At 39.4% G+C, this 56,951-nt stretch carries 59 protein-coding genes and 1 other RNA gene (1 of these 60 running past the window's edge); 36 read left to right on the top strand and 24 right to left on the bottom strand.

Annotation, left to right across the window (positions count from 1 at the left end; all coding sequences use genetic code 11):
• The 3 genes from rimK to gcvT form a co-directional block, all read right to left on the bottom strand.
• On the bottom strand, positions 1 to 738 hold the 5' portion of the coding sequence (gene rimK, locus PL9631_RS09755; RefSeq protein ID WP_083619529.1) for a 30S ribosomal protein S6--L-glutamate ligase. Its footprint begins 177 nt before the window's first position; only the first 738 of its 915 coding nucleotides appear in the window; it begins with the start codon at positions 736 to 738; its stop codon lies beyond the left edge, outside the window.
• Between the two features lie 144 nt (positions 739 to 882).
• On the bottom strand, positions 883 to 1,317 hold the full coding sequence (locus PL9631_RS09750; protein WP_083619526.1) for an ATP-dependent zinc protease family protein: 435 nt from the start codon (positions 1,315 to 1,317) through the stop codon (positions 883 to 885).
• A gap of 157 nt (positions 1,318 to 1,474) precedes the next feature.
• The gene (gcvT, locus tag PL9631_RS09745; RefSeq protein WP_083619523.1) at positions 1,475 to 2,605 is read right to left on the bottom strand and encodes a glycine cleavage system aminomethyltransferase GcvT; all 1,131 of its coding nucleotides are present in this window, start codon (positions 2,603 to 2,605) and stop codon (positions 1,475 to 1,477) included.
• A 173-nt stretch (positions 2,606 to 2,778) separates the two neighbouring features.
• On the opposite strand from gcvT, the gene rseP reads away from it, so the two are divergent.
• The 3 genes from rseP to rpsN are packed head-to-tail and all read left to right on the top strand — an operon-like array spanning position 2,779 to position 4,914.
• Positions 2,779 to 3,882 carry an RIP metalloprotease RseP gene (gene rseP, locus PL9631_RS09740; protein WP_083619520.1) on the top strand — a complete coding sequence of 368 codons (1,104 nt, stop codon included), beginning with the start codon at positions 2,779 to 2,781 and terminating at the stop codon, positions 3,880 to 3,882.
• Positions 3,883 to 3,891: 9 nt separating this feature from the next.
• Positions 3,892 to 4,581 (top strand): endonuclease III, encoded by a 690-nt coding sequence (gene nth / locus PL9631_RS09735; RefSeq protein ID WP_083619517.1) that lies wholly within the window; start codon positions 3,892 to 3,894, stop codon positions 4,579 to 4,581.
• Positions 4,582 to 4,611: 30 nt separating this feature from the next.
• Positions 4,612 to 4,914 (top strand): 30S ribosomal protein S14, encoded by a 303-nt coding sequence (gene rpsN, locus PL9631_RS09730; RefSeq protein WP_026785328.1) that lies wholly within the window; start codon positions 4,612 to 4,614, stop codon positions 4,912 to 4,914.
• A 208-nt stretch (positions 4,915 to 5,122) separates the two neighbouring features.
• Here rpsN and PL9631_RS09725 read toward each other — a convergent pair whose 3' ends face one another.
• Entirely contained in the window at positions 5,123 to 5,470 is a 348-nt protein-coding gene (locus PL9631_RS09725) for a hypothetical protein (RefSeq protein ID WP_083619514.1), read from the bottom strand.
• 22 nt (positions 5,471 to 5,492) lie between these two features.
• Positions 5,493 to 5,912: a hypothetical protein gene (locus tag PL9631_RS09720; protein ID WP_083619511.1), complete on the bottom strand. Its 420-nt coding sequence runs from the start codon at positions 5,910 to 5,912 to the stop codon at positions 5,493 to 5,495.
• Between the two features lie 55 nt (positions 5,913 to 5,967).
• Between PL9631_RS09720 and aat the strand changes: the two genes are divergently transcribed.
• Positions 5,968 to 6,546 carry a leucyl/phenylalanyl-tRNA--protein transferase gene (gene aat, locus PL9631_RS09715; protein ID WP_083619508.1) on the top strand — a complete coding sequence of 193 codons (579 nt, stop codon included), beginning with the start codon at positions 5,968 to 5,970 and terminating at the stop codon, positions 6,544 to 6,546.
• Between the two features lie 90 nt (positions 6,547 to 6,636).
• Here the strand turns inward: aat and cobO are convergent, their stop codons facing one another.
• The 4 genes from cobO to PL9631_RS09695 form a co-directional block, all read right to left on the bottom strand.
• The gene (cobO, locus tag PL9631_RS09710) at positions 6,637 to 7,266 is read right to left on the bottom strand and encodes a cob(I)yrinic acid a,c-diamide adenosyltransferase (RefSeq protein WP_083619506.1); all 630 of its coding nucleotides are present in this window, start codon (positions 7,264 to 7,266) and stop codon (positions 6,637 to 6,639) included.
• A gap of 102 nt (positions 7,267 to 7,368) precedes the next feature.
• Positions 7,369 to 7,674: a HigA family addiction module antitoxin gene (locus PL9631_RS09705; protein WP_231516689.1), complete on the bottom strand. Its 306-nt coding sequence runs from the start codon at positions 7,672 to 7,674 to the stop codon at positions 7,369 to 7,371.
• Entirely contained in the window at positions 7,667 to 7,960 is a 294-nt protein-coding gene (locus tag PL9631_RS09700; RefSeq protein WP_083619503.1) for a type II toxin-antitoxin system RelE/ParE family toxin, read from the bottom strand. The genes PL9631_RS09705 and PL9631_RS09700 overlap by 8 nt, the downstream gene beginning before the upstream one ends.
• A 70-nt stretch (positions 7,961 to 8,030) precedes the next feature.
• Positions 8,031 to 9,479, bottom strand: a complete 1,449-nt coding sequence (locus PL9631_RS09695; protein ID WP_083619501.1) for a RecQ family ATP-dependent DNA helicase — start codon at positions 9,477 to 9,479, stop codon at positions 8,031 to 8,033.
• A gap of 139 nt (positions 9,480 to 9,618) precedes the next feature.
• On the opposite strand from PL9631_RS09695, the gene PL9631_RS09690 reads away from it, so the two are divergent.
• A complete protein-coding gene (locus PL9631_RS09690) occupies positions 9,619 to 10,482 on the top strand; it encodes an alpha/beta fold hydrolase (RefSeq protein ID WP_083619498.1) in 864 nt (287 codons plus the stop codon).
• 25 nt (positions 10,483 to 10,507) lie between these two features.
• Positions 10,508 to 11,239 (top strand): glycerophosphodiester phosphodiesterase, encoded by a 732-nt coding sequence (locus tag PL9631_RS09685; RefSeq protein ID WP_083619495.1) that lies wholly within the window; start codon positions 10,508 to 10,510, stop codon positions 11,237 to 11,239.
• Positions 11,240 to 11,247: 8 nt separating this feature from the next.
• Here PL9631_RS09685 and PL9631_RS09680 read toward each other — a convergent pair whose 3' ends face one another.
• The 4 genes from PL9631_RS09680 to petJ all read right to left on the bottom strand — a co-directional run bounded on the left by PL9631_RS09680 (position 11,248) and on the right by petJ (position 14,072).
• A complete protein-coding gene (locus PL9631_RS09680) occupies positions 11,248 to 12,033 on the bottom strand; it encodes a hypothetical protein (protein WP_083619492.1) in 786 nt (261 codons plus the stop codon).
• A gap of 3 nt (positions 12,034 to 12,036) precedes the next feature.
• Complete coding sequence (locus PL9631_RS09675; RefSeq protein ID WP_083619490.1) at positions 12,037 to 12,423, bottom strand: DUF1622 domain-containing protein; 387 nt, start codon at positions 12,421 to 12,423, stop codon at positions 12,037 to 12,039.
• 18 nt (positions 12,424 to 12,441) lie between these two features.
• The gene (locus PL9631_RS09670) at positions 12,442 to 13,542 is read right to left on the bottom strand and encodes an HrcA family transcriptional regulator (protein ID WP_083619487.1); all 1,101 of its coding nucleotides are present in this window, start codon (positions 13,540 to 13,542) and stop codon (positions 12,442 to 12,444) included.
• Between the two features lie 173 nt (positions 13,543 to 13,715).
• Positions 13,716 to 14,072, bottom strand: a complete 357-nt coding sequence (gene petJ / locus PL9631_RS09665; RefSeq protein ID WP_083619485.1) for a cytochrome c6 PetJ — start codon at positions 14,070 to 14,072, stop codon at positions 13,716 to 13,718.
• A gap of 326 nt (positions 14,073 to 14,398) precedes the next feature.
• Between petJ and PL9631_RS09660 the strand changes: the two genes are divergently transcribed.
• Complete coding sequence (locus PL9631_RS09660; protein WP_156090495.1) at positions 14,399 to 14,602, top strand: hypothetical protein; 204 nt, start codon at positions 14,399 to 14,401, stop codon at positions 14,600 to 14,602.
• Positions 14,603 to 14,610: 8 nt separating this feature from the next.
• Here PL9631_RS09660 and PL9631_RS09655 read toward each other — a convergent pair whose 3' ends face one another.
• A complete protein-coding gene (locus PL9631_RS09655) occupies positions 14,611 to 15,759 on the bottom strand; it encodes an O-fucosyltransferase family protein (protein WP_083619482.1) in 1,149 nt (382 codons plus the stop codon).
• A 50-nt stretch (positions 15,760 to 15,809) separates the two neighbouring features.
• Positions 15,810 to 17,045, bottom strand: coding sequence for an ABC transporter substrate-binding protein (locus PL9631_RS09650; RefSeq protein ID WP_083619479.1), 1,236 nt, complete (start codon positions 17,043 to 17,045; stop codon positions 15,810 to 15,812).
• A 221-nt stretch (positions 17,046 to 17,266) separates the two neighbouring features.
• Here PL9631_RS09650 and PL9631_RS09645 point away from each other — a divergent pair, with 221 nt between their 5' ends.
• Complete coding sequence (locus tag PL9631_RS09645; RefSeq protein WP_083616166.1) at positions 17,267 to 18,349, top strand: IS630 family transposase; 1,083 nt, start codon at positions 17,267 to 17,269, stop codon at positions 18,347 to 18,349.
• 47 nt (positions 18,350 to 18,396) lie between these two features.
• Here the strand turns inward: PL9631_RS09645 and PL9631_RS09640 are convergent, their stop codons facing one another.
• Genes PL9631_RS09640 through PL9631_RS09630 form a run of 3 tightly spaced genes read right to left on the bottom strand, consistent with a single transcriptional unit; the run spans position 18,397 to position 19,767 of the window.
• Positions 18,397 to 18,846 (bottom strand): DUF29 family protein, encoded by a 450-nt coding sequence (locus PL9631_RS09640; RefSeq protein WP_083619476.1) that lies wholly within the window; start codon positions 18,844 to 18,846, stop codon positions 18,397 to 18,399.
• A 14-nt stretch (positions 18,847 to 18,860) separates the two neighbouring features.
• On the bottom strand, positions 18,861 to 19,307 hold the full coding sequence (locus tag PL9631_RS09635) for a DUF29 domain-containing protein (RefSeq protein ID WP_083619472.1): 447 nt from the start codon (positions 19,305 to 19,307) through the stop codon (positions 18,861 to 18,863).
• A 13-nt stretch (positions 19,308 to 19,320) separates the two neighbouring features.
• Positions 19,321 to 19,767, bottom strand: a complete 447-nt coding sequence (locus PL9631_RS09630; RefSeq protein WP_083619469.1) for a DUF29 domain-containing protein — start codon at positions 19,765 to 19,767, stop codon at positions 19,321 to 19,323.
• Between the two features lie 329 nt (positions 19,768 to 20,096).
• Here PL9631_RS09630 and bchB point away from each other — a divergent pair, with 329 nt between their 5' ends.
• A complete protein-coding gene (gene bchB / locus PL9631_RS09625; protein ID WP_083619467.1) occupies positions 20,097 to 21,623 on the top strand; it encodes a ferredoxin:protochlorophyllide reductase (ATP-dependent) subunit B in 1,527 nt (508 codons plus the stop codon).
• Positions 21,624 to 21,695: 72 nt separating this feature from the next.
• Here the strand turns inward: bchB and cysH are convergent, their stop codons facing one another.
• Positions 21,696 to 22,580 carry a phosphoadenosine phosphosulfate reductase gene (cysH, locus tag PL9631_RS09620; RefSeq protein ID WP_083619464.1) on the bottom strand — a complete coding sequence of 295 codons (885 nt, stop codon included), beginning with the start codon at positions 22,578 to 22,580 and terminating at the stop codon, positions 21,696 to 21,698.
• 277 nt (positions 22,581 to 22,857) lie between these two features.
• Here cysH and PL9631_RS09615 point away from each other — a divergent pair, with 277 nt between their 5' ends.
• From PL9631_RS09615 to PL9631_RS09510, 22 genes are all read left to right on the top strand, one after another.
• Positions 22,858 to 24,000: a DegT/DnrJ/EryC1/StrS family aminotransferase gene (locus tag PL9631_RS09615; protein ID WP_083619460.1), complete on the top strand. Its 1,143-nt coding sequence runs from the start codon at positions 22,858 to 22,860 to the stop codon at positions 23,998 to 24,000.
• 219 nt (positions 24,001 to 24,219) lie between these two features.
• Positions 24,220 to 25,116 (top strand): cyanoexosortase B, encoded by an 897-nt coding sequence (gene crtB, locus PL9631_RS09610; RefSeq protein WP_083619457.1) that lies wholly within the window; start codon positions 24,220 to 24,222, stop codon positions 25,114 to 25,116.
• A 26-nt stretch (positions 25,117 to 25,142) separates the two neighbouring features.
• Positions 25,143 to 25,856, top strand: coding sequence for a cyanoexosortase B system-associated protein (locus PL9631_RS09605; RefSeq protein ID WP_231516688.1), 714 nt, complete (start codon positions 25,143 to 25,145; stop codon positions 25,854 to 25,856).
• A 78-nt stretch (positions 25,857 to 25,934) separates the two neighbouring features.
• Positions 25,935 to 27,584: a polysaccharide biosynthesis/export family protein gene (locus PL9631_RS09600; RefSeq protein ID WP_083619449.1), complete on the top strand. Its 1,650-nt coding sequence runs from the start codon at positions 25,935 to 25,937 to the stop codon at positions 27,582 to 27,584.
• Between the two features lie 36 nt (positions 27,585 to 27,620).
• The gene (locus tag PL9631_RS09595) at positions 27,621 to 29,867 is read left to right on the top strand and encodes a GumC family protein (RefSeq protein ID WP_083619447.1); all 2,247 of its coding nucleotides are present in this window, start codon (positions 27,621 to 27,623) and stop codon (positions 29,865 to 29,867) included.
• Between the two features lie 244 nt (positions 29,868 to 30,111).
• Positions 30,112 to 30,208, top strand: an RNA gene (ffs, locus tag PL9631_RS09590) — signal recognition particle sRNA small type.
• Positions 30,209 to 30,315: 107 nt separating this feature from the next.
• Positions 30,316 to 30,681 carry a phasin family protein gene (locus tag PL9631_RS09585; RefSeq protein ID WP_083619446.1) on the top strand — a complete coding sequence of 122 codons (366 nt, stop codon included), beginning with the start codon at positions 30,316 to 30,318 and terminating at the stop codon, positions 30,679 to 30,681.
• 124 nt (positions 30,682 to 30,805) lie between these two features.
• Complete coding sequence (locus PL9631_RS09580) at positions 30,806 to 31,234, top strand: hypothetical protein (RefSeq protein ID WP_083619444.1); 429 nt, start codon at positions 30,806 to 30,808, stop codon at positions 31,232 to 31,234.
• A gap of 364 nt (positions 31,235 to 31,598) precedes the next feature.
• Complete coding sequence (locus PL9631_RS09575; protein ID WP_083619442.1) at positions 31,599 to 31,934, top strand: NADH-quinone oxidoreductase subunit K; 336 nt, start codon at positions 31,599 to 31,601, stop codon at positions 31,932 to 31,934.
• On the top strand, positions 31,931 to 33,358 hold the full coding sequence (locus PL9631_RS09570) for a cation:proton antiporter (RefSeq protein ID WP_083619440.1): 1,428 nt from the start codon (positions 31,931 to 31,933) through the stop codon (positions 33,356 to 33,358). Before PL9631_RS09575 ends, PL9631_RS09570 begins: the two co-directional genes overlap by 4 nt.
• Positions 33,355 to 33,744, top strand: a complete 390-nt coding sequence (locus PL9631_RS09565; protein ID WP_083619437.1) for a Na+/H+ antiporter subunit E — start codon at positions 33,355 to 33,357, stop codon at positions 33,742 to 33,744. The genes PL9631_RS09570 and PL9631_RS09565 overlap by 4 nt, the downstream gene beginning before the upstream one ends.
• Positions 33,741 to 33,998: a hypothetical protein gene (locus tag PL9631_RS09560; protein WP_083619435.1), complete on the top strand. Its 258-nt coding sequence runs from the start codon at positions 33,741 to 33,743 to the stop codon at positions 33,996 to 33,998. The genes PL9631_RS09565 and PL9631_RS09560 overlap by 4 nt, the downstream gene beginning before the upstream one ends.
• Positions 33,995 to 34,276: a monovalent cation/H(+) antiporter subunit G gene (locus PL9631_RS09555; protein ID WP_083619431.1), complete on the top strand. Its 282-nt coding sequence runs from the start codon at positions 33,995 to 33,997 to the stop codon at positions 34,274 to 34,276. Before PL9631_RS09560 ends, PL9631_RS09555 begins: the two co-directional genes overlap by 4 nt.
• A complete protein-coding gene (locus PL9631_RS09550) occupies positions 34,266 to 34,790 on the top strand; it encodes a DUF4040 domain-containing protein (RefSeq protein WP_083619428.1) in 525 nt (174 codons plus the stop codon). The genes PL9631_RS09555 and PL9631_RS09550 overlap by 11 nt, the downstream gene beginning before the upstream one ends.
• A gap of 2 nt (positions 34,791 to 34,792) precedes the next feature.
• Positions 34,793 to 35,455, top strand: a complete 663-nt coding sequence (locus PL9631_RS09545; RefSeq protein WP_083619426.1) for a Na(+)/H(+) antiporter subunit B — start codon at positions 34,793 to 34,795, stop codon at positions 35,453 to 35,455.
• A 189-nt stretch (positions 35,456 to 35,644) separates the two neighbouring features.
• Positions 35,645 to 35,827 carry a hypothetical protein gene (locus PL9631_RS09540; RefSeq protein ID WP_083619424.1) on the top strand — a complete coding sequence of 61 codons (183 nt, stop codon included), beginning with the start codon at positions 35,645 to 35,647 and terminating at the stop codon, positions 35,825 to 35,827.
• A gap of 443 nt (positions 35,828 to 36,270) precedes the next feature.
• Positions 36,271 to 37,428 carry a HesA/MoeB/ThiF family protein gene (locus tag PL9631_RS09535; RefSeq protein WP_083619421.1) on the top strand — a complete coding sequence of 386 codons (1,158 nt, stop codon included), beginning with the start codon at positions 36,271 to 36,273 and terminating at the stop codon, positions 37,426 to 37,428.
• 8 nt (positions 37,429 to 37,436) lie between these two features.
• Entirely contained in the window at positions 37,437 to 37,691 is a 255-nt protein-coding gene (locus PL9631_RS09530) for a ubiquitin family protein (protein WP_083619418.1), read from the top strand.
• Between the two features lie 2 nt (positions 37,692 to 37,693).
• A complete protein-coding gene (locus PL9631_RS09525; RefSeq protein WP_083619416.1) occupies positions 37,694 to 38,203 on the top strand; it encodes a ubiquitin-conjugating enzyme E2 in 510 nt (169 codons plus the stop codon).
• Positions 38,200 to 38,970 carry a Mov34/MPN/PAD-1 family protein gene (locus PL9631_RS09520; RefSeq protein ID WP_197046312.1) on the top strand — a complete coding sequence of 257 codons (771 nt, stop codon included), beginning with the start codon at positions 38,200 to 38,202 and terminating at the stop codon, positions 38,968 to 38,970. Before PL9631_RS09525 ends, PL9631_RS09520 begins: the two co-directional genes overlap by 4 nt.
• Before the next feature lie 261 nt (positions 38,971 to 39,231).
• The gene (locus tag PL9631_RS09515; RefSeq protein WP_083619413.1) at positions 39,232 to 41,628 is read left to right on the top strand and encodes a tetratricopeptide repeat protein; all 2,397 of its coding nucleotides are present in this window, start codon (positions 39,232 to 39,234) and stop codon (positions 41,626 to 41,628) included.
• 24 nt (positions 41,629 to 41,652) lie between these two features.
• Entirely contained in the window at positions 41,653 to 42,351 is a 699-nt protein-coding gene (locus PL9631_RS09510) for a hypothetical protein (protein ID WP_083619410.1), read from the top strand.
• Here PL9631_RS09510 and PL9631_RS09505 read toward each other — a convergent pair.
• The 5 genes from PL9631_RS09505 to PL9631_RS09485 form a co-directional block, all read right to left on the bottom strand.
• Positions 42,330 to 42,467: a type II toxin-antitoxin system HicA family toxin gene (locus tag PL9631_RS09505; RefSeq protein ID WP_156090494.1), complete on the bottom strand. Its 138-nt coding sequence runs from the start codon at positions 42,465 to 42,467 to the stop codon at positions 42,330 to 42,332. The genes PL9631_RS09510 and PL9631_RS09505 overlap by 22 nt on opposite strands.
• A complete protein-coding gene (locus PL9631_RS09500; RefSeq protein ID WP_083619407.1) occupies positions 42,464 to 42,721 on the bottom strand; it encodes a type II toxin-antitoxin system HicB family antitoxin in 258 nt (85 codons plus the stop codon). Before PL9631_RS09500 ends, PL9631_RS09505 begins: the two co-directional genes overlap by 4 nt.
• 248 nt (positions 42,722 to 42,969) lie before the next feature.
• The gene (rpoD, locus tag PL9631_RS09495) at positions 42,970 to 44,262 is read right to left on the bottom strand and encodes an RNA polymerase sigma factor RpoD (RefSeq protein ID WP_231516687.1); all 1,293 of its coding nucleotides are present in this window, start codon (positions 44,260 to 44,262) and stop codon (positions 42,970 to 42,972) included.
• A gap of 506 nt (positions 44,263 to 44,768) precedes the next feature.
• A complete protein-coding gene (locus PL9631_RS09490; protein WP_083619403.1) occupies positions 44,769 to 47,387 on the bottom strand; it encodes a M1 family metallopeptidase in 2,619 nt (872 codons plus the stop codon).
• Between the two features lie 141 nt (positions 47,388 to 47,528).
• The gene (locus tag PL9631_RS09485; RefSeq protein WP_197046310.1) at positions 47,529 to 49,868 is read right to left on the bottom strand and encodes a CHAT domain-containing protein; all 2,340 of its coding nucleotides are present in this window, start codon (positions 49,866 to 49,868) and stop codon (positions 47,529 to 47,531) included.
• A gap of 185 nt (positions 49,869 to 50,053) precedes the next feature.
• Between PL9631_RS09485 and PL9631_RS09480 the strand changes: the two genes are divergently transcribed.
• The 5 genes from PL9631_RS09480 to PL9631_RS09460 all read left to right on the top strand — a co-directional run bounded on the left by PL9631_RS09480 (position 50,054) and on the right by PL9631_RS09460 (position 56,892).
• Positions 50,054 to 50,695, top strand: coding sequence for a hypothetical protein (locus tag PL9631_RS09480; RefSeq protein WP_083619398.1), 642 nt, complete (start codon positions 50,054 to 50,056; stop codon positions 50,693 to 50,695).
• Positions 50,696 to 50,842: 147 nt separating this feature from the next.
• A complete protein-coding gene (locus tag PL9631_RS09475; RefSeq protein WP_083619395.1) occupies positions 50,843 to 51,772 on the top strand; it encodes a DUF1822 family protein in 930 nt (309 codons plus the stop codon).
• 88 nt (positions 51,773 to 51,860) lie between these two features.
• Positions 51,861 to 54,152 carry a CHASE2 domain-containing protein gene (locus PL9631_RS09470; protein ID WP_083619392.1) on the top strand — a complete coding sequence of 764 codons (2,292 nt, stop codon included), beginning with the start codon at positions 51,861 to 51,863 and terminating at the stop codon, positions 54,150 to 54,152.
• Positions 54,153 to 54,246: 94 nt separating this feature from the next.
• On the top strand, positions 54,247 to 54,987 hold the full coding sequence (locus PL9631_RS09465; protein ID WP_083619389.1) for a DUF928 domain-containing protein: 741 nt from the start codon (positions 54,247 to 54,249) through the stop codon (positions 54,985 to 54,987).
• Between the two features lie 735 nt (positions 54,988 to 55,722).
• Entirely contained in the window at positions 55,723 to 56,892 is a 1,170-nt protein-coding gene (locus tag PL9631_RS09460; RefSeq protein ID WP_083619386.1) for a pyridoxal phosphate-dependent aminotransferase, read from the top strand.
• Positions 56,893 to 56,951: the final 59 nt, after the last annotated feature.

Here is a 56,951-nt window from a genome sequence, read left to right as displayed (position 1 = left end):
TCCGGCTAATTTTAATCCCATGACTTTTGCTGATTTTATTGCCATATTCCGTTCTTCTGCGGTTAATTTAACATTTTCTGCTCTGCCACCTCGATGCAAATTAGCGCGAAATTCTCCCGGGTTACTGATGCGTTTCATCGACGCCACCACTTTATCCCCAATTACCAAACACCGTAAATCTTCACCATTAGACTCATGAATAAATTCCTGAACTAAAATATCAATATTTAATCCTTGAAACGCTTCAATAATCGATTTAGCTGATTGATAACTTTCGGCTAAAATCACCCCCATACCTTGAGTTCCTTCTAACAGTTTAATAATTAAAGGCGCGCCTCCCACCTGTTCAATTAAACTATCAATATCTTTAACAGAATTAGCAAATCCGGTTTTAGGTAAACGAATTTTTTCTTTCGCTAAACTTTGCAACGCATTTAATTTATCCCGAGAACGGGCAATGGCTTGGGATTCATTTAAGGTAAATATTCCCATCAGTTCAAATTGACGGACAATCACGCTTCCATAAAAGGTTTTTGACGCGCCAATTCTAGGAATAATAGCATCAAATTCTTTTAAATATCTGCCTTCATAAATCACAGTTGGACTCTGAGAACTCAAGGAAATATGACATCTTAAATAATCAATAATCTCTATCTCATGCCCCCGTTGTTCTCCTGCTTGTCTGATTCTTCTAGTTGAATAAAGGGAACCGTCTTGGGATAATATCGCAATTTTCATAAATAAACTTTGTCTTAAATGCTGGATTTTTCTGCTATAGGACTTACGCAGAAACCGGGTTTCTGAACGAGAAATCCAGATTTCATCCGCAAAATCAGGGCCAGAAACCCGGTTTCTCTGGTCTTGTGCGTAAGTCCTGTGCTATCAAGAATGACTTAAAAAAGATTGATGACAGTCAATTAAAAACCGTCCTTTAATCGCTTGTCTTCCTAATAACATCCGAAATCCCATGGCATCCCGATTTGTTAAGGTTAACTCAATTAACCATTGTTTTCCCATCATTTCAATATTTGTTAAAATCACAGGTCGTAACTCCATAAGTCCGCCGGAATTACGCACAGTTCGATATTCTATTAAGTCTACTTCAGCACTGACCGTATTAACTGTATTCCGTTGAATCGGATGGATTTTAAACCGCACCCGTTGTTTATTCTTAAATTCCAAAATATGAATATCAAAAGCGTGCAAACTTGATGACGGCGCCCCCGTATCAATTTTGGCTTTAATTTCTCCAATTCCCAAACCAGGTAACGCTACCCATTCCCGCCATCCAATTGTTAATAATTTGGTTTTACTCATAATTTGTTGTTGGGCTTTAGCCCTTCCTAAGAGCGCTGAAGCGCAACAACGGGCTTAGGTTTTAGGGTTTTTGGACGATTGGGAGAACTATAGGATTTAGCGCCTTCTAAGAGCGCTGAAGCGCAACAACGCGCAACAACGCGCAACAACAACGGGCTTAGGTTTTAGGGTTTTTCGGACGATTTGGAGAACGATAGAAGGGACGTTTAACTACCGTTGCTGGGTAGGTTTTGCCCCGAATTTCAATATCTAAAGATTGACCAATTTTAGATAATGTTGTGGGAACATAGGCCATAGAAATGGCTTTTCCTAGGGTGGGTGATAGAGTTCCACTGGTAATTTCTCCCACGGTTTCACCATTAAATAAAACCGGATATCCGTGACGAGCAATATGGCGTCCTTGCATTTCTAACCCGACTAATTTTTGAGTTACTCCGGCAGCTTTTTGCTGTTCTAACGCTTGACGACCAATAAATTTTCCCTTGGTGTCCCAATGAATAATCCAATTTAAACCCGCTTCTAGGGGAGTAGTCGTTAAACCAATATCTTGTCCATATAATGCCATGGCTGCTTCTAAACGCAGGGTATCTCTGGCCCCCAAACCACAGGGAATCACACCCGCAGTGGCTAAACTTTTCCATAACTCCACCCCAACAGACGGAGCCACCATCACCTCAAAACCATCTTCTCCGGTGTATCCGGTGCGGGCAATAAAGGCGGGTTTTCCTAATACGGTGGTGGTAATATGACCAAAAAACTTAACCTCGGAAAGATTATCGCTGACAAAAGGCTGTAATGTGGCTTCAGCCTGGGGCCCTTGAACCGCTAATAAAACTTTATCTCGGGATAGGTCTTCTAATATTATCCCCTGATCCTCAATATGGGCACTAATCCAAGCTTTATCGCGGGATTTAGTCGCCGCATTCACAATCATTACCCCTTGCGGCAGATTCGTTACCGGGTCAACCCCCTGATCATAAAAAATGATATCGTCTAAAATTCCCCCCTGGGCATTTAAGAGGGCACTATATTGGGCTTCACCCGGTTGTAAACGGCTCAAATCTGAAGGGACGAGAGATTGTAAGGCATTAATCAGGTTTTCCCCACGTAGAATAAATTTGCCCATGTGGGAGATATCAAACATTCCCACCGCTTGGCGGACAGCTTGATGTTCTGGGTTAATTCCGCTAAATTGAACCGCCATTTCCCAACCTGCAAAGGGCACCATGCGGCCATTCAGTTCAACGGAGACGTTATACAGGGGAGTATGAGAAAGGGTCGTTGTCATTTTGGTTGTCGGGTTTCGGTTTTCGGGTGACGATCGGGTTTTGGGTCAATCGTTGAATTTCTCCCGTCTGACCATAATACTACTGTTGTTCAACCAAGTCTTAATGCCCAACACCTGAGTTCTGATATTAGAATGGTTAGAACCGCTCAATTGTCGTTTTACAGGATTTATTCATGTCAATATTGGCAGCGATCGCTGTTCTTGCAGTATTAATTTTTGTTCATGAACTGGGGCATTTTTTAGCCGCCCGTCTCCAACATATCCATGTTAATCGCTTTTCCATTGGCTTCGGCCCGATATTATGGAAATATCAAGGATCAGAAACCGAGTATGCAATTCGAGGTTTACCCTTGGGCGGATATGTGGGGTTTCCCGATGATGATCCCGAGAGTACGATTCCGAAAAATGATCCCAATTTACTCAGTAATCGTCCCGTTTTAGATCGGGCGATTGTGATTAGTGCGGGGGTGATTGCTAATTTGATTTTTGCCTATTTTTTATTGGTGACTCAAATTGGAATTATTGGGGTTCCCAGTTTTAACCCGGAACCCGGGGTAAAAGTGGCAGAAGTCACTCAAAATGTGGATTCCGCCGCCAACCGAGCCGGAATTGAATCTAAAGATATTATTTTAGCCGTAGATGGTCAGGAATTAGGGGCTTCTGAAACTTCAATTAAAACTCTGATTGCAGCTATTCAAACCCATCCAAATCAACCTTTATCAGTACAGATTAAAAGACAGGATCAATTGGTATCGGTTAATGTGGTTCCCGATTTAGGAAGTGATGGGAAAGGTCGCATAGGCGTACAGTTAACCCCAAATGGAGCAATTGTTCGTCATCGAGCCGCTAACCCAATTGAGGCATTAAGTAAGGGTGCAACGGAATTTCAACGGATTATCAACTTAACTGCATCTGGTTTCGGACAACTAATTAGTCGATTTAGTGAAACCGCAGAACAGCTATCTGGCCCGGTGGGAATTGTCAAATTTGGGGCGGATATTGCCCGTTCTGATCCGTGGAATTTACTGCAATTTGCGGCGTTAATTAGTATTAACTTAGCCTTCATTAATATTTTACCGCTTCCGGCTTTAGATGGCGGTCAATTAGCCTTTTTGTTATTTGAAGCCCTGAGCGGTAAACCCTTACCCGAGAAAATTCAAGAAAATGTGATGCAAACGGGTTTAATGTTGTTGTTAGGATTAGGGGTTTTCTTGATTATTCGAGATACGATTAATCTCACGGATTTCGGTTGGGTGCGATCGCTCTTTCAACAGTAAATAATCAATATGGTGACTCAGAAAAAGCGGAGCCCCAAACAACGAGCACTAGAAATTTTATTGCGACTAAAACGCTTGTATCCCGATGCAACCTGTAGTTTAAATTATCAAACTCCGGTGCAATTATTAGTCGCCACCATTCTATCGGCTCAATGCACCGATGAACGGGTAAATCAAGTGACTCCGGCTCTATTTGCTCGGTTTCCCGATGCCCAAAGTTTGGCCCAAGCCGATATTACCGAACTAGAAACCCTGGTGCGCTCAACGGGGTTTTATCGGAACAAAGCCCGCCATATTCAGGGTTCCTGTCAACTGTTAGCGGAAAAATACGGGGGACAACCGCCTAAGTTGATGGAACAACTCTTAGAACTCCCTGGGGTGGCTCGCAAGACCGCTAACGTGGTGTTAGCCCATGGTTACGGGATTAATATGGGGGTGACGGTGGATACCCATGTTAAACGGCTGAGTCAACGGCTAGGATTAACCACCCATACCGATCCAATTCGGATTGAACGGGATCTGATGCCTTTAATTGCCCAGGAGGATTGGGAAAATTGGTCAATTCGCTTAATTTATCATGGTCGGGCCGTCTGTACAGCGCGTAGTCCAATGTGTTATAATTGTCAATTGTCTGATTTATGCCCCTCTGCCCAAGGATCAACCGTCCCCACCGCAGGAAAAAAACTTGCTAAAGCATAAATAATTATTTACAAGGAGAACAGCCTTAATATGGCTAAAAAAAGCATGATTGAGCGCAATAATAAGCGCAAAAGAACGGTAGAAAAATATGCGGAAAAACGCGCTGATCTGAAAGATCAGTTCGAGCAGGCCGGGTCTCAACTGGAAAAAATGGAAATTCACCGCAAAATCCAACAACTCCCCCGGGATAGTTCCAGAACCCGTGTCAGAAACCGTTGCTGGTTAACTGGACGCCCCAGAGGCTTCTATCGGGATTTTGGATTATCTCGGAACGTGATTCGGGAAATGGCCCATGCTGGGTTATTGCCGGGTGTGGTTAAGTCCAGTTGGTAATAGACTAACATCTATAACCCTTATGGGCGGGGTCTTCTCGCCCTTAATTTTTCCTAAAATTCAAGTTATAGCACTACACATTACACAGACGCGCCAATAGCCTTCGGCATCGCTGCGCTCGGGCACGTCTCTACTAAATCTGTGCAAACTCATTGTTACTGAGCGAAGTCGAAGTATTCCCTGTTCCCTGTTTCCTGTTCCCTGTTCCCTATATTGACTCGAATGTTGAACGTCCACAACAGCGTTCAATTCCTAAGCTATCTAATAATAAATCGCTGACCGCATTGGCGATCGCAAATTCCCCAAAAAAACTTTTAGAAAAATCAAAGGATTCCATTTCCGTTACAATTGCTAGTACCAAAGAACCCACATCATTTTCCCCTTCCATGCGTTGACGAACATAAATTTGAGCAGCCCGTTGGGCAATAATTTCATTCACCGCTTCGGGGATAAATTGTTCATCTAACCAACGATTTAAGGTTTGTTTTAACCATTCCCCTTCCTGTTCTAAATTCTCACTCGGGGGTAAGGTGATGGGTGCAATGGGTTCGTTCATGGTTTTTTTCTACATTCTAATTTTAGTTTTGAACAAGAGTGATAATCGGAGAATCTTTCCCCTTATAGTCTTCTGATATTTTGGTTTTCACTAATTCAGCAAATAACCGATTAATTGCGGATTCAATAGGATTAGCTTCTCGTTTAAAGCAAACCTGAAAACTCTTAGCTTTGTCATAGGTTTTGGTTTCTTTCCTATAGGTTTTTTGGGTTTTGGCTTCTACAAAAACCGAAGGTTCGGGACGTTTATACCAATAGAGTTGATAGGAATGGGTTGTATCATTCCCTTTAAATTTAATAATATCATCCCCATATCCTGGGATAGTGAGATAATATAATTCACCTCTTTGATACACTTGGAGATATCCCCAGGTTTTTTCGGTTTTGTTCAGCAGTTTAGTTAGGGTATTCTCTAACATGAAGGAGGAGTTAAGGTTTAGCATAGATGAAAAAATAACCTTTAGTATATTAACAAAATTATAGCAAAGTTTGTCACCTATGCAATATGATGTCACCGCCATTATCCAAGGATATGCACAAGGATACTTTCTGATGGCAAATGATGGGGAACATAGCTTAGAATGGTATTCTAGTCGAAAACGGGCACTAATTCCCCTGGATGAGCGATTTCGTTATCCGAGTTCTTTGCAACGGGTTTTAAATCAAAATCGGTTTACCGTGGCGATTAATCGAGATTTTACTGGCGTTGTAGAAGGCTGTGCTAATCGGGAAGAAACGTGGATTTCTTCGGAATTAAAAGAAATTTATCATACCTTGAATTATGCCGGATTTGCCTATAGTTTTGAAACTTGGCAAGGAGATGAATTAGCCGGAGGTATCTTAGGAATTGTGATTGGCGGGGCTTTTATTGGGGAATCTATGTTTTTTAGAATCCCCGAAGGTTCCAAGGTGGCAATGGTGAAATTAGTGGAACGATTAAGACAGAAAAACTTTATTTTATTTGATGCCCAAATGAATAACCCTCACCTAGAACGATTTGGCTGTTATGTTATTAACAATAAAGAGTATAAAGCCCTTTTAAAAAAAGCTATTACTCAACGCTGTTTTCTGACTTAACGATTGATCAAGTAGTGAGCCCTTCAGGGCTCAATTAAATCTTTGTTAATCCCATAAATTGAACTAATTCAGGTAATAAAAAATAGGTATTTAAAATTCTATCCCTGGTTGAGCTTTAATACCTTGTTCCCGAAAAGGATGTTTAATTAAAGACATTTCGGTGACAAGATCCGCTTGTTCAATTAAAGCCTGGGGCGCACCTCGACCCGTTAAAATAATATGGGTATCCTCGGCTTTTTCTGCAATTCCAGCGAGAACATCTTCAACGGGTAAATAACCCATTTTAATGGCGATATTAATTTCATCGAGTAAAATTAATTTAAACTCAGAATTTCTAATAAAAGTTAGGGCTAAATTCCACGATTCCCGGGTTTTTTCTATATCTCGATCGCGGTCTTGGGTTTCCCAAGTAAATCCTTCCCCCAACGCATGAAATTCTAATTGTTCTGGCCATTTACTAAAAACCGCCTTTTCTGCGGGTTCCCAGGCGCCTTTAATAAACTGAATAATAGCCACCCGATATCCATGACCCAAAGACCGTAAAACCATCCCTAAAGCGGCGGTAGTTTTTCCCTTTCCGTTTCCGGTATTAACAATAATTAATCCTTTAGTTTGATTGCGTTCGGCTACTCTTTGATCCTGAACTTCTTTGCGCCGTTGCATTTTTAAACGATGTTGTTCGGCGGTAAGATTTGATTCGGTTGTTGTGTTGTTTTCCATGATTATAATTTGATGGGTTTTTATGAAAATCCTAACTTTTTATCATTAGGAGGACTTGAATAACTGCTATTTTAGATTTTCCCAATATATTACCATCCGACTTTAAGAACTAGATAAAATAATCGGGGGTGTTTTAATTTTAGGTTGATTTAAAGCCAAATCATATTGAATTTGTAAATTCATCCAAAACTCAGGCGAAGTTTGGAAAGATTGAGCCAATAACCAAGCTGTTTCCGGTGTAATCCCTTGTTTTCCTTTGACAATTTCATTAATTTGCTGCACCGGAACCCCCAAATGTTCCGCTAAAGCCACTGGAGTTAAGTTTAAGGGAATAATAAATTCTTCCGATAAAATTTCCCCGGGATGGGTGGGAATTCGGTTTTGAGGTAACATAGACAATTTAATCATGGTAATCAACAATTTTTACAGCCAAAACATTGCCATTTTGCCATTTAAAAATAATCCGCCATTGATCATTAATTCGGATACTATAAAAGCCTTTTAAGTCTCCTTTCAAAGATTCTAAACGATTTCCTGGCGGAGAACGTAAATCCTCCAATTGATAAGCTGCATTCAACATATCAAGTTTTCGCACCGCTACTTTAATTAAGTCCGCAGGAAATTTGCGGGTTTCTCGACTGGAAATCCCCTGAAATAAATCCTCAGTCCGTTTATCGCCAAAGGTTTGAATCAAAGGTTAATCAGCAATCGGTTTCCTCTATAATTTTAACGGATTTTCGCATATTTATTCAATCCTATGATAATTAGCGAGAAGATTTACACTGATCGCAATGACCACATCCTTGAGACTGATTTTCTAAGTTAAACCCAAACGCTTGTAATAAAAACTTCCACCGACATTGACGAGTTTTTAAGTATTGATTCATTTGTTGAATTGCTTTATTATTCTGGTCTTGATGCAATTTTTTGGGTTGAGATAGGATTTCATAATCAAAGGGATTTCGCCAGATTAATCGTCCTTGAGCGTGTAAAATAGAAAGGGCGATCGCACTATTTTTAAATTGTTCTGATAGAGTTTCTATATTTCCAGTTGCTGGGAGTTTTTTAATCAGTTGATTTGCCGATTGATATTGTTTTTCTAGGTTTTCGATTAAATATTTTTGTCGTTGCTTATCTTCAGGATAGAAAAAACCCGTGGGTTCGCTAATAATAGTTAAGGCGATCGCGGGTTTCCCATCTCTCCCCGCCCGTCCGACTTCTTGAATATATTCTGATAATAAAAAAGGAGCTTGAAAATGGCATACCCATCTCACGTTACTCTTATTAATTCCCATACCAAAGGCACTACTACAAACCACAAATTTAATCTTTTCCTGTAACCAATCTTTTTCTATTTTTCGGCGTTCTTCTGAACTTAACCCCGCATGATAAGCAACAGTTGAATATTTTTCTGTTTGTAACCATTGGGCTAATTGTTCACAGTCTTTCCGAGTCCTAGCATAAATCAAACCCGTTTGATTTTTTCGGGGTTGAATAAATTGGATTAACTGTTTTTTTCGTCCTCGGGGTGTCCAAACAGTTTTAATATTTAATTCTAAATTAGATCGATAGGGACTAAGGAGAAATTGCTGAGGTTTTTGCAGTTGTAAAACCTGTTTAATTGTCTCTTGAGCATCATGATCGGCGGTGGCGGTAAAGGCGGCGATCGCGATTTTTGTCCCTTTAGGTTTCAGTTTTAATAAGGTCGAACGAATTGCCCCTAACCGTCGATAAGCGGGGCGAAAAGTATCCCCCCATTGTACTAAACAATGAGCTTCATCTAAGATTAAACCATTGATTAGAATATGGGGTTGAGAAATCACACTCCAGACGGGAGAACTTAATAAGGTTTCGGGAGAAAGGTAGAGGAGTCTTAATTGATTTTTCTCAATTAAACTTAAAGTTTTTCTGCGTTGTTGGGGCATTAATTGACTATGAATTAAGGCAGCAGGAAGGCGCAGGTCTTGAAGTTCCTGTACTTGATTTTCCATTAGTGCCACCAGGGGCGATATAATTAAAGTTAATCCGGTTTGTAATAGTGCTGGCAGTTGAAAACAGATAGATTTTCCGCCCCCGGTTGGCATGACAATTAAGGCATCTTTTTTATCTAATAAGCTCTTAATAATTTCCCCTTGGGGCGGTCGAAAATCATCATAACCCCAAATTTTCTTAAAGGATGCTTTAACCTGTTGCCAGTCTGTAGATGCTTCCATAACACATTTCCAAATTTGACAAAATTAACTAAATATGAGATAGTTCGTTGTTGCGCTGGTTGTTGCGCTTCAGCGCAAGAGCAGGGGGCTAGAGCATCGACAACGTTTTATATCTGTAACTATTTTAAGAGGATAAAACATGAGTTGTGTTAGAAAAACCCTATCGTTATCAAAAATTAATCTATCTTATTTAGAATGGGATTCTAATATTAAAAGTTCCTCAAATACCAATATTTTATTATTACATGGGTTAGCAGATCAGGCTTTAGTCTGGAAACAATTAGGAGAAAAATTAAGCGATCGCTATCATATTATAGCGCCGGATATGCGCGGACATGGAGAAAGTAGTAAACCCGACCATGGCTATACCTTTACCGAAGTTATTGAAGATTTAGAAGCCTTAATGGAGCATCTAAATTGGTCAAAAGCTAATATTTTAGGGCATTCTTGGACGGGAAAACTGGCAGCAATTTGGGCAAAACAAAATCCTAAACGGTTTAATAGTTTGATCCTAGTTGATCCGATTTTTATTATGAAACTTCCGGGTTTGTTTAAATTAACTTTACCGATTTTATACCGTCAGTTAGATTGCTTAAAATTAATAGGGCCATTTGCTAGTTTTGAACAAGCAGAAGATCAAGCTAAACAATTAGCTCAATTTTCAGGATGGAGTGATTTACAACAGGAATTATTTATATCGGGAATGGAACAAAAACCCGATGGAAGTTGGGGAAGTAAATTTGAAATTCCGGCTAGAAATGAAATTTTTGAACAGGTTATGGAAGTTCCTGGGTTAACCGAAAATATTGATATTCCTACGTTATTAATTCAACCAGAAAAAGGTGTAAATCGGATGGAATGGCAATTAAAACCATATAAACAGTATTTAACTCAGTTAGAAATTCAGCGTGTGGCGGGAAATCATTGGTCATTTCTAGTCGAAGCTGAAAGTTTTAATCAAACAGTTGAAAGGTTTTTAAATAGTCAAGTTATGGTAAACTGATCATAATAAAAATAGAGGTAAAATTATGGATTTAGAAATTATTGCCCATCGAGGTTTTTCGGTGATGGCGCCTGAAAATACCCTAGTTGGGTTTAATGCTGCGTTGCAACAGGGGGCAAATTCCCTAGAATTTGATGTACAAATTTCTGCGGATGGAATTCCGGTTATTTTTCATGATCAAGAGTTAAACCGAATTACGGGAGTATCGGGTAAAGTTTCTGAAAAAACCGTTGCTGAATTGAAAGAATTAGATGCGGGATCGTGGTTTGCAGAAAGATTTGCTGGGGAAAGTATTCCGACTTTAGAAGATGCGATCGCAACTTTTCAAGAAGTTAAGGATTTTTTATATTTTGATGTTAAACCAGACCATCAATGGTCAGACTTAGAAATCAAACAGTTAGGCGATTTATTAATTAATAATAACCTGATCAACAAGTCGATTATGACTTCATTTAATCAGGAGTTTTTAGATCGAATTCGGGGTTATTGTCCCGAAATCACCTTGGGATATTTTTTAATTGATTTTCAGCAATTTGAACAACAATTACAAACAGCAATTAATCAAGGAAATGCTATTTTAACAATAGATTATCCTGTGGTTTTAGCCCATCCCGAAATCATTGATAAAAGCCGAAATCAGGGGATAGATATTGTGGTTTGGACGGTGGATGATTTAGAGGATTTTAAAAAGTTAGTTAATCTGGGAGTAAAACGGATTATTACAAATTCATTAATTGGTGAGATTGAAGTTAATTAAATTTAACTTTAAATTCCGGTTACAATTTCCCAAAAATAGGTTTTAAAAGTTGTTGAATTAACAGTAATTTGCATTTCTTTTCCCCAAGTATAGACCTTGAAATTAATCAAATTACTGTTGAGATTAATTTGAATTTTATCTAATAATGCGACCCAATGATTGGGATAGGGAAAAACGGGCGGTTGATTTAGGAGTAAACCCGAATCATTAATTAAGGCAAAGGCGACACCACCGGATTGAATCATCTGATTGGCCGTTTCAATAGCTTCTAAATCCCCAAATAAGTAAGCATTTCTATAATTAACGGTTTGATAGCCTAAAATTTCTTTAATCCATCCTGCCATTTCCCAGGTTTTGGTAATTCCAGCTAAATTTCTTAACAGTTGAGGGGCATTTGGATCGATAGAAAAAATCATATTTTCTGACTCTCTGAGGGTGGATAATACCATCCAATCGATTTGAGGAATTTGGAAATTTAAGCGACTTTCTTGTAACTTGAGAGGCGGGGAAATCCAGCGATTTGTTTGGGTATGAAATCCTCCAATTTGAAACAGATTTCGACAGAGTTGAATATAAGCTAGAGGATTTTTTCTAATTAGTTCAAAAATAATTGCTGCTGGGCCACAAAAGGGTTGAGTCCCTTGATTAATATTAAAAGGATTAATCAGACGCGATCGCAATTCTGCAATAATTTGTTGTTGATCTAATCCCTTCCAAACTCCCGATATTTTGGAATTTTCAAACTCAGTAATTGCTATTTGTGCTAGTCTTAAAATATCAGAATTTGCCGTCATATTCTATAACTGATCAAGAGCAGATTTATTTTGTAGTTCGTTCTGAAATTTCATTTCCATTTCTAATTCTTTATTCAAGAAATAGTTTAAAAATGTCCGAATAACGGCAATAGCTCCTAACTTCCCTAACGCAACAAAAGACGGTGTAATTGTTGTGAAAACAATATCCGCGCCCAACTGAAATTCCAAGGCTAAAGCTAACCAACTGCCAAAGTTAAGACGTAATTCTATAAAGGGAAAAAATTGCCGACGGCGGAAACTTGCTAGGGCTATTTTTAAGGTAGTGATTAATCCCAACAAAACACAGAAAGCGGAAAGGGTTTCTAAACAAAATCCTAGAAGATGAACAAAGGAAGATAAACTATTTTTTAAAGGTTCTAAACCCATCATAAATTTAGGGATTAAAAATTAACTCAGTGCCTCAGATAAATAATCGGCGGCGGCTTCAACTACGGCGATCGCATTTTCATACATCATCCGAGTCGGGCCTAAAATTCCCACACTTCCAACCGGAATATTATCCCGTCGATAGGGTGCAGAAACCAGGGTACAACCTTGAATGGGTTCTAAAGGATTTTCCGACCCAATGCGAACCGTAACCCGTTGTTCTTGTTTAGGATTAGGAAAAATTAACGGCCACAATTGTTCCTGTTCTTCCTCTAATAAGTGCATCAAAGTTTTCACCTGTTGCAATTGGGAAAATTCAGGTAAATGTAAAACTTCAGCAATGCCACTAATCAGAATTGGAGTATATTCTGGGGTTTGGCTGCGAAAACTTAAATCCGTTAATAACTTTATTAAAAACTCAGAATAGCACTGAAATTCCCGATCTAATTCACTCCAATCTAAAATCGAAAGTTCAGAAATAGATTTGCCTCGAAGTTGAGCATTTAAAAAATTAGAAAGCAGTTGTAATTCCTGTTCTAAAACCTCTTGATCTTCGGGTAAAAGATTAACTCCCATGGCCTGAGAATCCGAGGGAGAATTCGCTGGAGATAAATCAATTAAACTGGACTGAGTTTGATAGGAATCTGTCACCACCACTAACATGATTTTCCCCGGTTCTATAGAAACCAAATGCAAATGTCGTAACCGGGTAGTAACAGTTTTCGGGAGTGTAACTAAGGTAATATATCCACTCAAAGTTGATAAAATTTGCGACGCCCCCCGCAAAACCGCTTCCAAACTACAGTTTTTTAAATTCAGTTGTTCGCGTAACAGGTGCAGCGCCTCATCCGCAACGGTTTCTGAGGGCGTAATCAGTTTATCAACATAAATCCGATACCCCGAGTCCGAGGGGATGCGTCCGGCGGAGGTATGGGGCTGATACAGAAGTCCGGCCCGTTCCAAGACTCCCATGCCATTGCGAATAGTGGCGGGACTGACTTTGAGGTTGTATTCTTCCACCAAAGCCTTAGAACCCACGGGTTCCGCCGTCGCAATATAGTGACGAATGGTTGCCCAGAGAATATGATGGTGTCGCTCTGTCAAATGCACTTGTGTAAACATTTATTTTTGATACAGATTTGACTGATGAAAGTGCGCTATGGAATCCGGCAACTCTGAAATTTACAGAGGTTGATGACTCACAAAATTTTTAACAGAGTTTTGATATCTTAAGATAACAGATATTTCAATGAAACTGGGAAATTTAATCCCATAATATTATTATCTAGGGAAATTTATTCTAATGGCGACCATGCCTTTTCAGCTTGTTCGACAACATAGGCGGCAACGGTGGTAATTTCCCTAGCCGTTAACCGACTTTTAAACGCAGGCATAGCATTTTTACCATTGGTGACTTGATTAATAATTATAGCTAGAGGGTTTTCTTCATATCCTTTTAAGTATTTAATCAACGCTTCTTTTTTCAAGGTTTTATTAGCAACAATTACGTTATTCCCGTTAATATGGCAGGCTGCACAGGAGTTGGAAAAAATGGTAGACCCACTTAAAATTCCTTCTGCTAATGCGGATTTAGACAAAAGGAATGTTAATAATAGAAAACTTAAAATAAAGACTGATAATAGCTTTTTCAATGGAGTCTCCTTGAATCAAAAATAGCGCATAAGAAGATTTTACTCTTTAAGTTGTGCAAATTGACAACCATTCCCCTATTCAAAGAAAGGTCACGTCTCAAATCTAAACAAATCGGCTGGGCATCAGTCAGAAAGTTTCCAGGAGTCATTCTCCCAACCCCCAATTTTCGTGATGGGGATTTCCCTGTTGCCTGCTCCCCTTGACCTTTTGTGATCTATCTCACTTATTATTAATGATATAAATCACATCCATAGGAGCATATAAATCATTAAATAGAGTGAATTAGTGCCTAATTTTTAGACCCCGTAATAAGTTGCCTTTTAATATGTCTATATCTGACCCCCCATCACTTTCCGGCTTGAGTTTCAAGCAAATCATTGAGAAAATTCTCAAGACTAAATCCATCAGTCGTCAAGAGCGATATGCCATGAGATATTGGTTATTGCGCCAACTTGATGAACAGGAAAAACACTTAGTTTCTACTCTCCAAAGAGCATTAAGTACCGGGCAAATCAAAATCGTTGATTAGTCGTTATCCTAAAGAGTTAAACACACGGATTCTGGCCATTCTCGGCACCAAGATTTCATTTCTATGGCGACGGGGAGATGAATACGATTCCAACTAAACAAACCGGAGTTAATTTCTGCATAGGAGCCTTGATGAAACTGGACTTCTCCCGGGGATAAACCACTTTCTACAAATTTAAAGCTTAATTGAGAGGAGTTCAGTTGCTTTTGAAATTGGTTTTTGAGCCAGTTTCTATGGATAATTCCGGTATAGGTACTGCGAAAACTTCCGGCAAATTCCTGACAATTCCACATAACTAAATTACAAATTAATCCTAGGGTTTGTTCATCGGTAAAAGGTAAATTTTTAAATTCTGTTTGAAAATTTGATATAATAAATTTATCAATAAAAATAGTATTTTTATAATAGTTTAAAATGGGATTAAAAAAATCCATATTTTCCGATTCATCAGTACAAATTAATAAAAGTTCTTCCGGTGGAAAGATTTCTTTTAGGGTTTTTAAGATTAAATAGGGATGGTCGGCTTCTCGATGGGGAATCCAGTTTCGATAGTCGGTGAGACGAATATGAATCCCATTATATTGTCCGAGGGTTTGAGAAATTTTATCCGCTAAATTCCGATAAATAGGTTTAAATTGAATTGCTTCCATTAGAGCATATATTGACAGGGAAGGAGGATAAAAAAAACGAGAATAATAGGCTAAATTACAGGCACTAAATTCTAAAATATCCTGTTCAACATCCTGTATAATAAGACGATTTTCGGCAAAATCCGATAAAACCTGGGAATTAATTATAATGTTATTCGGAACAAAAACCGCATTTACTAATCTAACCTCACTCCGATAATGACTCAGACTTTTTCCTTGGGTTTCTGCCAAAAATTCTGAATAGTTTAAAATCGGAATCGGAAGTTTATCCACTAAATCTAAAATTGTTGGAAGTTTATCAATATTAATAATATGTTTGCGACTTTCAGGCACGGATAAAAAATAGCCTCCCCGCACAGGTAAGATATTTTTATCCTCTCCCACAGAACCATAAAAAACTAATTTTCGTTGGGTGAGAAAGGCTAACCCAACGGCTATTTCCAGCCCCATTAAGTTATTGTTTAATCCTGATTCATAATCTTTATATAACAGATAGCGTGAGGTCATAAACTCGAAAATAAAGATACTTTAGTTGAAAAAAAGTTAATTGCACCCCACTATTTTAAATAACTAAACTTACCATTTTTTCCGGTTTCATCCATTTTGATTTGAGCAACATAAAACTTTTCCTGCACTACTTCACCTTCGGGGGTAAAAGAAATATTGCCTAAAACTGTTTCATATTTTCCTGATAAAATTGCTTGATTTAATTGTTCTCTTAACTGTTCTAAGGATAAACCATCGAGTTTATTTTTTTGGTCAACGGCTTTTAACGCATCTACAAATACTTGAACTCCGGCGAAGGCTTGGGCGGTGAATTGTGGGGGTTCTTTTTTATTTTGGGCTGCGTAGGTTTCGCGAAAGGTTTTATTAATCGGATTATCAATTTCAGGACTATAGGCTTGGGCAATAATTACCCCATCACACTCTTTTTGACAGACGGAAAAAATATTAGAAGTATTTAAACCATTTCCGCCAATGATTAATCCTTGATAGCCCAATTGTCGTAACTGTTTGATTAAGTTTCCTCCATCCGCCGCCAGTCCCGAAATAATAATTAAATCCGGGTTTAAATTAATCGCTGCGGTGGCTTGATTTTGAAAATCGGTGTCGGTGGTTTGGAATTTCTGCACCGTCAACAAATCCAGGTTTAAATCCTTAACCGTTTGTTGGAAAGTCTCCGTTTCTGATTTACTAAAAGCGTCATTTTGAGCGTAGAAAACCGCTACTTTTTTAATATCAGGATTGATTTTTAATGCGGCTTTTACAGCATTCGGGGCGACAACTGCAACGGGAGCAGAAACCCGGGCAATATAATCGCCAATTTGAGGAACGCCTTTCGCCGTATTAGAAGGGCCTAAAACCGGAACCTTTGCCCGTTCTGCAATCGGGTCAGCGGCAAAGGCTTGTTGAGATAAAGAAGGGCCTAAAATTCCGACAACTTTCTGTTGATTAATTAAGGTATTAAAGGCATTAATCGCGCTTTGTTCATCGCCTCCGCCATCTTGAAAAGCTAATTTAATTGGGGTTCCATTCACGCCTCCTTGTTGGTTAAAATATTGTTCAGCTATTTTCGCCCCAATCACCTGTTCTTCTCCTAATAAAGCGGCGTTACTGGTTTGGGCAAGAACGACTCCAAGCGGAATTACTTTAGAATTTTCAACGGTATTTGGGGTTGAATTGGGATTAGAAGCGGTGTTATTTCCCGAGGGTTCAGAGGAACTACAGGCTAATATTAAAGCACCGGTTATTCCTGATAACAATAGAGCGATAAATGGTTTTCTTTTAATCATGGCAGTAAAAATGATATAAAAATAGTGAGTTGTTATTTACTCAATAGATAACCTGATTATACAACTATTTTTAATTGTAGACAAGGGGATATTGAGAGTAGGGTGGTAAAATTAGCGAGGATGATGATAGTAGTAAAGTTAGCGAGCGAGGACGCTCGCACTAAGTAGGTGGTCATAAATAGAGTTAAAATAAGAAATGAAGAAATATCAGAGGAATAGTCATGCCACTGAGGTTAAGAATTCAACTAACAGAAGAAGAAAAACAAGAGCTACTAACTCTGTATCAGCAAGAGAAAGTTCCGAAAAGAACAAGGCAGAGAATAGATATATTAATGTTTAGTGATGGAGGATGGATGGTCTCAAAAATAGCCCAGACTTTAAGGTGTTCAGAAGCCATGGTAAGAAAAACAATAACTCGATGGATAAATCAAGAAAAAGAAGGATTATTTGATGCTCCTCGTTCGGGAAGAAAACGGAGGTGGAAAGAAGAAGATATAGAATATTTAGAAACTTGTATAGAGTCAGATGAAAGAACTTATAATAGCCGTCAACTGTCGGAAAAACTTCTGCGAGAGAGAGCGATCGCACTAAGCGCAGAAAGAATTAGAAAAATCTTAAAAAAAAAAGACTGGCGCTGGAAAAGAACAAAAGCCAGTTTAAAGAAAAAACAGAATCCCGAAAAAACAGCGAGCAAGAAAAGAGATTTGGAGACGTTAAAGCGTTATGAAGAAGAGGGTTTGGTCAGATTAAAATATTTAGATGAGGCAGGTTTTTGTTTATGGAGTCCTGTGAGTTACACCTATGTAAAAAAGGGGAAGCAGAAACAAATAAACCAGACGAAAAAGCGAGGAAAAAGATTGAATGTAATTGGAGTATTAGAAAAAGGAAAAAGTTTTGAGTACGGTTTAAGTTTGTCAGGAATTACAAGTGAGAATTACATAAAATTTATAGATTGGCAAGCGGAAAAAGCTGAAAAGCATTTTCAAAATACTCGACAAATTACCGTACTGATTCAAGATAACTACAGTGTCCATAAAAGTCAAAAAATACAAGAAAAAGAAAGGGAGTGGCAAGACAAAAAATTAGAATTTTTCTTCCTGTCTGCTTATAGCCCTGAATTGAATGAAATCGAACCAGAATGGCATCAATTAAAAACTCATGAACTGGCGGGAAGAATGTTTGAAGATGAATATGATTTGAGCCAAGCTGTGATTCAAGCCATTGAAGATAGAAACGAAAGAAATGATTGTACCTGCGATCGCTTGCGATTTAATTCCCTGAGTAACTCTCAAGAATTATCCTAAACAATCTTTTTCTATTATTGACTTTATTTATGACCACCTACTTACATTTAATTATAATCATCAAATAAAGTGTATTTTTCTTCAAATACCTCTTGCCAAGATAAAGATATTAGTGAGCATTTTTTCCCCATTTCATCCTCAGCATCCTTGAGTGCCCGTTGAAAACATTGTTGCCAAATTGAATCAATAAAATTTTGGTTTAAACTGGGAACTTCTTCTTGAATATCAGCAATTTCTTGACGCGATGAACGAATACTAATAGACCAACTGCCACTCCGTTTTTCCGGTTGACATTTCCACTTAATAATGTGCATCATTAACCGGGTTAACTGACTTTTTAAAGCTAATTTCTTGGATTTTCCCATAGATTCAATTAAAACCGCTAACCCTGCTCCCGCTTCCATAAATTTTTGCTCCTCTAATAACTCTTGAATGGCAACCGCGGCTAAATATTCAGAACTCGCGGCTAACCATTCCCAATCTTTTCCAGTTTGCATAATAACTCCTAAGTTTAATTATAATCAAATAAAGTATATTCTTCTTCAAATACCTCTTGCCAAGATAAAGATATTAATGAGCATTTTTGATTCATTTCTGTTTCCGCTTCTTTAACCGCTTTTTCCAAACATTTATCCCAAATTGAATCAATAGTATTTCGGTTCAAACTGGGTGTATCTTCCTGAATTGCTTCAATTTCACCCCGCGCTGATAAAATTGTAATTGACCAACTAGAAGTTCGTTTTTGGGGTTGACATTTCCACTTAATAACATGAGCCATTAACCGAATTAACTGACTTCTTAACGCTCGTTTATCAGATCGTCCCATTGCTTCAATTAATGCCTCTAAACCTATCGTAGCTTCCATAATATTTCCCTGTTTTAAACAGTTCTTAACTTCTAATGCCGTCAGATAATGAGAACTCATGGCTAAATCTAGCCAATCCATTTGAGTTGACATAAACCCCTTCTCCTTAATTATAATCAAATAAACTATATTCGTCTTCAAATACTTCTTGCCAAGATAAGGCGGTTAATTGACATCTTTTGCTCATTTCACTTTCCGCTTGTCTGATAGCTTTTTTAAAAGAAGTTTCCCAAATTGATTCCAAGTAATTTCGATTTAAACTGGGAACTTCTTCTTGAATATCAGCAATTTCATCTCTGGCGGAAATAATCGTAGTTTCCCAACTAGAACTCCGTTTTTCCGGTTGATATTTCCACTTAATAATGTGCATCATTAACCGGGTTAACTGACTTTTTAAAGCTAATTTCTTGGATTTTCCCATAGATTCAATTAAAACCGCTAACCCTGCTCCCGCTTCCATAAATTTTTGCTCCTCTAATAACTCTTGAATGGCAACCGCGGCTAAATATTCAGAACTCGCGGCTAACCATTCCCAATCTTCTGATGTTTGCATTTTTACCTCAACAGAAAATAACTCAAACCATAGTTTTAATTTTATGTCAAGTTTTTGGGATTGAACTTAACATTTCTATTTAATTTAACAAAATATTGCTCAAAACTTAAGAATCATTGCAATTAAACAATGTTATTATTGTTTTAGTGTCAAAATGAATTAAGAAATCGGGTTTTTAGCCGTCGTTTAGGGTCTAAAATCAAGATTTAGGGTTGAGAAACCCGGTTTGGTGCAAGCGATCGCCATGTATAAATACTCATAGCGATTGGCACAATTTCTGAGAACATAAAACAAGCTGTCCTGATCACCTATCAACGGAGAAACACGCTATGAAATTAGCTTACTGGATGTATGCTGGCCCTGCCCATATTGGAACCCTGAGAATTGCCAGTTCCTTCAAAAACGTTCACGCCATCATGCACGCCCCTTTAGGCGATGACTACTTCAACGTCATGCGCTCTATGTTAGAACGGGAACGGAACTATACCCCCGTCACCGCCAGTGTCGTAGACCGGAACGTTTTAGCCCGGGGTTCCCAAGAAAAAGTAGTTGATAATATTATTAGAAAAGATAAAGAAGAACACCCCGATTTAATTTTATTAACTCCTACTTGTACCTCCAGTATTTTACAAGAAGACTTACACAATTTTGTTGAACGCGCCCAACTCGATTCCAAAGGCGATGTCATGTTAGCAGACGTGAATCATTATCGTTTTAATGAACTGCAAGCCGCTGACCGAACCTTACAACAAGTCGTTCATTTTTATATTGAAAAAGCCAAGAAAAAAGGCGATATCCCTGAAGGCAAAACCGAAAAACCTTCCGTTAATATTATTGGCATCTCAACCCTGGGTTTCCATCACCATCATGACTGTACCGAGTTAAAACGGTTAATGGTAGATTTAGGAATTGAAATCAATGAAGTTATTCCCGAAGGAGCTTCAGTTAATAACTTAAAAAATCTCCCTCGCGCTTGGTTTAACTTAGTTCCCTATCGAGAATTAGGGTTAATGACGGCGAAATATTTAGAAGAAGAATTCGGAACTCCCTGTGTCGATATTACCCCGATGGGAGTGGTGGAAACCGCCCGTTGTATTCGCAAAATTCAACAAGTAATTAATGCCCAAGGAGCGAATGTTGATTATAGCGAATATATTGATAATCAAACCCTGTATGTTTCTCAAGCCGCTTGGTTTTCCCGTTCCATTGACTGTCAGAATTTAACCGGAAAAAAAGCTGTTGTTTTTGGGGATAATACCCACGCCGCCGCCATGACTAAAATTCTGGCGCGGGAAATGGGAATTCATGTTGTTTGTGCCGGAACCTATTGCAAATATGATGCCGATTGGTTTAAAGAACAAGTGAGTGAATATTGTGATGAAGTTCTGATTAGTGAAGATAACGGTCAAATCGCCGATATGATTGCCAGAATTGAACCTTCTGCTATTTTTGGAACTCAAATGGAACGCCATGTCGGAAAACGTTTAGATATTCCCTGCGGTGTGATTGCTTCCCCGATTCATATTCAGAATTTCCCCATCGGTTATAAACCATTTTTAGGCTATGAAGGAACCAATCAAATTACCGATTTAATCTATAATTCCTTTACTTTAGGAATGGAAGATCACCTATTAGAAATCTTCGGCGGACACGATACCAAAGAAGTAATTACCAAAGGAATTTCGGCGGGTTCCGATTTGAATTGGACGCGAGAAGCTCAAACCGAACTGAATAAAGTTCCTGGGTTTGTGCGCGGTAAAGTCAAACGCAATACCGAGAAATTTGCCCGGGAACGGGGTTTAAACGAAATTTCCTTAGAAGTAATGTATGCGGCAAAAGAATCCGTAGGAGCTTAATTTCCGGGTGGGCTATGCCCACCTTTTTCAGCATAAAAAATCCCCCGGTGACGGGGGAAAGAAAGAGTTAATTTATAAGGCACTGGAATCCAAACTTTTTGCTTCTTCCTCGGTTTGGGGTAAATGTAAACCACATTCTTGTTTCAAGCCCCGGAAACGAGTATCCCGTTCGTTTTCATCCGTTGCCATTAAAGGACGGCTAGAATGCCAATCTCCTACGGTTGTATAACCCAGATCAAAATAGGGATGGTAGGGTAAATCATGGGCAGTTAAATATTGATAAATATCCCTAGAATTCCAAGACAAAATCGGATGAACTTTGTATCTTCCCGACTGTTGAGCAACTGGATTTAAGGTTTTACGATGGTGGGTTTGATCGGCGCGTAATCCTGCTAACCAAGCGGTCGCCTTTAATTCTTTTAAAGCCCGTTGCATGGGTTCAACTTTCCGAATTTTGTCGTAATAGTTTAAGGATTCAATATCATCTTTTTCCCATAATCGTCCGTGTAAGGCTTCCATCCGCGCCGGACTGACAGGAGATTGATAGACTTTTAAATTTAGGTTGAGGCGTTCGGTTAACTGTTCGGCAAAAATATAGGTTTCTGTGGGTAAATAACCCGTATCGACCCAAATAATCGGAATATTCGGCACAACATCAGTTACTAAATGTAGCATCACCGCGGCTTGAATGCCAAAACTGGTACTCATAACTAGGCCATTCCCAAACACTTCCGCCGCCCATTTCACAATAGTAACGGCATCGGCATCAATCAATTGTTGGTTGGTTGCATTCAAATCGAGTTCGAGTTGTGGAATCGTTTGAATTGCCTTATGCTCTGAGGCTTGATCCCGATGATCACGATGCTGTGTCCAAAGAGTGTGACCGTTAGTAACGGGAGAAGATATAGACCCGAGATTCCCGTTGACATTGGGATCAATCAGATTCAATTGTGGCATAGTTTTTGTGGTTTCCCTTGTTAGTAAACGATAAAGGGCCTTGGGAATTGACTTAACACCCGACTACCAGAGTTAGTCATTTTCGCGCTTTCTAACCTTATGCAAAGGGTTTGGAACACCCCTACAGCTAACCCGACCCTTGTATTTGGTGATTTTATGGGTTCTGTTGTAATTTTACAATAAATCGTTTGTGCAATGATCGGAAATTGACCGCTAACCGATGACTGCTAACTGTTAAGTTATGCTGGTGTTGCTGATGTATGCTCATGGTTTCTGTATGACTAGCACCCTAACTTCTGTTCCCTTTGTGGATTTGAGTTTGATCCACGAACCCCTGAAAGCCGAAATTCAAGCCGCCATCCTGACGGTAGTGGATAAGGGCGACTTTGTTTTAGGTCACGCCTTAACAGAATTTGAAATCGCCTTTGCTAAAGCCTGTGGAGTGCAGTATGGGGTAGGAGTAGCCTGTGGAACCGATGCGATCGCTCTGGGTTTACAAGCCTGTGGGATAAAACCTGGGGATGAAGTTCTAGTTCCGGCGAATACCTTTATTGCCACACTCATTGGAGTATTACACGCGGGAGCCACTCCCATCCTAGTCGATTGTGACCCCCATACAGCCCTGATTGATCTTAATCATGCCGCCCAGGTGGTAACACAAAAAACCAAGGCAATTATTCCCGTGCATCTCTATGGCCAAATGGTTTCCCCCCATCAACTATTTGCTTTTGCCGCCGCCCATAATTTAATCATTTTTGAAGATGCAGCCCAAGCCCATTTAGCCGAGCGAGAAAGTTATGGTGCCGGAAGTATTGGGTTAGCAGCGGCTTTTAGTTTTTATCCCAGTAAAAATTTGGGCTGTTTTGGGGATGGGGGAATGGTTGTGACCCAAAACGAAATCGTGGCTCAAAATCTGCGGAGTCTACGCAATTATGGCGCCCCTCAAAAATATTTACATACGGAAAAAGGAACGAATAGCCGTCTCGATACCTTACAATCTGCAATTTTAAATGTTAAGTTACCCCATTTAAACACTTGGAATCGCGATCGCAATTTTGCTGCGGAAAAATATGATGCCTCACTTCTATTATTGCGGGAACGAGGTATTATTCCCATTGAAAATCAGAGTGCCGATGGTCATGTTTATCATCTCTATGTAATTAGGGTAACGGAGGAATGTGCTATTAACCGTGATACCCTGAAAGACAAATTAACGGAACAGGGAATACAAGTCGGAATTCATTACCCTATTCCTTGCCATCTCCAACCCGCTTATCAATATTTAGGTTACAAACAAGGAGACTTTCCTCAAACTGAAAAATTAAGTCAGCAAATTTTATCCTTACCCATGTATCCCGGATTAACAACCTACCAAATTAATCAAGTATTGACAGCCATTCAATCTGCCATTGGTGCTTAAAATCAAGCAATTATAGGGTGCGTGAGTACCCTATAAATCATCGACTATAGCGCTACGCACTAGGGAACAGGGAACAGGGAACGGGGAACAGTAAGCAGTGAAAGGGTTTCAGAACTCAAAAGTGTCCTAACTGTAATGCGTAGTGCTATAAATGTCCCCGAACTAGAGCATAAGTTGGGGAAAAAGGCAGGATTAAACCATTAACATTTAATAATAATTATGCAAATGAATCGCCAAATTCCCACCCATTTTGACAAATATTTATTAAATTGGATTATTATTTTGTTAATGGTGTTGCTGTATGCACCCCTGTTAATTCATTGGTATGATGGCTGGCTGAATAAAACTATCGGTATTGAACATGAATATTTTAGTCATGGTTTAATTGGTTTACCCTTTGCCGCTTATATTACCTGGACAAAACGCCATCAGTGGAAACGTTTAACGAATACTAGCCATCCCTTAGGAATAGGCTTAATTGTGATCAGTAGTATTTTTTATTGGAGCGGTTTATCGGATTTAGTTAATCTTTCTTTTCCTGTGATGTTGGCGGGACTTTGCCTAGCGTTTAAAGGAATCAGTGGTTTTCAATTACAAAGAATGCCCTTAGTCTTTGTATTACTAGCAACCCCTAATCATTTACCGTATTTAATCGAACCCTTAGCCTTACCCTTGCAGAAATTTATTGCTAATGTGGCTGGATTTATTCTGATTCAATTTGATTTAGATGTCCATGTAGAACAAATTTATCTGTTTGTGAATGATCAAATTGTGGAAGTTGCCCCCCACTGCGCCGGGCTAAAAATGTTATTTACCAGTTTGTATGTAGGATTAATGTTGCTGTATTGGACAGGAATTTTAGACTCCAAAAAACTGAGTATTTTCTTTTTAGTGAGTGCGGGCTTAATTAGTGTGATTGCTAATATTATTCGCAATACCTTATTAACCCTGTTTCATGGCACCGGTCAAGACGGTTTATTCTCATGGCTCCATGAAGGTTGGGGCGGAGATTTATATTCAGCAGCGATGCTAGGTTTATTAGTAATATTAATTAATGGCTTACAACATTATGTTCCTCTGGATTCCCCAGATACCTTAGAAAACCCCAATCAATAAATAATAATTTAATGCAAATACTTGATATGAAACCACAACAAAAACAGTCTAAAATTATCATTATTATCCTCATGATGGTGTTATTAATCGGTGCTGCACTGCCAGGCTATATCAATAAAAAGTGGCCATGGATGGATATGCCCCAACTCCAAACCCTGCCCCAACTTCAAACCGTTAGAAAAGAAGGGTTAACCATTCCAGGATGGCAAACAATTAAAATTGAATCGATAGGCGCGGGGAATAAACAGTGGTTAAAACAGGAAGTAAAACGGGAAGATCAGAAGGCAATAGTATTATTATTTCCCCAAAATTACTATAAAGATCAGCCTCAACTCGAATGGATGGATATTAATGGATTTCTCGGATGGAAAACCGATAATTTGAGTTTCGATCGCTTTTCAGTCAAATCCACCTCCGGTGAAATGAGCCCGGTTGAAGTTGAAGTCCAATTTTTTAGGGCTTGGAATTCAACCCAGACCTGGGCCGTTGCTCAGTGGTATGCTTGGCCCAATGGTGGAGATCCATCGCCGAGTCGTTGGTTTTGGGCAGATCGCGCCGCCCAACTCAGTCGAAATCGCTCCCCCTGGGTGGGTGTCAGTCTTTTGATTCCGATTAAACCCTTAGATAATATTAAAGATGTCTGGCCCGTGGCCGTTTCCCTGGGTGAAAGTATCCAAGCCTCCCTAATGGCTGAAGCCCTAGCTATGGGGGGAAACAGACAACAGGAAACACCGGAATAGATAGAAAAAGGTTTACGGTTTTATCCTAACTGCGTAGACACCACAATTGCAGCAAGCAACGCTCGTAAATTATTGAACATGAATCAATATTCTCGCCAGACCCTGGCATCCCTATTTCTCACCAGTCTCTATTCCACCAGTTGGATCGTCTGTTTCGCCGCCTTGCTGTGGGGATTTCCGGCCCGACAACGGGTTTTAGCCCAGACCGTCACTCTGCCGGAAAAATGTGTAATTCCCCAAGGGGTAGCCGCCCAACCCTATCCGGGGGGACAATTACGGCCCCCAAGCTTTCCCCAACCCACCTGGCCCCAACTGATCCAACTGTTTGACAGGGCCGGAAATCCCGTCTTAGACCGTTCTGGAGCCGTTGCACCCCCGATTGATAATATTTATTTCCGGCGTTTAAGTGAAAATCGCGGGGTAAATTATCGTCTTGGCCCCGGCGATCAACTCTATATTGATGTGTTTATTAATGGCCAGCGTTCTAATGATCTCAGCGTCCCCGTCACGGCCGTTACCCCCGATGGTGCTATTTTATTACCTTTAATTGGAGCGATTCGGGTTCAGGATTTAACCTTGGAACAGGTACAAAGGATTATTAATAGCCATTTAACTCCTTTTGTGCAAAATCCCCAAACCAATCTTTCCTTATTAACCCAGCGTCCGGTCAGGGTGACGGTGACGGGGGAAGTGGCTAGACCGGGATTTTATCCCTTAGCCAGTCCCGAACTCCCGATCGCCCTGACAACGGCCCAGGGAACCACAACGGCCGCGGATTTAAGAATGATTAAAATTCGGCGCACCCTAGCCAATGGTCAGGTGGTGGAAACGGATGTGGATTTGCTAACACCCTTATTATTAGGTGTCAGACCCGTAGATTTGTTACTCGAAGATGGGGACGTGATTGTGATTCCTTCCCAGGAGGTGCGAGCCTATCAAGGGCCAACTCGGAATATTTTAGAAACCTATAGTTTGGCCGCCGCCCCTACGGCCGTCAGTGTCACCATTGTGGGAGATGTCACCCGACCGGGATTTTATCAACTTCCCCCCGGTAGTGGACAGGTAACAACGGCTATACAGGCTGCTGGTGGGGCAAGAATCACCTCGGATTTACGGTCGGTTTTGATTTGTCGGATTACGGCCGATGGTCGCTTAATCGAGGATATTATCGATTTGTACACTCCAATTCAAGAGGCCACGGCTTTACCGAATGTATCGTTACAGAATGGCGATGCTATTATTATCCCGAAACTACAACCGGATGAACTAGAGGGTTATGATCAACGTTTGGTAGCGACATCGACCTTAGCTAGTCCCCAAATTACGGTGAGAATTTTGAGTTATCCTGTGAATACAGTGGGAACGGTAGCATTACAAAATGGCAGTAGTTTTATTGATGTATTAAATTCCGTTCCTTTGAATTTATCGGATTTGCAGGAAATCGCTTTAATTCGTTATGATCCAGAAACCGGAAAACCTACCAAGCAAATTTTAAATGGTAAAAATGTATTAGCGGGGGATGGCACGGATAATGTTTTATTACAAGACAATGATGTGATTGTTGTTAACCGAAATTTGGTGGCTCAGGTGAGTTTTGTTTTAAATAATTTTACCCAACCTTTTCGCGATATTCTCGGATTTCTGCTATTTTTCCAACAGTTACAAAGCGGAGTAGAAAATCTATTTAGTCCCAGTGGTAGTAGTGGTGGCAGTAATAATAGAAGATAATCAGTTACCTATTCGTAATTCATAATTCGTAATTCTATGACTTTACCCATTGTTAAACGATATTTAATTGCTTTTGATCAATATAAATTGGCGGGTTTTGCCACCTTTATTGTCGCGTTAGGGGCATCGGGAGCCGCTGCAATGTTGATGGAACCTCCAGTGGCTCCTCCCTATAAAGCAACGGGTATTTTAACCGCCCAAAGCAGTCCGGTGATCTTTTCTAAAACCGGGGAGGTGATTCAACAACAGGGACAACAACTAGCACCGGAAATGTTGCTTCCTCAAAGTATTGTGGGGCCGATGGTGAAGGAATTTAAGATTGTGCCGGAGGAGTTGAAGGACAGATTAGGGATTAAACTAGAACCGGCTATTCCTGCGACAAAAGAGCTTCCCGGTACTCCGATGAAAATTACGGTTTCTTTTCAAGATTCCAACCGAGAACGGGCTGTTGTATTTGTGAATCAACTGATGGATAAAATGCAACAACAAAGTCGGATTATTAACGCTCAACAATTGAATAGTATTATTAATCTGATTCAAGAACGTTTAAAACCGGCTGAAGCAGAATTGAGAAAGGCAGAAAAAGCACTGGAAAATTATGATAAACGCGAAGGCGCGACGATTTTAAGTTTAGAAAGTGGCTCTTTGCCCGCGGCAATTTTAGCCAATGAACAGCAACAAAAACAGATTCAGTTACAGTTAGATGCCCTCGATGCTCAAGTGATGAGTTTAGAATCTCAGTTGGGATTAAATGCGGATCAGGCTTTTGTTTCCCAAGCCTTGGCGACTGATCCGATTATTGCTCAACTGCGGGTGCAACTGTATGAAATTGAATCCCAATTAGCAGTTTTACGCAAGGATTATAAAGATCAACATCCTTCAGTGGCGGAATTAGTTAAACGTCAACAAGCCGCCGAACAACAGTTACAATCTCGAGCGTCTGAGGTGTTAGGTGGCGATGGAATTGCCGCTCCTTTACGTCAGGTCGATCAAATTCGGGTTGATTCTTCTCTTGACCCAACTCGCCAACAATTAGCTCAAACTTTGATTGGGTTAAAAACTCAAAAGGAAAGTTTAGAACAACAATTAATATCATCCCAAAAAACGGGAGAAGACCTCAAGCGGAGTTATGCTGATATTCCAAATAAACAATCGGAAAAACAACGGCTAGAACAGCAAGTGGCTTTTAAAAAAGCGTTGTATGATCAAATGCAGGCGAGGTTAGTAGATGCCAAAGCAGCCGAAGCTGAAATTACCAGTAGTTTAGCGATCGCCAAAGAAGCACAAGCTCCTGATATCGAAATTCCTAAAGCGTTGAGTATGGCTTTAATGTTGGCAATTGGAGGACTAGCAGGGGTTTTAGGCGGGGGGGTGATTATTTTTATCCTGGGAATGCTCAGTGGCAAATTCTACACCTGGGAAGAAATTCAAGGAGCGTTTAAAGAGCGAGAAATTCCGCTTTTGGGAGTGGTTCCTAATGTGTTTTTATTCCCCGAAGATTATGTTTTACCCTTGTTACTTAAACGCTATTCTCCCTATCTGGAATTTTATGAAAAAATTCGCAGTAATTTACAACGGGTGGGGAATAAATCCCCTAAAGTTATTTTAATTACCAGTGTAGGAGCGGCGGAAGGAAAAACTTTAAGTGCTTATAATTTAGCGATCGCCGCGGCTCGCAGTGGTAAACGTACCTTATTAATTGAAGCGGATTTGCGATCGCCCTCGGAAGTAGAATCCCTGGGATTACCCCTCGATCCCCAGAGTGGGGTAGAACCCCTACAATATTATGGGGATTTATATGGTTGTATTCGTCTAGTTCCCGATGTCTCTAATTTATACGTCATTCCCAGTCCGGGGGGAGTGCGTCACCCAGCAACGGTTTTAGAATCTAGTGAATTACGCCGCCTATTAGAAGAAGTCCGCTATCGGTTTGATTTTGTGGTGGTGGATAGTCCGGCCTTAGAGGGCAATAATGATGTTTTAACCTTGGAACCCTACACCGATGGGATGGTGATCGTGACCCGTCCGGTTTATACCTCCTCGGGGCTATTAGGGGAGGTTACGGACAGATTAATGGATACCGAGGATGAAGATCCCAAAAAATATCGTCCGCGACTTTTAGGGGCGATTGTGAATGGGGCCGATGTTTTTGTTGACTACTTTGAAGAAGACTCCCTCGAACATGACCAACCGGTTCGAGCTCAACCTCGTCCTCGACCCGCATTAAAACCTAAAGCACCCCATAAGAAGCAGAAACGATTACCCGCTAGAGCGCGGAAGTGAGTAGGGAATTACGAATTACGAATTACGAATTACGAATTACGAACAGGGAATAGGGAGTAGGGGGAGCAGGGGATGGGTAATTACGAACAGGGAACAGGGAATAGGGAGCAGGGCGAGCGAGGACGCTCGCTAAATATCACCCAAAACCCAAAATCCAAAACCAATTCGTAATTCGTAATTCATAATTCGTAATTGATTTGGGATGTTGGGTTGCAAAATCAAAAATTGTGTTATAGTAGTAAATGACCTGGACTTATGCGATTGGAACGCCCAAATCTTGTCAGAACCGGAAGGTAGCAGCAATACGGGATGCTTCTGATAGGCGTAAACTCCGGGTCACTTTTTTGAGACGATATCGCGATTGAACACGGATTACAGACAAAGTTGATTAACTGTTAGCCAGCAAGTGTGTAATTGATAATAATAGTTTTAAGAAACTGGAGTCATTATGGCGGGTTTCGGAGATCTTGTCCAAAAAGCGGTTTATCTAGGGGTCGGTTTAGCCTCCTATGCAGGGGAAAAAGCGAGTAAAACCCTAGCTGAGTTACGCACAGATGCCCAAAAATTAGCCGATGAGCTAGTTAAAAGGGGGGAAATGACCACGGAAGAAGCACGTCGTTTTGTGGAAGATACGATTCAGCAAGTTCAACAACCGACGAATGAACCTGCGCCTCCACCCAAAAAGCCCGAACCCCGTTTGATTGAAATTTTAGATGATGATGATGACTCTGATCACAAAGATGATGGAGTTGAGCAGTTAAAAGACAAGGTGCGGGATTTACAAGAGGAATTACGTCGCCTTCAGAAAGATTAGGAAGTTGACCCGACAAAAAAATTCAAGGTGAAGGGTTAATTCGATCGCGCTATACTGGAATCCTGGTATAGCTGTTTTTTGCTATATTTTATATAAATTATTCAGAAAACTGGTTATCGGTGTCATGGAAGATTGGTCAAGAAGTATTGTAGAAGCGATAGAAACAACCATTTCTGAAATGGAGAAGTTTTTTACAGACGTGACTGAAGAATTGAACGAAATATTAGACGGACTCACCAAGATTTCGGAAGAAATTACCGATGAGGTACAAAATAAAATTCTTCCCGAACTGGATGAATATATCAATGATATCTTTGAACCGATTATTGATATTTATTTTGATCTGGATTTAGGTCTGGATTTAGATATCGATAGCGAAGGCGAACATTTTGATCCCTTTGTCACATATATTCAACCCACAGAAACCAAACACCCCGCTTGTCGAGGATGTCACCATTATCACGGACAAGTTTATGGGGGAAATTTATTAGTTTGTGGAATGCACCCGATGGGGTCGGAAACCGAAACTTGTCCAGATTGGGAAGGGGAATAGTCGCTAATCGGCATTGGTTTTTTCGGTGTTCTGATCTGAAATCTCATTGTAGATCAGAACTTACGCATCACCGCTATCAATAGTAGGGGTAATTCATGAATTACCCCTAAATCTAGGGTTACATCCCCACATTTGCGTAAGTCCCGGTAGATGCTAGGCAATGTGGTGGGCGGCTAAGTTTTCGCTCCCCCTGACCACAAACTGAATATCTGTGTTATTTTAATAGAGTTAAAACAAAAATGACTCGCTTTAATAGAGCCAGTCTCGATAAAAACCGGACTGTATCGATTTCAAGGTTAATCGATACTGACAACTTGTAATATCCAATTTCCCTTACCCATTCCCCATTACCTCGCTAATTCTCGTGTTAGAAGCCTTTGTCTTTGCCACCATACTATGCGGGTTTTTCGGAATTATCCTGAAAAAAAACCTGCTGATGAAGACGATCTCGATGGATGTCATGAGTACGGGTGTGATTAGCTACTATGTACTGGTCGCCTCCCGAGACGGTTTGTTCACTCCGATTCTTGCGGATACCGCCCATCCAAGTTACGCCGATCCCGTCCCCCAAGCGGTGATTTTAACAGCAATTGTGATCGGTCTTTCAATTCAGGCCTTAATGCTAGTCGGAGTCATGAAACTCGCCCAGGATAATCCCACCTTAGAAACTAACGAGATCGAGAAAAATAATACACCATGACAACTCTAGCCCTAGTTTGGATTGGACTGCCCTTTTTTCTGGGTTTTACAATTTATCTTCTCCCCCAACTGGATAAAGTTTTAGCACTAGGGATGGCAATTATTTCAATAGGATATGGGTTACAAACCTTACTGAATCCGTCTCCGTTGAATTTACAGTTACTCGATCATTTCGGGGTTAGCTTAATTATTGATCAACTCAGTGGCTATTTTATTTTAACCAATGGGCTAGTCACCGCAGCAGTGATCCTCTACTGCTGGCATACCAATAAAACCAGTTTTTTTTATACCCAAGTTACTCTGTTACACGGTAGCCTGAATGCCGCGTTTATCTGCGCGGATTTCATGAGTTTATATGTGGCATTAGAGGTAATTGGAATAGCCACCTTTTTGTTGATTGTGTATCCCCGATCTGATCGGTCAATTTGGGTAGGGTTGCGCTATTTGTTTGTTAGTAACGTCGCCCTGCTGTTTTATTTAGTCGGGGCGGTATTAGTCTATCAAACCCATCATTCCTTTGCCTTTACCGGTTTACAGGGTGTGCCACCCGAAGCCGTCGCCCTGATTTTTTTAGGACTATTAATCAAAGGAGGGATCTTTATCTCTGGGTTGTGGCTGCCCTTAACCCACTCGGAAGCAGAAACCCCCGTATCGGCTTTAATGTCTGGGGTGGTGGTCAAAGCCGGGGTATTTCCCTTGGTGCGTTTAGCCCTGATGATTAGTGAGATCGATCCCATTGTCCGTTTCTTTGGAGTCAGCACCGCCCTGCTGGGGGTGTCCTATGCCATGTTTGAAAAGGATACTAAGCGGATGCTGGCTTTTCATACCATTTCCCAATTAGGGTTTGTTTTAGCAGCACCGGAAGTGGGAGGATTTTATGCCCTCACCCACGGCTTAGTTAAATCCGCTTTATTTTTGATAGCGGGGACTTTACCGAGTCGGAATTTCTCAGAAATTAAACATCAGCCGATGAATACCCACCTCTGGATCGCGTTGGCGATCGCGAGTTTTTCCATATCGGGTTTCCCCCTATTGTCAGGTTTTGGGGCAAAGGTGTTAACCATGAAAAATCTTTTACCTTGGCAAGTGATCGGCATGAATATAGCCGCGTTGGGTACGGCCATCTCCTTTGCCAAATTTATCTTTTTACCTTTTGGGGGAGAGGATAAAGTCAGAAAAAGCTTTTGGCCAGGGATAATTCTACTCCTAGCGGGTTTGGTGGGCGCCAATATTGTCTACTATCAGGCTTATACCCTGGCTAATATTATCAAACCTCTGATCACGATTATTCTGGGTTGGTTAATCTATGTTTTCGGGATTCAACGGTTATCAATTAAACTCCCCCGGGTCATCGAACAATTTGAGCATTTGATGGGGGTCATGAGTCTGATGTTAATTCTTTTATTCTGGATGGTGTGGTCATGATCGGCTATCTGAATCTAATTTTACGGTTAGTAATTTGGTTTCTACTAACAGCCAATTTTAGCCTGACCAATATTATTATCGGGGTCGCAATTGCCTTGCTTTTACCCGGTTTGCGTAAAACGCCAACGGTGTTAACCGATTGGTTATGGGTTTTTTATGAAATTGTGATCGCCATTCCTCAAGCCTATGCTGAAGCCTTTGAAATGATCTTCCGTCCCCATAATTACGAGGAAATCACCCGGGAAGAAGTCAAACCTCGCCGGACACCGGGCTTGATTTTTTTAGATATCTTTTTGATTACCTTTACCCCAAAAACTATTGTTGTTAAATACCACGAAGACGGTTGGTATGCTGTCCATTGGGTACGACGGAGGAGAGCCAGATGAAATGGGTTTTGATTGCCATGATTATTGCCTTATTAATTCCCATATCAGAAGCCTGTTGGCAAGAGGATGATATTTGGGAGAAGATGTTAGCCTTTGCCAGTATTGCGACAAAGACATCGGTGATGATTTTAGTGATCTCAGTTTTACGAGATGACTGGATGATCGGGATTGTGGGAGTGATTATTCTCAGTGTTGGCAACGCCGGATTTATGTTACTAGCTCACCTTTTAAAAAGGATGAATGAACAACAATGATCGATTTATTTGGCTATTTTCTCATCGGTATAGGACTCCTATTTTGGTTTTGGGGAACCATTCCCTTAATGGGAAACCGATCCATTTTATTCAAACTCCATAGTCTTTCCGTCTCCGATACCCTAGGATCGATGGCTATTATCGCTGGGTTACTCTTGAAAATTCCTCGGGAATGGCCCTTACTGATTCTCGCCCTAATTTCCCTGGCGATCTGGAATACTATTTTGGGGTATGTGTTGGCTTACTGTTCGAGTAGCGAGGTCGATCATGGACGATAGCTATATTAAAATTATCACGGCCTTACTTCCCTTGGCGGCGGCGATGGTGGTATTGGAGGCAAACCCCTATCACGCTTTGATTGTGCGGGGGATATTAGGAGCGATCGCGGTCTTACTCTATACGGTTTTGGGTGCGCCAGATGTGGCCTTAACCGAGGCGTTAGTCGGAACCCTGTTAGCGATTACCCTCTACGCGGTGGCGGTGCGTTCCTCTCTGGTTGTGCGTTTGGGGGTGATTCAAGACCTAGGAAATGAGCCGATCCTAGATGAGTTTCGCAAAATTTTCAGCAAATATCATCTGCGGTTAGAGTTAATTTCCTATCAAGATCAAGACAGTTTACAACAGGCTTTAATCGATAAAGACATTCATCTCACCTGTATTCAAGCCGAACCCGCTCAACCCTATGAGACTCTTACCCGCATTCAGCGTTTATATGAGATCATGGAACCTCAATTTTCCGCATCTACAACTCGTTTAACCTATGTTAAAACACCACTATCGGGGGAAAAATAGTGATGAAATGGATTTATATCTTAGCCGGAATTCTGATTTATGCTAAGTTTTTAATTCTGCCCAATCCTGAATCTAGTGCATCAGTTTTGTCGGGGGTGGAATCAATTGTGAATGATAGCGGAATTCCTAATGCAGTCACAGCCATTATTCTCAGAAATCGACTCTACGATACGATTTTTGAGGTGGTGGTATTTACCATCGCCACCATGGGAGTCTATTTTCTCCTCGGCAATGAGAAACCCTTAGCCAGTATCCATCAGTTTAGTGATCAACCCTCAATTATTTTAGCCCGTTTGGGAGCGACAATTAGTGCTTTAGTCGGGATTGAATTAGCCATTAGGGGGCATTTGACTCCGGGGGGAGGTTTTGCGGCCGGAGTCGCTGGGGGAACCGCGATCGGTTTAATTGCAATTACTTCCTCCCCCGATTGGATGATGGGGATTTATCAGCGATATAGAGCTTCGTTCTGGGAGAAAATTTCGGTTTTAATCTTTATAGTTTTATCTCTGATGACTTTAGCGGGTTTGGAGTTACCCCCGGGACAATTTGGAGATCTATTCAGTGGCGGGGTAATTCCTGTATTGAATATTTTAGTCGGAATTAAGGTAGCCCTGGGCTCTTGGGCTGTGATTTTGTTATTTATTCGCTATCGGGGATTGTTTTGATACTTCAAACCCTCCCAGAGCTTGAAAAGCCCATTAAAGTTCTGTAATTTTACTGATTGACAGAATCATGCGTCCGATTGAGGTGATTACCTCTAAATTAGAATGAATAAAAAAATTTTTGAGAATTTGCGTAATTTTGTTTCTGGGTGGCTATAAGTCAGTATAGCTAATCATGAGGTATTACTGACCATGCGTTACAGTAGTTTAGGCCCCGGTGAAGACGGTTACGACAACAACGACCACGAATATAACTCCGACCGAGATGCTCAGGATAGTTACGATGATTACCGAGAACAAAACGACTTAGATCGGGAATTAGAAAGAGATTCAGAACGGGAGATGTGGGAGGGAAACGAATCAGATTCGGACTGATAGCGGCATCACCCCTGGGTTTTAGAGAGCTTATTTTAGCGAAATAGCTCGACTAACGAGGGGGTAGATTGAGCCTAAACATTAAAAAAGATGAAAGTTCCGTAATTTCACTGATTTACAAAATCATAGACAAGTTATAACCTTTAATATATGAGCGAACTGATGATAAATGCGATGTCCTGATTGTGGCGACCAAGCAATTCCGTAGTCACACCACTGGCGTATAGCTGAAATTCATCATCTACTACTCTGAGTTGCTATTTCTCCGCTACCTATTAATTTAATCCAAATATTACTGATAGTCCTCTCATCAGTTATTTCTCCCATAACCCCTAAATTGCAACGATTGATCTGGATTGAGATTTATTCCTTAATCGTCCCATTCATCGCTACTCGGTAAATTCCTCTATTTTAGGGGGACTATAAACTCTAACTTGGCTCTGATGGATTCATTTGTTATCGAAACTGAAGTTGAAAGCCGTTATGATCGGCATCATTTAATCGATTGGTGGCAACAAGAACGATTGAAATCTGCAAAGGTTTTAATTGCAGGAGCAGGTGCATTAGGAAATGAAGTTCTTAAAAACCTAGCCCTTGTTGGTGTTGGTAATATAACTATCATTGACTTTGATACTGTTTCTATTACCAACCTGACCCGTTCTGTTTTATTTCGAGAGTCTGATGTTGGATTGCCAAAAGTCGAAGTTGCACGTCAACGAGCTTTAGAAATTAATCCCGAATTATCTATCCAAACAATTTACGGAGATTTGGAATTTGATCTCAGTATTGGAGATGTCCGAAAACATGACATTATTATTGGCTGTTTAGATAGTGTAAATGCACGCTGGGCTATCAACCAAATGGCTTATCGCGCTGGAATTCCTTGGATTAATGGTGGTCTTGGTGTAGGAGAAGGAGAAGTTAGTTTTTTTGACCCTAAAACCGAGGCAGCCTGTTATGAATGCAGCATTTCTAATGCAATGTGGGAACGACGCAACCAACGTTATTCTTGCCAAGGAATGAAGCGGAATATTCCTGAAACCGCAATGCCAACCACTGCCACAATTGCTTCCATTGTTGGAGCGATGCAGGTACAGCAAGCCTTACTTTATTTACATGAACAACCGGGTTTTCTCAACCCTGGAGAAAAAGTCTTTTTAGGCTTAAATCCTTGGATGGTATTTAAAGTACAAATTCAACGCCAAGAAACTTGTATTGCTCATGATTTAGCTCTTGAACCTCAAGTTCAGATCGGTTATAATTCTAATCTGACAATTCAACAAATTCTTAGGCAGATTGAAGAATCTGGATTTCCAGAACCGATTCTCTCATTGCGAAAAGAAATCATTAGTACAATGCAATGCTTGAATTCAGAATGTGGTTATCAAGAGCGCGTTAATCTTCCTCTAAGTCGATATTCTGAATCTAAACTGGCTTGTCCTAAGTGTCACCAAGAAAGAAGTTTTGAAGTGATTCAGAATTTTTCACTACAGGAATGTGGAGAAGATTTAACCTTGGGAGAATTATGTCTACCAGAGAACGAGATACTACATTGCAAGACCTCGAAAGGTCAAATCGCAATTCAGTTTTGTCCAATTTAGGAGTTAGTATGTCTGATTCAATTTCTTTAGTAATTCGCTCGGCTGATCAAACTCGTAAAGCGTCTGTGACTTTGCCTAAAAATCTCAGCGTTGAAGAACTGGTTCAAGCTACGCAACAACGTTGGAACCTTCCCGGTAAAACCAGTTACGCTGTGCGTTTAGAAAGAACAGGCCAACAACTTGATCCAGGAACAACACTAGGAACAGTTGGGGTTATGGAAAATGATGTTCTCGAAGTTTATCCTATTTTAGAGGCAGGTTGATTATGGGAATTCGTGAAACACGCTTAGAAAATGACTTTAATGAAGTTTCACAACTGATTGCCAATTCAGGTGGAACTATTGCTTTAATTTCTAGCCAAGGTAAACCCGCTTATGAATATGTGATTGAATACCGATGCAAAGGAATTGAACGACTGCAAGGTAATGATCCAGTTTTCCGCACCAATCATCGAGTTAAAATTACTCTCAGCAATGACTATCCAAAAAATTCACCTTCTGCTGAGTTTTTAACCCCTATTTTTCACCCAAATGTTTATACAAACCAACGTGTTTGTCTGGGTTCCTATTGGACAATGGCAGAAAATCTTTCTGAATTAGTGATTCGGATTGGCAAAATTATCCAGTATTCCAAGGACGTTCTAAATTTGAATAGTCCTGCTAATCGTGATGCCAAAGACTGGGCTAATCGGAACCCTAACCGTTATCCGGTGGATAATCAAACCTTCAAAAGTGCTAAAAAGCCACAAGCTCAAATCGTTTGGAATGATGTATGAACTGGAGTACAACTTTCATTGAAAAACTAGAGAAAATATTGGCTTTTGTAAAAGCTATGATGGCAAAAAAAAATGATTCAGAACCCTTGGTTTTGCCTCAAGCACAAGAAAATTTAATGCCGGAAATGCTTGATCACGATGAATCAAATCCAGATGGATATAGTGTAGAAAAACAGGAGGTGATTAAATCTCAATCTGTGATTGAATGGGTAGAATCTGAGGATGTTTTTAAACCAACAGAAAAGCCAATTCAAGAATTTATACAAGAGCGCAATATTACTCCAGAATACCCTAAAGTTTATATTTTAGAAGATGCTCTAAAAAAGCTAAAAGAGCATTTACAAAGTAACTTAAGGGTTGAACAAGGGGGAATTTTATTTGGTAATGCTTACACTGATCCTACCTGTGGGATTTATGTGGAAGTAACAGCCGCTGTACCTGCACCCGCAACCATTGGAACTGGAGCATCTTTAGAATTTACACCAGATTCTTGGGTCGGAATTATGAACCACGCTAAAGCAACTCATCCAGAAGCAAATATTATTGGCTGGTATCATTCTCACCCTAATATTGGTGTATTTATGTCGGGAACAGATATGCGGACTCAACGCTCTTTTTTCCCCCATCCTTGGTGTTTATCCATTGTCTGTGATCCAGTACAAAATACAATTGGTTGCTTTTTAGGGGAAAAAGCTCAAAAAGTCCAACCTAATTTATTTAAGACTCAAGACACAAGACAAGAAGCCGTCAAATCCGATACCAATTAAGAGGAGATCACAACTTCAAAATCCCATAGATTGTTTTTGAGCTTTAGCTCTTACTAAATATCCTAAAGTTTAATAACAATCTATGAGAACAATATTATTATTTTTGAATCCCCCTAAAATTTTTAATCAAAATGAAATGGTTGTTAATTTTATTAGATAATTTTTATAAGTTAATAACCTAAAAAAAGTATTATAAACGTATTTTTAAATAAACAATTTATTTTTTATTTAACTACCAGACCAAACGGAAAAAATAGACCCATGAGTAATCAACAGACTAATAACACAGGAGTAACTTGCGGCTGTATATGTATAAGTTTAATCTGTTCATTTGTCTTTTTCTTGTGTTTATTCATTCCGCCCTTCTTGTGGTTTATTATTATTCCAATGGGTTTATTCTGGATTATATCTATTGGTAGATCTATTGGTAGTAATCAAGCATCTTCCAGCAATATAGAATCTGCTCCTCAGCCTTCTACTTCTCAAATGCAAAATCAACCCAATACTACAAGCTCGTCTTCTTCTACAACTGTAGATAGGCATGGTATTAGTTGGATAGAAAATCCCACATCTACAACATCGTCATCATCACAGACATCAAATCCTATTGTTGATCATGATTTTTTAAGAGGAAGTCAACACTTCTTTGATATTGATGAACTGTTGAGAAACTTAATTGGACAAAAAGATTTAGTCAGTCGAGAAGAATTTAAACCCGGAGAAACAATTTATCTTTGTGTTCGCTGTCAACTCGGCTATCATGAAGAAAGTTACCGATTTCTCAATAATAGATGTAATCAATGCGAAACAAATGATAAAACAAAAGCCTATACTTTACCCAAACAGCCGTCTTTTAACGACTATTATAATCAGGCAATTACTCTGGTTAACCAACAAAACTATCAGCAAGCTATTGAACAGTTTACAAGGGCATCAAGCCTTAATCCTAATCATTCTGATGCTTACGTTTGGCGAAGTTATGTTTATAATTCTCTAAAAAATTATGAGCAAGCTCTTAATGACTCTAACCAAGCAATTAGGCTGAATCCTAATGATGCTAGTGCTTATATTAACCGAGCATTTGCTCAGATAGAATTAGGAGAGTATCAACAAGCTATTGATGACTGTAAAAAAGCGATTAGACTTAATCCTAATCATGTTAATGCTCATCAACATCTAACTAATGCTAATAATCGTTTATTTGAGCAATGTTTTAATCATGGAAATACTCTGTTTAACCAAGAAAAATATCAGCAAGCTATTGAACAGTTTACTAGAGCATTAAGTCTTAAGCCTAATCATGGCAATGCTTATAATCACCGAGCAAATGCTTATAATTATCTAAAAAATTATGAGCAAGCTATTGACGACTGTAACCAAGCCATTAGGCTGAATCCTAATGATGCTAATGCTTATTGTAACCGAGCATTTGCTCAGATGGAATTAGGAGAGTATCAACAAGCTGTTGATGACTGTAAAGAAGCGATTAGACTTAATCCTAATCATGTTAATGCTCATCAACATCTAACTAATGCTAAGAATCGTTTATTTGATCAATATTTTAATCAGGGAATTACTCTGGTTAATCACAAAAAATATCAGCAAGCTATTGACAAATTCACTAGAGCATTAACCCTTAATCCTAATCATATTCAGGTTTATGGTTGGCGCAGAGATGCTTATATTCAATTAGGTCAATATCAGCAAGCAATAGAAGATTGTACCCAAATTATCAGCATTGATCCTCTTGATATTCCTGCTTATGTTAGACGAGGTTTTGCTCATCTGTCATTAGGAGAATATCAACAATCTCTTGAAGATAGTAATAGAGCTATTAGTCTTGGTTTTAATCAGACTACTGCTCATAGCTGGTTATCTCAAGCCTACGTTCAACAAGGTGATGCTCATCAGGCTTTAGAAATTCGAGCTAAACTAGATGCTTTACAGAATAAAGTAACCCAATCAAGCCAAGTTTCCCCAAAGATTTTAACATTCGATGAATTTTTGTGTTTAGATCGAATTGTTGAGAATCAAGAAAATACTGCTCAGGCTAACAAAATACTATGGGAAGATATTCCGAAAAATATTCAACTCAATGTTGAAATCGATAACTTTTCTGAAAAACAAGATGATAACCCATTTGAAATGGAATTTTTACCCCAGAAAATACCTGATATACTACTTGAATCTAATGAGCTTGATATTGATGCAAGTTATGATCCTTTTAAAATTGAAATTTTAATAGATCAAGTTCATGAAGATATTGAAATTCTATTTGAGGAGGCAGATCATGAAATTTCTACTATTGTTTTAGTACAAGAGCTACAATTAGCCAAAGAAAAATTACAAGCTACAGATTATGAAGCAGCGATTGAAAAATTTAATTTAGTTTTAAGATATAACCCTGATGAACTAGAAGCCTATTATCATCGAGGAATAGCTTATGCTGTATTAGGTTTATATTCAAATGCAATTCAAGATTTTAATACAACTATAGGGTTAAATAAATCCAATGCTGAGGCTTACTTTCAACGAGGTATGATCTACAAACAAACAGGAGATTATAAACAAGCTATTAGAGATTTTGAGTTTACTTTATTTTTTAAACCCAATCATTCTCTAGCTTACCAAAACAAAAAACAATTGATGAATCTTTAATTACCCAAAAACCAGGAGATCAACATGAAAAAATTCTACTGTATCGAACCGGATTTATGTATGAGTCAGCCAGAACTTATTATTCAAAGTTCCAAAGATATAGTTTTACCTAAATATCTTTATACACAACTTATTTATCTCAAAAATGGTAATTTTGCAAATGCAACCACAACTGCAACTCAAATACTGGATGTTTTGGAGGCGGAAGTCCATTCTAATGATTTAATTTTTAGAAACCTTAATAATGGAATCATCTATTTTATCAATGAAAAAATTTATGGCGATCAGTTGAATATCTTAAATATACCTTTGGATAATAATAACTTATTAGATTGTTATTTGTTAAGTTCACTGCATCTTGCGGAAATCCTTGAATCTCAAATAGTATTCCTGGCTAGTAGTCCAGAACTACGGAGAAAATGCCATTCCCTCAATATGGAAATAATGGTTGTAGAGGAATTATTTGTTGGGGGTGAAACTTGGTTTAAACCTGAATTGTTTTTACCGTTACAGGAGTCAACAGTACAACAGGAAGTAACTGTACCAGAAATTACCCAACAAGAATCTAATAACCGAGAATCAACCCTTAATAATATCGCTGAAATCCCATTTGTTATAACTGAACCAGAATCTCCCCAAGATAATTCTTTACCTTCTATTCAATGGCGAGACATCCCAATGCCGCCAAAACCTAATAATATTCAGTGGATAGATGTTATTTGAAATTCATAATCTCCCATGTTGGGATTGTACCATTTTCGATGAGAACCACCGCCTCGCCTTGAAATTTCTTGGCATCCCATTTGTTTTAATTTTTGTGCTACCTCTCTATATTTCATTTTATACCAATGGGAATTAAACTTTCTGTCCACAGGGTCATATCTTCTCCTATTGGCTTTAAAACAGCAGGTAAGGGTTGGTTTAAATCTTGATAGGCTTCAATTAAAACTTGTAAAGCATCGGATACATTAGGAATAACTTCTTCTAAAGTATCAGCTTCAGTAATTAAATTGGGCAAAAGAGGACAAGTAATTGTATAACCGCCTTCGGGTTGAGGTTCTAAAATTAAGGGGAGTTTATAAATGGCATTCATAAGTTATTAAACTTGCTTTGATTTGATTGTATCGCTGGTTAAGAAAAAAGTGGTTATCTTATATAAATAACAAAAATCTGCCGAAACCTTATATTTTTTAAAAGTCTGTTTCGGCAGGTTAATCCTTAACTGTGATGTTTCAATAAACGGGTTGATAAATTGCAGCCTGAGTTATCCTCAACGGAGGATAATTTTAAAATTGGTTTCTCAGAATCCAATTGTTTCAACCCGAACAAAAATAACAGCAATTAACGGATATACTCTTTCAAAATGCTATTGCGGTTAGGATGACGTAACTTTCTTAACGCTTTCGCCTCTATTTGACGAATCCGTTCACGGGTGACATTAAAAATCTGACCAATTTCTTCCAATGTCTTCATCCGACCATCATCTAGCCCATAACGCAGACGCAGTACATCTCTTTCCCTGGGACTGAGGGTATCTAATACATTTTCTAAGTCTTCTCGTAATAGATTCTTAGACACTTGATCTTCAGGAGTTTCGCCATCGGATTCAATAAAATCTCCTAAACGAGAATCTTCCTCTTTCCCAATCGGGGTTTCTAAAGAAATCGGAAGTTGAGCCGATTTAGCAATAAACCGTAACTTCTCGATGGTCATTTCCATACGAGTCGCTATTTCTTCTTCTGTGGGTTTGCGACCCATTTCTTGAGATAATAACTTGGTAGTTTTTTTAATCCGAGAAATGGTTTCATACAGGTGAACTGGAAGCCGAATAGTCCGAGATTGATCGGCGATCGCTCTAGTAATGGCTTGACGAATCCACCAGGTCGCATAAGTTGAAAATTTGTAACCTTTTTCGTGATCAAATTTCTCGGCGGCTCTAATTAATCCTAAACTGCCTTCTTGAATCAAGTCTTGGAAGGAAAGACCCCGATTCATATATTTTTTGGCGATGGAAACCACCAGTCTCAGGTTAGACTGTACCATCTTATCTTTGGCCCGACGGCCAATATAAAGACGGCGGCGGAATTCTGGTAGCCTCATTTCCACCGCGGTTGCCCATTCTTGCTCATTGGGTTCGCGGTCGTAATGTTCCATCAATTTTTCCCGAATTCGCTCTAGTTCGAGTAAGTCGGCAATTTTACGCGCGAGTTCAATTTCTTCATCTGCGCGCAATAAACGAATCCGACCGATTTCTTGCAGATAGAGACGAATCGAATCTTCCGTAAAGTGCTTTTTCTTAGTTTGGGTTCGACGGCGAGCTTTAGCTCCTTTTGCAGCTTTGCTCTCGTCATCTTCCTCCCCGATCACATCCTCTAAAGGTTCTTCTTCTTCTTCAATTAGATCATCTGCATCTGGTTCATCAATATCATCTAAATCGGTAATAGAGGATTTCTTTTTATTTTCAAGGCTATCAACTGGTTTCCCAGGTGGGGTAATGGCGGGTTTATTTTTATTGTCAGGGCTAACAACTTCTTTCTCCTGCATGATGATGGAGGATTTATTTTTATTGTCAGTGCTAACAACTTGTTTATCCGGTGGATGTGTGGTTGCGAGTCCGTTGTTACTTTGGGTCATGCCGCGTTCCTCATGCTCCTCAATTAGTAAAAATTAATTACAGAATAAAGATGTCTATTAATAGACTCCTGAACCAGTGACACACCGAATCCAGGTTTAAATATTTTACCCAGCGAGTTACTGAGTGAGTCATCGTAACCCACCTCAGTCCTAGCATAGTGAGGGCAAATATTCAAAGGTGATCATTGGATGACGCCAAGACCTTTTCGATTGTAGCCTTTTTGACAAAAATTGCACGGTTTGTCAAAAAAGAAATCCGATCATCGTTCATTCACCGACGGAGAATTGATCAAGTAGGGGGTCGAGTACAACTATCTAACCTGTTTGATTGTTCTTTCCTGTAAGTTAACTTAAATCTCCCCGTTTGGGACTCAATCAAACGTTAAATCACGTTAAGTTTTTGACGTCGTTAGGTTGAATCATTATTCAATATGGGGGAGATAAGTTCTACATAACGCCTCTACCCTTAGAGGGAGAGAAATTTATCGGGATCAGGAAATCAAGTTTTATTGCTTGCTGGATTTACTTTTTGCCTCTAAGGTTTCCAAACGACTCCTCAAATCTTGATTTTCCTTTTTCATTTTGTCGAGTTCCTCCCGCAGTTTTTTCAACGCTGGTTCAGAACCAATTTTTCCCTGAACAGTCTGAATTGCTTCTTCCGCCCGACGGCGAACTCGTCCATCTAGGGTTTGATCTGCTAAAGATTGCAGCACATCCATGGCTTTCGGGGTTTCCATCTGTTCTAGGGAGGCAACAACGGCCACTTGAGTCAGGAAAAAAGCCTCATTTGATAGTTCTTCCAACCGTTGTACAATTCGTTCGGTATTGGTGGGGGTTTGACCAGTGGAAATACTGCCTAAAGCCCGAATTGAAGTTAACCGCAAAGCCTGGGGAATACCGGGGGCGGTATATTTTAAAATCAGGTTTAAGGCATCTTCTGAGGTTTTCATTTTACTCAGTCCTGAAATTGCCCCGGAACGCACCACCTCATTCCAGCCTTCCCGTTCTTTCAGGACAGATTTTAACAGTTTAACGGTTTGTTCAACTAAATGTTTATCCTCCAGATGAGTTGCGGCAATTTCTCCCAGGGCGGCGGCGGTTGACGCTTCCACTAAATAACTCGGATCTCCTTTTTCTAAAAGGGGTTTTAAGACTTGATAACTTTCGGTGGTTTTTAGTTTGGCTAAACTATTAATCACTGCCCGTCTGACCCGGGCATCACTGTCATTTAACCCTTCAACTAATCCCGGGAAAACTTGATCTAATTTCACCCGCACAAGTTGTTTTGCCACTTCTACCCGTACCCCCCAAAAGCCATCATTTTTTAAAGCATTTGCTAGGGCTTTAACGGCTTCTAATCCGCCTTTTTTGGCTAAGGCTTTAGCGGCATAAATCCGAGAAATAGGATCAGGATCATGGTGTAATTGGGCTTTTAATTCCGCCACCGCATAATCCAAAGTTACGGTTTTGAGAATATTATTATTAACATCAAAACTAATAAAAGCGGGTTTTTCTTCTAAGGGAAAATAGAAGGTTTGTTCCTTTTCATGAACCTGCACGGTAAAGGTTTTAAGTTTTACCTCGGTTTCCGGGGATTTTTTCTCTGGTTTATAGCCGAAACCAATGGGAATTTTCAAATCAAACAGGTTTGTCTCGCTGAGTTTATCGCTATCTTTAGCTTGATTTTGTTTAATCGTAATTTTGGCTAATTTATTATGATTATCCCAACTATAAGATACTTTATAATCAGGATGTCCGCCCCGGAATACATATTGATCAAATAGGGGGAGTAAATTAGCTCCGGTTGATTTTTCCAGCGCCCGTAATAAATCAATAGTTTCTACGGTTTTATGAGCATTATCCTTAACAAAAGTTTGAATCGCTTTTTTAAAGAGTTCATCTCCTAATTCAGTTCTAATTAGATGATAAACACAAGCGCCTTTTTCATATAAATGGCGATCGTAAAGTTCAATTGCTTCCCGATAAATATGGGTGACAATGGGGCGACGGTAGCGAGAACTATCCTCGGAAAAATAGTTTCTGGCTTGATTTAAACGATAATAAGCCGCGTCGTCTTTGCCATATTCCTGTTCCGTCCATAATACCTCAGTATAGGTCGCCATGCCTTCTTTAATCCAGGCGTGTGACCAATGTTTAATTACCACTAAATCCCCGAACCATTGATGGGCTAATTCATGGGCAACTAAACTTTCTGTGTTACGATTATCTAGGTTGGCTCGTTCATCTAATAAACAGCGATCGGTTAATAGGGTTGTAGAGGTATTTTCCATCCCGCCAAAAATGAAATCATCTACACAAACTTGAGCATATTTAGGGTAGGGATAGGTATAACCAAAATATTCAGAGAAAAATCCAATCATTTTTGGAGTTTTTCCCATACTTCTTAGAGCATCTTCTTTGCGATTTTTCTCAAGATAATATAATACGGGGATTCCATTCCATTCGTCTTTAATTTCGGCAAAATCTCCCACCGCTAAAGTCATTAAATAAGTGGGATGCACTTGTTTTTGTGACCAATGATAAATTTTAGTTTTGCCTTTGGTTTCAGTATTAATTAATTCACCATTAGAAATAGCTAAATATTGTTTAGGAACTTGTACCCGAATTTCTGACGTCGCCAGTTGTCCGGGGTAGTCAAAGCAAGGGAACCAAAACCGAGAATCTTCATCCTCTCCCTGTGTCCAAACTTGAATCGGTTTGTTAGGATAATCTTTATTTGGACTAATAAAATAAAGTCCGCGTTGGGGATTGGTAACGGAATAATTAATGACAATTTTAATTAATTGATTGACGGTTGTGGGTTGATTCAGATAAATCTGTAATTGTTCGCCATCATAGTCAAATTCCTGCTGATTTTGCTCTATTTTTACGTCTTTTATTTCTAAGTTAACGGCATCTAAAGTTAAGGTTTCTATGCCACTTTTAATCGGATTCAAATGTAGGGTACAAGTTCCTTGAAAACTTTGATTAGGAATATCGAGAACTAAGTCCAGAAAAATATGTTCTACTTGACCCGGACGGTCAGGGTTATAGTGGGGACGAGCGCCAGGTAACTCAAAGGATTTGTGAGTATTGGTTTCTGGATCAAAGTAAAAATTCAGCATCGAGTACAATCAAGCTCAAGAATAAGGGATAATAAAACGCTAATGCGTATTGCTTTATTATATAGCCATAGCAATCCTATTTGAGTTATGTTTAAAATTCTTGAGCAAAAGGGAACAGGCAACAGGGAACAGGCAACAATATCAATCAGCTTGACCGATTATAATAAAACCTGCCCAATGTTTAGGTTGAGGATAATTTTTCATCGTGATTAACATTGCTTGGCGCAAGGCTTGGGCTTGATCATTGGTTTGTTGGAGTTGCTGATAAAATGTTTGCATTAATTCAAAGGTGGGAATATCGTCAACTTTCCAGAAAGAGACAATTAAACGGGGAACCCCAGCAGCGATTAAAGAACGAGATAACCCTAAAATTCCATCGCTGGTAATGCTTCCTGCTCCGGTATTACAAGCACTTAATACAACTAAATCAGCCGTTAAATTTAACCGGAGAATTTCCTCGGATGTGAGTAACCCATCATCGGATACTGAGGGGGAAAGGGCGATCGCACCGGGAATTCCAGACTCAGTTAAATCACTCAAGATTCCGTGGGTCGCTAGATGAATATAATGGGCATTTTCTATTAGTTGAATAACCTTAGATTCCGTGGCATTTTCCCCTAACAACGGTTCGGTTTCCATTAGTTTAGCAATTGCGATCGCTTCTTTCTCACTAGCCGGAAGTTGTTGTAAAAATTGAGGTTCTTCTCCGGGTAATAAAGCTACTTTCGGCATATTAGGATTACCGACAACTAAAGCGCTCTTTTCCCCATTTCTGGGCTGTTGTTTTTGTTGCTCTGCGGTTAATTGTAATAGTTGAATTGATGGAGCAGTTAAAATAGTATGATTTTGAATTAAATACTTTCCTTGTTCATCCACTAAAGCCGCAAAAGGAACTAATAATAAGTCTTGATGGGGAATAAAAATAATCCGATCCTGGGGATTTTTCGGTAATACATCCGCAATTGGGGCGATTAAAAGCTGGTATAATTTATTTAATTGTTTATTGGTTACATCATCTGCTATTAGCGCTGAAGTCCCTGAATCTAGGCTAACACGAGTTCCCCGAACGAGTTCATTTAGGGGAGGCAACGGTGGGAGTTCTTCTCGACTTAACATAGGCACGAGGTTATCTGTCTTTAAATTTGTTAAATCAACAGACCGAAACTGCACGCTACCATCGGGTTTAATCACCCAAATTAACAAGGTAGAGTTTTGCTTAAATTGATCAACAATAACTGAATATTCAACTAACGTGGCATTTTGGATTTTAGCAACTTTTTGAATATCCGAAAAATTAGGGGCTTTTACAGAAATTGATATTAATTTTTCCGGTGATATATTATTTTGCGCTACCAACTCAACAAACGCTCTGGCTCGACCGCGTTCGGCAACTTCTAAAGCTTTCTCAATTTGTTTTTGCTCAATTAAAACCTGTTGCAAAACGCCATAACTTTTTGAAAAAGTTTCTAAGAAAGAGACTTTATTGGCATCACTTAACCCGGGACGTAAAGACTCAACAATTGCCAGGGCAGAATAGAGAGTTTGAGTGGCTTCGTTCAATTTTCCCACTTCAAATTCAGCCACCCCTAAATTAATTAATGTCACCGCTTCTCCCCGTTTATCTGGGATTTTTCGGCGAACTTCTAAGGCTTTTTTATAAAACTCGAAAGCTTGGGGATATTGATTCTGAATCCGATAAATATAACCGATATTATTTAACGCTTGCCCAACCGCTTCTAAATCTCCGACTTTTTCCATTATCAGTAAGCCTTCTTGATATAATTTTAATGCTTGATTATAGTCTTTAAGCCGTTCATAAACTGCCCCTAAATTAATTATAGATTGACCAATTCCTTGAGCATCCTGTTCTGTTTTGGCTAATTTTAAAGATTGCTCAAAGGCAAGTTTGGCTTGTTCATATTCCCCTAAATAAATATAGGCTGTAGCGATATTATTAAAAATAATTCCTTCCGTCCAGGGATCATCTAGGGTTTTAATTACTGTTAAGGCTTGTTGAAAATAGGATAATGAGTTTCGATGCTGTCCTAAAACTCGATAAATCGAGCCTAAATTAGATAAAATATTAACTTCGCCAGACTTTTCTCCCAGTTTCTGAACTAATTTTAAAGATTGTTCAAATCCTTGAATTGCTTGGGGATATTGACTTAAACTTAGATAAGCAGTAGCTTGATTATTTAAAGCTACACTAATACCCGCCTCATCGTTTAATTGTTGATAAATTTTCAAGGCTTTTGTAGAGGTTTCTAATGCTAAATTATTAGCACCTTTATTCCGATAAACTAGGGCTAAATCATTGAGAGTTGCGGCTTCTAAAAATTGATTGTTTTGTTGTTTTGCGATTACCAATAATTTCTCTAATATAACAATAGCTTGGGTGAAATTTCCTTGATCAATCTGTTCGTATGCCCTATCATACATCTGATCTAATTCAGCATGGGACTGAGCGAATGCTAAAGGCATGATCAAACCCCATTGTAATTGTATCAATAATGTAACCGCACCCATTCCCCAAGAGCAAGTCTTTAGTCCCATAACGTTTATAATCAAAAAATAGCTACTTTATTTGATAGAATTTTAACTTATATTGGGACTCCCCTACTATTTCATCAAAACAAAGTTAATCCTAAATCTAAACTAAAATCGAAATGACTGGACTTGATGAACAACTGCGTCAATTAACTACTGAAACTTGCAAACATTCTCCCACAAGTGTAGAACGTCGCAAGGGTTTTACCCAAATTATTCGCCTCATCCAAAAATCCGGTAAATTGTGGCACGAGTCCACCCTAGACTACGAAGACGCATGGCAACATACCATGACTTTTTTGTATCTAAATCTTTGTGAAGCGACTACAGCGGCGCAGTATGACCCAGCCCGAGCGAGTATAATCACCTGGCTAAATGTTTATCTAAAAGGACGGTTAAAAGACTGTTATCGAAAACAGCAACAACGGCAATATCGTTATATTTCTATTGATATTCCCCTGTGTGAAAATATTAATTTGATCGATACATTAGAAGCACCCCCCGATATTCCGCCGATGTTAGAAGAAGTTCGTCACTGGGCACAAACCGATGCCACTGGAGAGTTGCGCAATACTCACGTTCGCGGGCGTCCCGACATCACCTGTCAATTGTTAATTTTAAGTCGCCTCCCACCCGAAACCCAGTGGCAGGAACTCGCGAGAGAGCTAGGAGTTCCACTGAGTACCTTAAATAATTTTTATGAGCGAAAATGTCGTAAGATTTTGCGTAATTTTGCCCGGTCACAGGGATATCTTGAATAGTAGGCAGGAAAGAGAAATTGCTTCTGCATTAATTTTGGCAAATCACTTGAAGCACCCAAACATAATTATTTACATATTTCTAATTCCCTGTTCCCTGTTCACTTTTTTAACTCGGTAATTTATTTTGCACAAGCACTTAAAAAAATTATGATTAATCAACGTTTTAATTTAGAAGATTACAGTTTACAGATTATCATATCCCAAGAAGCCAGGGATATTGCCACACAATTTGCCCTACGACATCCCAAAGGAGGTAAGCGAGAACAGGTTTATCTCAATACCTTAGCTGTTTGGGGAGTTAATTGTTATTTAGAATGGATGCAAATTGCCACGGAATTAGAGGCGAGTGATAGTTGGAACCCTATTATTCAACTCTGTGCAAATGTGGCAGATTTGCAAATAACAGGAGTGGGACGTTTAGAATGTCGTCCAGTGCGGGAAGGAGAACAAACGGTGAGCATTCCCCCAGAGGTCACAATTGACCGTATTGGATATGTGGTGGTGCGGATTTTTGATACTTTGAAAACAGCAGAAATTTTAGGCTTTATCCAAAGTATTACTCAGGAAATTTTACCACTGGAACAGTTACAACCCATCGAAGGATTATTAGTTCACTTAAATTCACCTCAACGGGCAGAATTTAAAACTCCTGTGCGATTAAGTTTATGGTTAATCGATGAATGGACAGGACTTTGGCAGTCGGTTTCTCGACAACCCGCTTTAGGATTAAGAAGTTCATCTCGTAGTGATCAGGAGTTTATTCAGGGGGCAAAATTAATTGATTTAAAAATGCAGTTGGGGAGTCAATCTATTGTATTGTGGATAGCATTAACCCCAGAAACAGAAGGACAAATTGCGGTTAGGGTGCGGTTATATCCTGTCCCCCAAGACCGTTATTTACCTCCCAATGTGCAACTAATTTTATTATCAGAAATAGGTGATATTTTATCAGAAGTTCAATCCCGTTTACAGGATAATTATATGCAACTGCCTCGGTTTCGAGGAATGCCAGAAGAACAATTTAGTATTACCGTCCGTTTATCTGAGGCATCTGTTACAGAAACATTTATTTTTTAATATGAAATTCCTTAATGTTTGCTACATATTTCCATGTAGAGATGTTGCATACAAAGTCTCTACATGGCGCATCTATACTTAATAAAACATGACAGAAAAAATTGTAATCATTGATTTAGGAAAAGGTTCATTAACGGCTGGATTTCCTTTAGTAACAGCACGACTATCGGATTTAGAAAATCCCCGTCCGATTAAAATAACGGGTTGTTTACCAGCCGCACCAGAATTGATCAGTTTTTATCAATGTTGGCGGTTTATTTATCAAGAAATCTATCACACTTTAGGCATTCCATCTCGAATTGAATTAGAACAAGAAGATATTACCCATGTTTCTGAAGTCGAACTTCAGGAAATCTGTACCCAATATATTCATCAGTTTAATCAATGGCTTAATTTTGCCGAATTTCGCACCATTGATCAACAGTTACGTTCGGCGTTACAACCCACTGATGAAATTCAAATTATTTTAGAAACCTCGGATTTTCAAGTCCGACATTTACCCTGGCAATTATGGCATTTTTTTCACGATTATCCCCGCGCAGAATTAGCCCTCAGTCAGCCCCAATACACTCGCAAAACCTCCGTATCCGTCCAAGGTTCCAAAATCAGAATTTTAGCTATTTTAGGGAATAAAACGGGAATTGATATTGCAGAAGATCAAAAGATTTTAACCGCTTTACCCCAAACAGAAACATTTTTTTTAATCGAACCTAATCCACAACAACTAGATCAGGCTTTATGGGATAGTAAAGGTTGGGATATTATGTTTTTTGCCGGACATAGTGACAGTCAAGACCAGGAAAGATCGGGAACTTTTAAAATTAATCATCAAGATAAAGTCTCTATTAAAACCTTATTGCCTGCGTTTAAAAAAGCGATTGAAAACGGGTTACAAATTGCTATTTTTAATTCCTGTGATGGTTTGGGTTTAGCCACGGAACTCGCCCAATTAAATATTCCCCAAACAATTGTTATGCGCGAACCTGTGCCTGATGTTGTGGCACAGACTTTTTTAAAACATTTTTTACAGGAATTTTCTCAAGGTCAATCTTTATATTTAGCAGTGCGACAAGCGAGAGAACGGTTATACATCTTAGAAAATCGCTTTCCCTGTGGCAGTTGGTTGCCTGTTATTTGTCAAAATCCGGCTATTGTTTCTGTCAGTTGGCAAGAGTTAAAACGTCGTAAAAATCTGCATCAATTACCAAGTTTTGAGTTAAATAAAATTAAGAAAATCGGATTGATCAGTTTAAGTATTACTCTTTTAATCTGTTTAATTCGTCAGGGAGGATGGTTACAATTTTGGGAGTTAAAAGCTTATGATGGGATGATGCGATCGCGCCCTATCGAAAGACAAGATAATCGTTTATTGTTAGTAACAGCTTCAGAAGCAGATATTCAAACCTTGGGTGCTTGGCCAGTTTCCGATCAAATTCTCACTGAATTTTTACAAAAACTTGCCCAATATCAACCCCGAACCATTGGATTAAATTTTTATCGAGATCTGCCCGTTGAACCGGGATATCAAAGATTAATTAATCAATTTAAAACCCAAAATAATCTATTTTTAATTTGTAAAAAACCAGATAAAAATGATTCTGGTATGGCTGCTCCGCCCGATGCTCCCCTTTTGCAAGTTGGATTTAATGATGTGATGAAAGATTTTGATCAAATTTTGCGCCGTCAACTTTTATTTATTAGTAATTCTCAAGGATGTCAAACCAAACGTTCTTTAGCAATTCAACTCGCCTTTCATTATCTAAAACAACAAGGAATTAAACCCCAAAACCTGCCACCAAATCAAATTAAATTGGGTAATCTGATTTTAAAACCGATGAAATCTGATATTGGATTTTATCCAAAATCGGATGGAAAAGGATATCAAATCATGCTAAACTATAGATTATCAGAACCCATTGCCCCAGAAGTAACCTTTAGACAAATTCTGAATGGCGAAGTTGATCCCAATTTAATTAAAGATAAATTAGTTTTAGTCGGTGTTAATAGCATCAGCGTTAAAGATGAAGGTCATCGCACTCCCTACAGCCCAGATCAAGAAGTGCGAGGATTCATGATTCAGGCGCAAATGGTGAGTCATCTTCTATCTGCGGTTTTAGATCATCGTCCATTGTTACAAGTCGGGTCAAAATGGACAGATGCACTCTGGATCGGGTTGTGGACGCTGTTAGGGGGGGTTTCGGCTATGTTTATAAGCGATCGCGGAATTATAATCACCTTGGCAACCACAGCCGCCGTCTTCTGCGCGGTGTCTTGGGGGTTGTTTTTGGGGGCGATTTGGACTCCTGTGGTTCCAGCGTTATTGGGGTTGGTGGGGGCGGGGGTTTGGGTGTGGCGATTACAGTTGAATAAAAAAATCTAAAAATTGCGTAAAACCTGTGTTGTTGGTCAATAAAGATATTAAGGTAGATTCAATTCCACCAATTACTAAAAAATACAGGATTTTACTCTCATCCATGAAGCACCTGAAGTTATTTTTATTATTCGTTTTAGCCGGAATTTTAATCCCATTAAATTCAACAAAATCCGGCGTTGCCCAACACCCTTCATATTCTCAAAAAGTCGCCGTTGAATTTCAAGATCCAAATCCAGATGCACCGAATGAAGATCGTCAAGGTTCTTCCAGTCGCACCAATTGTCCGGCGGTTTCTAAACCCTTAACGGCACTAATTCCTAAATCTAATATGGGGTTAACCTTATCAGGATATCCCACATTTATAGTTTATGTTCCTTACAGTTCAAATCCCGTTAGAGAGGTAGAATTTGTTTTATTAGATGAAGAAGATAATAAAATTTTTCAGCAGAAAATGCCTTTGACGGGAACCCCTGGAATTGTCAAATTTAAGTTACCTCCATCCGCACCGATGTTAGAAGTGGGTAAAAAATACCGTTGGCGATTTTTCTATCAGTGTAATCCTAGATTGCGGGCTGAGGATGATGGAGTTGAAGGAGCGATCGCCCGAATTAACCCCAGTGAAACCTTAATTCGTCAGTTAGAAACCGCCACCACACCCCTAGAAAAAATTCAAGTCTATGCTCAAAACGGATTATGGTATGAAACCTTAACTTTATTAGCACTATTGCGACAGGAAAAACCTCAAGATCCACAGGTTTTACAGGAGTGGAAAGAGTTATTAAATTCTATTGGGTTAGAAAGTTTAGCCGATGAACCCCTGAGTCCTTGTTGCAAACCCTAGAAACCGGGTTTCTTCTCCCCCACTCAAATAGTCCTGTTCATTAGATATTTGAGTTTGACGGAGTGGAGTATGATTGCGTGGCCACCACCTGTCCGCATCGCATCTCAACAGCAGCAGAGTAGGAGTGCGATCGTGTAGCCACCACCTGGGACGACATTGCGCCTCAACAGCAGAGAGGGTGAGTGATAATTGAATCTAAAATTTGAATAAAATGTTAGATATTACAGAAATTTTGGGTAAACGGTCTTAAAAATAACGTTAAATTATTAAATTAGATCAGGAAAAATAGAGGTTTGATTAAACATTTATATAACCTGATATAGCAATTTCCAAGCTAGTGAGGTACAATCAGAAAATGATAACTAACTAATCCAGAAAAAAAGATCAAAGCCTATTCTGTTAAGATCAGATAAAAACTAAAAAATTATAGATATTTATACTGAAAATCATCTGTTTTACTTATTGTTGTCACCGTACCTCACTAAACCAGCAAATACTATAAAGTGTTGAGTTAACTTGTCCAATTACGGAAACCAGAAGTTGATCAAAATTTCTGATTTTCTTAATATTTAATCCTAAATAATCACTCCTTAACCTCAACAGATTAAGATTTGTGGTAGAAAAACCGTATCAATTCTAATATAATGTTATCATCCTGTAACAAATGGGTTGCCACGATGCAATCCCCCTCCTAAGATCTAAAGATTGAAACAGAAAATCAGAGATTATTAAAATATGAAGCTAGCAGCGCGAGTAGAAAAAGTTCCACCGTCTGTAACGCTGGCGATCTCAGCGAAGGCAAAAGCAATGAAAGCTGAGGGGATGGATGTCTTAAATTTTAGCGTAGGCGAACCGGACTTCGATACCCCGAAACATATTGTTGCTGCGGCGAAAAAAGCCTTGGATGAAGGTAAAACTCGCTATGGCCCAGCAGCAGGGGAACCCCTGTTACGCTCCTTAATTGCTCAAACCTTAAGTAAAGAAACAGGTTTAGACTATAAAAGTGACAATATTATTGTTACTAATGGCGGCAAACATTCCCTCTATAATTTGATGGTGGCGGTGATTGATCCCGGGGATGAAGTGATTATTCCCTCTCCCTATTGGTTAAGTTATCCTGAAATGGTAAAACTGGTAGAAGGGATTCCGGTTATTGTGCCAACGGGTGCAGAAACGGGTTATAAAATTACCCCGGAAATGTTACGGCAAACTATTACACCCAAGACCAAACTTTTTGTTTTAAATTCGCCTTCTAACCCGACGGGAATGGTCTATACCCCAGAGGAAATTCACGCTTTAGCTGAGGTAGTTGTGGAAGCGGGTATTTTAGTAGTTTCGGATGAAATTTATTCTAAAATTATTTATGATGATGCTCAACATTTAAGTATTGCCGCCGCTAATCCCGAAAGCTATAAATACACTTTAATTAGTAGTGGTTTTGCTAAATCCTTTGCCATGACGGGCTGGCGTTTGGGATATTTAGCGGGGGATATAGATATTATTAAAGCCACCACCCGCGTACAAAGTCATAGTACCTCTAATGTTTGTACCTTTGCTCAATATGGGGCGATCGCAGCTTTAGAAAATTCGTTAGATTGTGTAGAAGAAATGCGTTTAGCTTTTGCAAATCGGCGAGAAGTAATGTTCAAGTTATTAAATGCAATTCAGGGGATTAGTTGTCTCAAACCCGATGGAGCATTTTATATGTACATTAATATTGACCAAACCGGTTTAAATTCCGTTGACTTCTGTAATTTATTACTAGAAGAAAAACACTTAGCCGCCGTACCCGGTCACGCTTTTGGCAATGATGATCATATTCGTTTATCCTACGCAACGGATTTAATTACGATTGAAAAAGGCATCAAACGTTTAGAGGAATTTGTTCAATCTAAAATTGGGTAATAGGGAACAGGGGGAGCAGGGGGAGTAGGGGGAGCAGGGGAGGCAGGGGAGGCAGGGGG

It is taken from the genome of Planktothrix paucivesiculata PCC 9631, assembly GCF_900009265.2.
GTDB classification, from domain to species: domain Bacteria; phylum Cyanobacteriota; class Cyanobacteriia; order Cyanobacteriales; family Microcoleaceae; genus Planktothrix; species Planktothrix paucivesiculata.
The sequence above is the reverse complement of the archived record's forward strand: the minus strand, read 5'-3'. Positions and strand labels throughout refer to the sequence as shown.

Excerpts from the sequence above, each read along its gene's own strand:
- PL9631_RS09545 (WP_083619426.1), top strand. The coding sequence starts at position 34,793 with ATGAAATGGATTTATATCTTAGCCGGAATTCTGATTTATGCTAAGTTT.
- crtB (WP_083619457.1), top strand. The coding sequence starts at position 24,220 with ATGCAAATGAATCGCCAAATTCCCACCCATTTTGACAAATATTTATTA.
- rseP (WP_083619520.1), top strand. The coding sequence starts at position 2,779 with ATGTCAATATTGGCAGCGATCGCTGTTCTTGCAGTATTAATTTTTGTT.
- PL9631_RS09660 (WP_156090495.1), top strand. The coding sequence starts at position 14,399 with ATGTCTATATCTGACCCCCCATCACTTTCCGGCTTGAGTTTCAAGCAA.
- rpsN (WP_026785328.1), top strand. The coding sequence starts at position 4,612 with ATGGCTAAAAAAAGCATGATTGAGCGCAATAATAAGCGCAAAAGAACG.
- PL9631_RS09685 (WP_083619495.1), top strand. The coding sequence starts at position 10,508 with ATGGATTTAGAAATTATTGCCCATCGAGGTTTTTCGGTGATGGCGCCT.
- PL9631_RS09705 (WP_231516689.1), bottom strand. The coding sequence starts at position 7,674 with ATGATTAAATTGTCTATGTTACCTCAAAACCGAATTCCCACCCATCCC.
- PL9631_RS09670 (WP_083619487.1), bottom strand. The coding sequence starts at position 13,542 with ATGTTTACACAAGTGCATTTGACAGAGCGACACCATCATATTCTCTGG.
- PL9631_RS09695 (WP_083619501.1), bottom strand. The coding sequence starts at position 9,479 with ATGGAAGCATCTACAGACTGGCAACAGGTTAAAGCATCCTTTAAGAAA.
- PL9631_RS09510 (WP_083619410.1), top strand. The coding sequence starts at position 41,653 with ATGAAAAAATTCTACTGTATCGAACCGGATTTATGTATGAGTCAGCCA.
- PL9631_RS09515 (WP_083619413.1), top strand. The coding sequence starts at position 39,232 with ATGAGTAATCAACAGACTAATAACACAGGAGTAACTTGCGGCTGTATA.
- PL9631_RS09505 (WP_156090494.1), bottom strand. The coding sequence starts at position 42,467 with ATGAAATATAGAGAGGTAGCACAAAAATTAAAACAAATGGGATGCCAA.
- PL9631_RS09555 (WP_083619431.1), top strand. The coding sequence starts at position 33,995 with ATGATCGATTTATTTGGCTATTTTCTCATCGGTATAGGACTCCTATTT.
- PL9631_RS09500 (WP_083619407.1), bottom strand. The coding sequence starts at position 42,721 with ATGAATGCCATTTATAAACTCCCCTTAATTTTAGAACCTCAACCCGAA.
- PL9631_RS09650 (WP_083619479.1), bottom strand. The coding sequence starts at position 17,045 with ATGATTAAAAGAAAACCATTTATCGCTCTATTGTTATCAGGAATAACC.
- PL9631_RS09645 (WP_083616166.1), top strand. The coding sequence starts at position 17,267 with ATGCCACTGAGGTTAAGAATTCAACTAACAGAAGAAGAAAAACAAGAG.
- bchB (WP_083619467.1), top strand. The coding sequence starts at position 20,097 with ATGAAATTAGCTTACTGGATGTATGCTGGCCCTGCCCATATTGGAACC.
- PL9631_RS09675 (WP_083619490.1), bottom strand. The coding sequence starts at position 12,423 with ATGATGGGTTTAGAACCTTTAAAAAATAGTTTATCTTCCTTTGTTCAT.
- PL9631_RS09550 (WP_083619428.1), top strand. The coding sequence starts at position 34,266 with ATGGACGATAGCTATATTAAAATTATCACGGCCTTACTTCCCTTGGCG.
- PL9631_RS09460 (WP_083619386.1), top strand. The coding sequence starts at position 55,723 with ATGAAGCTAGCAGCGCGAGTAGAAAAAGTTCCACCGTCTGTAACGCTG.
- PL9631_RS09540 (WP_083619424.1), top strand. The coding sequence starts at position 35,645 with ATGCGTTACAGTAGTTTAGGCCCCGGTGAAGACGGTTACGACAACAAC.
- PL9631_RS09530 (WP_083619418.1), top strand. The coding sequence starts at position 37,437 with ATGTCTGATTCAATTTCTTTAGTAATTCGCTCGGCTGATCAAACTCGT.
- nth (WP_083619517.1), top strand. The coding sequence starts at position 3,892 with ATGGTGACTCAGAAAAAGCGGAGCCCCAAACAACGAGCACTAGAAATT.
- PL9631_RS09470 (WP_083619392.1), top strand. The coding sequence starts at position 51,861 with ATGACAGAAAAAATTGTAATCATTGATTTAGGAAAAGGTTCATTAACG.
- PL9631_RS09600 (WP_083619449.1), top strand. The coding sequence starts at position 25,935 with ATGAATCAATATTCTCGCCAGACCCTGGCATCCCTATTTCTCACCAGT.
- PL9631_RS09725 (WP_083619514.1), bottom strand. The coding sequence starts at position 5,470 with ATGAACGAACCCATTGCACCCATCACCTTACCCCCGAGTGAGAATTTA.
- cysH (WP_083619464.1), bottom strand. The coding sequence starts at position 22,580 with ATGCCACAATTGAATCTGATTGATCCCAATGTCAACGGGAATCTCGGG.
- PL9631_RS09635 (WP_083619472.1), bottom strand. The coding sequence starts at position 19,307 with ATGTCAACTCAAATGGATTGGCTAGATTTAGCCATGAGTTCTCATTAT.
- PL9631_RS09630 (WP_083619469.1), bottom strand. The coding sequence starts at position 19,767 with ATGCAAACATCAGAAGATTGGGAATGGTTAGCCGCGAGTTCTGAATAT.
- PL9631_RS09520 (WP_197046312.1), top strand. The coding sequence starts at position 38,200 with ATGAACTGGAGTACAACTTTCATTGAAAAACTAGAGAAAATATTGGCT.
- PL9631_RS09640 (WP_083619476.1), bottom strand. The coding sequence starts at position 18,846 with ATGCAAACTGGAAAAGATTGGGAATGGTTAGCCGCGAGTTCTGAATAT.
- PL9631_RS09475 (WP_083619395.1), top strand. The coding sequence starts at position 50,843 with ATGATTAATCAACGTTTTAATTTAGAAGATTACAGTTTACAGATTATC.
- PL9631_RS09485 (WP_197046310.1), bottom strand. The coding sequence starts at position 49,868 with ATGCCTTTAGCATTCGCTCAGTCCCATGCTGAATTAGATCAGATGTAT.
- cobO (WP_083619506.1), bottom strand. The coding sequence starts at position 7,266 with ATGGAAAACAACACAACAACCGAATCAAATCTTACCGCCGAACAACAT.
- PL9631_RS09595 (WP_083619447.1), top strand. The coding sequence starts at position 27,621 with ATGACTTTACCCATTGTTAAACGATATTTAATTGCTTTTGATCAATAT.
- aat (WP_083619508.1), top strand. The coding sequence starts at position 5,968 with ATGCAATATGATGTCACCGCCATTATCCAAGGATATGCACAAGGATAC.
- PL9631_RS09690 (WP_083619498.1), top strand. The coding sequence starts at position 9,619 with ATGAGTTGTGTTAGAAAAACCCTATCGTTATCAAAAATTAATCTATCT.
- PL9631_RS09720 (WP_083619511.1), bottom strand. The coding sequence starts at position 5,912 with ATGCTAAACCTTAACTCCTCCTTCATGTTAGAGAATACCCTAACTAAA.
- PL9631_RS09560 (WP_083619435.1), top strand. The coding sequence starts at position 33,741 with ATGAAATGGGTTTTGATTGCCATGATTATTGCCTTATTAATTCCCATA.
- PL9631_RS09615 (WP_083619460.1), top strand. The coding sequence starts at position 22,858 with ATGACTAGCACCCTAACTTCTGTTCCCTTTGTGGATTTGAGTTTGATC.
- PL9631_RS09750 (WP_083619526.1), bottom strand. The coding sequence starts at position 1,317 with ATGAGTAAAACCAAATTATTAACAATTGGATGGCGGGAATGGGTAGCG.
- PL9631_RS09605 (WP_231516688.1), top strand. The coding sequence starts at position 25,143 with ATGAAACCACAACAAAAACAGTCTAAAATTATCATTATTATCCTCATG.
- PL9631_RS09680 (WP_083619492.1), bottom strand. The coding sequence starts at position 12,033 with ATGACGGCAAATTCTGATATTTTAAGACTAGCACAAATAGCAATTACT.
- PL9631_RS09580 (WP_083619444.1), top strand. The coding sequence starts at position 30,806 with ATGGAAGATTGGTCAAGAAGTATTGTAGAAGCGATAGAAACAACCATT.
- PL9631_RS09525 (WP_083619416.1), top strand. The coding sequence starts at position 37,694 with ATGGGAATTCGTGAAACACGCTTAGAAAATGACTTTAATGAAGTTTCA.
- PL9631_RS09480 (WP_083619398.1), top strand. The coding sequence starts at position 50,054 with ATGACTGGACTTGATGAACAACTGCGTCAATTAACTACTGAAACTTGC.
- PL9631_RS09655 (WP_083619482.1), bottom strand. The coding sequence starts at position 15,759 with ATGACCTCACGCTATCTGTTATATAAAGATTATGAATCAGGATTAAAC.
- PL9631_RS09565 (WP_083619437.1), top strand. The coding sequence starts at position 33,355 with ATGATCGGCTATCTGAATCTAATTTTACGGTTAGTAATTTGGTTTCTA.
- rpoD (WP_231516687.1), bottom strand. The coding sequence starts at position 44,262 with ATGACCCAAAGTAACAACGGACTCGCAACCACACATCCACCGGATAAA.
- PL9631_RS09585 (WP_083619446.1), top strand. The coding sequence starts at position 30,316 with ATGGCGGGTTTCGGAGATCTTGTCCAAAAAGCGGTTTATCTAGGGGTC.
- gcvT (WP_083619523.1), bottom strand. The coding sequence starts at position 2,605 with ATGACAACGACCCTTTCTCATACTCCCCTGTATAACGTCTCCGTTGAA.
- PL9631_RS09465 (WP_083619389.1), top strand. The coding sequence starts at position 54,247 with ATGAAGCACCTGAAGTTATTTTTATTATTCGTTTTAGCCGGAATTTTA.
- PL9631_RS09490 (WP_083619403.1), bottom strand. The coding sequence starts at position 47,387 with ATGCTGAATTTTTACTTTGATCCAGAAACCAATACTCACAAATCCTTT.
- PL9631_RS09535 (WP_083619421.1), top strand. The coding sequence starts at position 36,271 with ATGGATTCATTTGTTATCGAAACTGAAGTTGAAAGCCGTTATGATCGG.
- PL9631_RS09570 (WP_083619440.1), top strand. The coding sequence starts at position 31,931 with ATGACAACTCTAGCCCTAGTTTGGATTGGACTGCCCTTTTTTCTGGGT.